The 43,327-nt window shown below is 43.0% G+C and carries 39 protein-coding genes (1 of these 39 only partly in view); 14 read left to right on the top strand and 25 right to left on the bottom strand.

The window, feature by feature from the left end:
• Positions 1-2,580 (bottom strand): retention module-containing protein (locus DFP79_RS07460; RefSeq protein WP_166637663.1); only part of this gene is annotated, 2,580 nt, incomplete at its 3' end.
• 399 nt (positions 2,581-2,979) lie between these two features.
• Here DFP79_RS07460 and DFP79_RS07455 point away from each other — a divergent pair.
• The gene (locus tag DFP79_RS07455) at positions 2,980-4,473 is read left to right on the top strand and encodes a SulP family inorganic anion transporter (protein WP_133503297.1); all 1,494 of its coding nucleotides are present in this window, start codon (positions 2,980-2,982) and stop codon (positions 4,471-4,473) included.
• A gap of 28 nt (positions 4,474-4,501) precedes the next feature.
• Positions 4,502-5,356 carry a universal stress protein gene (locus tag DFP79_RS07450; RefSeq protein ID WP_133503296.1) on the top strand — a complete coding sequence of 285 codons (855 nt, stop codon included), beginning with the start codon at positions 4,502-4,504 and terminating at the stop codon, positions 5,354-5,356.
• Positions 5,357-5,426: 70 nt separating this feature from the next.
• On the opposite strand, the gene DFP79_RS07445 is transcribed toward DFP79_RS07450, so the two are convergent.
• The gene (locus DFP79_RS07445; protein WP_133503295.1) at positions 5,427-6,014 is read right to left on the bottom strand and encodes a methylamine utilization protein; all 588 of its coding nucleotides are present in this window, start codon (positions 6,012-6,014) and stop codon (positions 5,427-5,429) included.
• Positions 6,015-6,227: 213 nt separating this feature from the next.
• Entirely contained in the window at positions 6,228-7,433 is a 1,206-nt protein-coding gene (locus DFP79_RS07440; protein ID WP_133503294.1) for a pyridoxal-phosphate-dependent aminotransferase family protein, read from the bottom strand.
• 655 nt (positions 7,434-8,088) lie between these two features.
• Between DFP79_RS07440 and DFP79_RS07435 the strand changes: the two genes are divergently transcribed.
• The 3 genes from DFP79_RS07435 (at position 8,089) to DFP79_RS07425 (ending at position 12,086) form a co-directional block, all read left to right on the top strand.
• Entirely contained in the window at positions 8,089-8,910 is an 822-nt protein-coding gene (locus DFP79_RS07435; RefSeq protein WP_133503293.1) for an HAD-IIB family hydrolase, read from the top strand.
• A 69-nt stretch (positions 8,911-8,979) separates the two neighbouring features.
• A complete protein-coding gene (locus DFP79_RS07430; protein WP_133503292.1) occupies positions 8,980-10,206 on the top strand; it encodes a glycosyltransferase family protein in 1,227 nt (408 codons plus the stop codon).
• Positions 10,207-10,331: 125 nt separating this feature from the next.
• Complete coding sequence (locus DFP79_RS07425; RefSeq protein ID WP_133503291.1) at positions 10,332-12,086, top strand: alpha-amylase family glycosyl hydrolase; 1,755 nt, start codon at positions 10,332-10,334, stop codon at positions 12,084-12,086.
• Between the two features lie 21 nt (positions 12,087-12,107).
• Here DFP79_RS07425 and DFP79_RS07420 read toward each other — a convergent pair whose 3' ends face one another.
• Entirely contained in the window at positions 12,108-13,973 is a 1,866-nt protein-coding gene (locus tag DFP79_RS07420) for an ABC transporter ATP-binding protein (RefSeq protein WP_133503290.1), read from the bottom strand.
• 337 nt (positions 13,974-14,310) lie between these two features.
• Between DFP79_RS07420 and DFP79_RS07415 the strand changes: the two genes are divergently transcribed.
• The 3 genes from DFP79_RS07415 to DFP79_RS07405 all read left to right on the top strand — a co-directional run bounded on the left by DFP79_RS07415 (position 14,311) and on the right by DFP79_RS07405 (position 15,903).
• Positions 14,311-14,667 carry a HopJ type III effector protein gene (locus DFP79_RS07415; RefSeq protein ID WP_133503289.1) on the top strand — a complete coding sequence of 119 codons (357 nt, stop codon included), beginning with the start codon at positions 14,311-14,313 and terminating at the stop codon, positions 14,665-14,667.
• A 113-nt stretch (positions 14,668-14,780) separates the two neighbouring features.
• Entirely contained in the window at positions 14,781-15,602 is an 822-nt protein-coding gene (locus tag DFP79_RS07410; RefSeq protein WP_133503288.1) for an HAD-IIB family hydrolase, read from the top strand.
• Positions 15,603-15,714: 112 nt separating this feature from the next.
• Positions 15,715-15,903: a hypothetical protein gene (locus DFP79_RS07405; RefSeq protein WP_133503287.1), complete on the top strand. Its 189-nt coding sequence runs from the start codon at positions 15,715-15,717 to the stop codon at positions 15,901-15,903.
• 78 nt (positions 15,904-15,981) lie between these two features.
• Here DFP79_RS07405 and DFP79_RS07400 read toward each other — a convergent pair whose 3' ends face one another.
• Together DFP79_RS07400 and DFP79_RS07395 are read right to left on the bottom strand one after the other, a co-directional pair.
• A complete protein-coding gene (locus tag DFP79_RS07400) occupies positions 15,982-17,472 on the bottom strand; it encodes a TyrR/PhhR family helix-turn-helix DNA-binding protein (RefSeq protein WP_133503286.1) in 1,491 nt (496 codons plus the stop codon).
• 81 nt (positions 17,473-17,553) lie between these two features.
• On the bottom strand, positions 17,554-18,723 hold the full coding sequence (locus DFP79_RS07395; protein ID WP_243730222.1) for an ROK family transcriptional regulator: 1,170 nt from the start codon (positions 18,721-18,723) through the stop codon (positions 17,554-17,556).
• Positions 18,724-18,843: 120 nt separating this feature from the next.
• Here DFP79_RS07395 and DFP79_RS07390 point away from each other — a divergent pair, with 120 nt between their 5' ends.
• The gene (locus DFP79_RS07390; protein WP_133503285.1) at positions 18,844-20,037 is read left to right on the top strand and encodes a D-mannose isomerase; all 1,194 of its coding nucleotides are present in this window, start codon (positions 18,844-18,846) and stop codon (positions 20,035-20,037) included.
• A 134-nt stretch (positions 20,038-20,171) separates the two neighbouring features.
• Entirely contained in the window at positions 20,172-21,125 is a 954-nt protein-coding gene (locus tag DFP79_RS07385; protein ID WP_133503284.1) for a LysR family transcriptional regulator, read from the top strand.
• Between the two features lie 55 nt (positions 21,126-21,180).
• On the opposite strand, the gene can is transcribed toward DFP79_RS07385, so the two are convergent.
• From can to DFP79_RS07360, 5 genes are all read right to left on the bottom strand, one after another.
• Positions 21,181-21,792, bottom strand: coding sequence for a carbonate dehydratase (gene can / locus DFP79_RS07380; protein ID WP_133503283.1), 612 nt, complete (start codon positions 21,790-21,792; stop codon positions 21,181-21,183).
• Between the two features lie 9 nt (positions 21,793-21,801).
• Positions 21,802-22,650, bottom strand: a complete 849-nt coding sequence (locus tag DFP79_RS07375; protein WP_133503282.1) for a putative RNA methyltransferase — start codon at positions 22,648-22,650, stop codon at positions 21,802-21,804.
• A 63-nt stretch (positions 22,651-22,713) separates the two neighbouring features.
• On the bottom strand, positions 22,714-24,732 hold the full coding sequence (locus tag DFP79_RS07370; RefSeq protein WP_133503281.1) for a putative bifunctional diguanylate cyclase/phosphodiesterase: 2,019 nt from the start codon (positions 24,730-24,732) through the stop codon (positions 22,714-22,716).
• Between the two features lie 61 nt (positions 24,733-24,793).
• The gene (locus DFP79_RS07365) at positions 24,794-25,612 is read right to left on the bottom strand and encodes a DUF1853 family protein (protein ID WP_133503280.1); all 819 of its coding nucleotides are present in this window, start codon (positions 25,610-25,612) and stop codon (positions 24,794-24,796) included.
• 9 nt (positions 25,613-25,621) lie between these two features.
• Positions 25,622-25,957 (bottom strand): YqcC family protein, encoded by a 336-nt coding sequence (locus tag DFP79_RS07360; protein ID WP_133503279.1) that lies wholly within the window; start codon positions 25,955-25,957, stop codon positions 25,622-25,624.
• Between the two features lie 77 nt (positions 25,958-26,034).
• On the opposite strand from DFP79_RS07360, the gene DFP79_RS07355 reads away from it, so the two are divergent.
• On the top strand, positions 26,035-27,099 hold the full coding sequence (locus DFP79_RS07355; RefSeq protein ID WP_133503278.1) for a DUF3549 family protein: 1,065 nt from the start codon (positions 26,035-26,037) through the stop codon (positions 27,097-27,099).
• Positions 27,100-27,209: 110 nt separating this feature from the next.
• On the opposite strand, the gene DFP79_RS07350 is transcribed toward DFP79_RS07355, so the two are convergent.
• From DFP79_RS07350 to thrS, 7 genes are all read right to left on the bottom strand, one after another.
• Entirely contained in the window at positions 27,210-27,506 is a 297-nt protein-coding gene (locus DFP79_RS07350) for an integration host factor subunit alpha (protein ID WP_133503277.1), read from the bottom strand.
• A 4-nt stretch (positions 27,507-27,510) separates the two neighbouring features.
• A complete protein-coding gene (gene pheT, locus DFP79_RS07345; RefSeq protein ID WP_133503276.1) occupies positions 27,511-29,895 on the bottom strand; it encodes a phenylalanine--tRNA ligase subunit beta in 2,385 nt (794 codons plus the stop codon).
• Between the two features lie 18 nt (positions 29,896-29,913).
• On the bottom strand, positions 29,914-30,909 hold the full coding sequence (pheS, locus tag DFP79_RS07340; protein ID WP_133503275.1) for a phenylalanine--tRNA ligase subunit alpha: 996 nt from the start codon (positions 30,907-30,909) through the stop codon (positions 29,914-29,916).
• 113 nt (positions 30,910-31,022) lie between these two features.
• Complete coding sequence (rplT, locus tag DFP79_RS07335) at positions 31,023-31,379, bottom strand: 50S ribosomal protein L20 (protein ID WP_013661637.1); 357 nt, start codon at positions 31,377-31,379, stop codon at positions 31,023-31,025.
• A gap of 48 nt (positions 31,380-31,427) precedes the next feature.
• Positions 31,428-31,622 (bottom strand): 50S ribosomal protein L35, encoded by a 195-nt coding sequence (gene rpmI / locus DFP79_RS07330; RefSeq protein ID WP_133503274.1) that lies wholly within the window; start codon positions 31,620-31,622, stop codon positions 31,428-31,430.
• A gap of 61 nt (positions 31,623-31,683) precedes the next feature.
• Positions 31,684-32,217 (bottom strand): translation initiation factor IF-3, encoded by a 534-nt coding sequence (infC, locus tag DFP79_RS07325; RefSeq protein ID WP_133503273.1) that lies wholly within the window; start codon positions 32,215-32,217, stop codon positions 31,684-31,686.
• 29 nt (positions 32,218-32,246) lie between these two features.
• On the bottom strand, positions 32,247-34,163 hold the full coding sequence (thrS, locus tag DFP79_RS07320) for a threonine--tRNA ligase (RefSeq protein WP_133503272.1): 1,917 nt from the start codon (positions 34,161-34,163) through the stop codon (positions 32,247-32,249).
• A gap of 232 nt (positions 34,164-34,395) precedes the next feature.
• Here thrS and DFP79_RS07315 point away from each other — a divergent pair, with 232 nt between their 5' ends.
• Positions 34,396-35,022: an O-methyltransferase gene (locus DFP79_RS07315; RefSeq protein WP_133503312.1), complete on the top strand. Its 627-nt coding sequence runs from the start codon at positions 34,396-34,398 to the stop codon at positions 35,020-35,022.
• A gap of 93 nt (positions 35,023-35,115) precedes the next feature.
• Positions 35,116-35,853, top strand: coding sequence for a GIY-YIG nuclease family protein (locus DFP79_RS07310; RefSeq protein ID WP_133503271.1), 738 nt, complete (start codon positions 35,116-35,118; stop codon positions 35,851-35,853).
• Positions 35,854-35,906: 53 nt separating this feature from the next.
• Here DFP79_RS07310 and DFP79_RS07305 read toward each other — a convergent pair whose 3' ends face one another.
• The 4 genes from DFP79_RS07305 to ppiC form a co-directional block, all read right to left on the bottom strand.
• Positions 35,907-37,253 carry a class II 3-deoxy-7-phosphoheptulonate synthase gene (locus DFP79_RS07305; protein WP_133503270.1) on the bottom strand — a complete coding sequence of 449 codons (1,347 nt, stop codon included), beginning with the start codon at positions 37,251-37,253 and terminating at the stop codon, positions 35,907-35,909.
• Between the two features lie 63 nt (positions 37,254-37,316).
• A complete protein-coding gene (locus tag DFP79_RS07300) occupies positions 37,317-37,928 on the bottom strand; it encodes a helix-turn-helix domain-containing protein (RefSeq protein ID WP_133503269.1) in 612 nt (203 codons plus the stop codon).
• A 98-nt stretch (positions 37,929-38,026) separates the two neighbouring features.
• Complete coding sequence (locus tag DFP79_RS07295) at positions 38,027-38,446, bottom strand: protein tyrosine phosphatase family protein (protein ID WP_133503268.1); 420 nt, start codon at positions 38,444-38,446, stop codon at positions 38,027-38,029.
• A gap of 31 nt (positions 38,447-38,477) precedes the next feature.
• The gene (ppiC, locus tag DFP79_RS07290) at positions 38,478-38,756 is read right to left on the bottom strand and encodes a peptidylprolyl isomerase PpiC (protein WP_133503267.1); all 279 of its coding nucleotides are present in this window, start codon (positions 38,754-38,756) and stop codon (positions 38,478-38,480) included.
• Positions 38,757-38,974: 218 nt separating this feature from the next.
• Between ppiC and DFP79_RS07285 the strand changes: the two genes are divergently transcribed.
• Positions 38,975-39,772, top strand: a complete 798-nt coding sequence (locus DFP79_RS07285) for a response regulator transcription factor (RefSeq protein WP_133503266.1) — start codon at positions 38,975-38,977, stop codon at positions 39,770-39,772.
• A gap of 87 nt (positions 39,773-39,859) precedes the next feature.
• On the opposite strand, the gene mutT is transcribed toward DFP79_RS07285, so the two are convergent.
• The 3 genes in view from mutT to secA are tightly spaced (at most 13 nt apart) and all read right to left on the bottom strand, a layout consistent with a single transcriptional unit that may run on beyond the window.
• Positions 39,860-40,261, bottom strand: a complete 402-nt coding sequence (mutT, locus tag DFP79_RS07280) for an 8-oxo-dGTP diphosphatase MutT (RefSeq protein WP_133503265.1) — start codon at positions 40,259-40,261, stop codon at positions 39,860-39,862.
• Positions 40,258-41,478 (bottom strand): bifunctional glutamate N-acetyltransferase/amino-acid acetyltransferase ArgJ, encoded by a 1,221-nt coding sequence (gene argJ / locus DFP79_RS07275; RefSeq protein WP_133503264.1) that lies wholly within the window; start codon positions 41,476-41,478, stop codon positions 40,258-40,260. Before argJ ends, mutT begins: the two co-directional genes overlap by 4 nt.
• 13 nt (positions 41,479-41,491) lie before the next feature.
• Positions 41,492-43,327: the 3' portion of a preprotein translocase subunit SecA gene (gene secA / locus DFP79_RS07270; RefSeq protein ID WP_133503263.1), read on the bottom strand. It continues 879 nt past the right edge of the window; the window shows 1,836 of its 2,715 coding nt (coding positions 880-2,715); its start codon lies beyond the right edge, outside the window; it ends in the stop codon at positions 41,492-41,494.

The following is a 43,327-nucleotide window of genomic DNA, read 5'->3' as shown; positions in this document are numbered from 1 at the left end:
GACTCTATCGTCAGAAGCGATGTCACCATCTTTAGCAGTACCTGTTACAGAGATCGTCTCGCCGCTTTCTTGAGCGTTGATAACATCATCTTCTGTGATGTCGTTAACCGTCACTGTACCCTCGGTTGCTGCAAGGTCTACTGAGTGACTAGACGAACCAGTCGTTTCAACCGTGTTTCCTGCATCATCACTAGATGTCACAACAACATCAAACTCGGTGTCCGCTGCAAGATCAGAACCCGCGACATCAACAGACCAAGTACCATCTGCGTTCACAGTGGTGCTGTATTCTTTGCCGTTGATGGTCATTTCAACTCTATCGTCAGAAGCGATGTCACCATCTTTAGCAGTACCTGTTACAGAGATCGTCTCGCCGCTTTCTTGAGCGTTGATAACATCATCTTCTGTGATGTCGTTAACCGTCACTGTACCCTCGGTTGCTGCAAGGTCTACTGAGTGACTAGACGAACCAGTCGTTTCAACCGTGTTTCCTGCATCATCATTAGACGTCACAACAACATCAAACTCAGTATCCGCAGCAAGATCAGAACCCGCGACATCAACAGACCAAGTGCCATCTGCGCTCACAGTGGTGCTGTATTCTTTGCCGTTGATGGTCATTTTGACGCTATCGTCAGAAGCGATATCGCCATCTTTCGCAGTACCCGTTACAGAGATCGTCTCGCCGCTTTCTTGAGCGTTGATAACATCATCTTCTGTGATGTCGTTAACCGTCACTGTACCCTCGGTTGCTGCTGTATCAACCGTATAAGTTGAAGAAGTAGATGCCGAGTATGCATTGCCTGAGCCATCTTGTCCTTTTACACTAGCAACAAGGGTAGCATCAGCATCTGCAACCAAATCAGAACCAGCAACCTCGACAGACCATGTTTTATCCGCTTGAACGGTCGCAGTGTAAGGCGTGTTGTTAATTTCAGCTGTAACGGTATCTCCCGCATGGGCATCGAAGCCAACACGACCGGTAACCGTAACCGTTAAACCTGCCTCTTGGGCATTAATCACATCATCAGGAGAGATGGAGTCAACACGGATAGTCGCAATCGCACTTGTATCTACAAGATAAGCTTCAGTAGAAGTTGTCGTGCCAGTTTGCCCGATCGCGTTAGATACGGACACGCTAGCATCAACAAGACTTTCGTCATCTGCTTCAAGGTCAGAGCCAGCAACAACAACAGCAAACTGACCATTCGTCACTTCGCCTTGGTATTTCGTACCATTAACTGTGAGCGTTACATCACCTGAGTCAAAATCATCACCCGTCACTGAACCTGTTACAGTGACATTACCACCCGCTTCAACAGCATTTAAAATAGAGTCATCAGTAATTGGATCGATATCTAAATTTATAGAAAGAGAGGATGTATCAAGTGTATGAGCAGAGCTACCTATACTTTCAACACTGTTGCCTGCATCATCGCTAGACGTCACAACTGCATCAAACTCAGTGTCCGCAGCTAAATCAGAACCCGCGACATCAACAGACCAAGTGCCATCTGCGCCGACTGTCGTTGTATAGGTCGTTTCGTTGACTTCAAGAGAAACAGAATCGCCTTCTGATATATCACCGCCTGACGCCACGCCACTTACGGTAATCGTTCCTGCCGCTTCTACTGCATTAATCATGTCATCGGCTGTTATTGAATCTACTGATACAGTACCCGCGTCAGCAGAAGTATCTAATGTGACAACCACTGCGTCTGAAGTCGAAGAATTGCCTGAAGAGTCAGTAACTCTAACGGTAATTGTATTCTCGCCTTCAGAGAGACCATTCGAGCCAGTAGTAAAGCTACTGATACCACTTGTTTCAGTAGTAGATTGAATTAACGTAGCACCATTAAACACTTCAACAAGAGCAACGTCAGAATCTATATTTGTTAACGTGAACGTCGCTGTAGTGTCATTTGTCAGATTATCACTTTGGGAAACGCCTGAATCACTTTCAGAGGAAAGCGCAACAACTGGCTTACTAATACTTTCATCAGGATTACCTGTACCTGGAGACGCGTTTTCTTCTGAAGGAACATCGTAGGAGCTCGTACCGTAATAATCGGCCCCACCTGTAGTTGTTCCGCCAGCAAGCACAGATCTTTCGTTGTCCGTATCATAACCGAACGTTGGCAAACTATTGTCATCATTTGAGCGACTGACTGACACATCAAAACGCTGCTCTTCCTCACCTGTTGTAGTCTCTTCACCTGCTGCTGGCGCATCCTGAATTAAGGTAGGGTCTTGACCAGCTAAAATGGCTTCTTGTAGTGCATCGGCTTCAGATGATGAATCAGCGACCAGCTCTTGATCGACATTGTCAAAACTAAAAATTTCATCGGTAATTTCAACGACCGATTGATTCGCTACAATAATTTGCGTGCCATCAACAAATTCAATCGTGGCACTACCACCTCCAACTGCTACAACCGTCTCGCCATAAAATATTGGATCACCAGGATTAATAATACGCTCTTGGCCATCAATGGATTGAACTTTTACGGTCCCTGATACTTGGGTTACAAAACCAACAGCATTACCTAGTGTTGCGAAAGAAACTTGGTTGTCGCTCATTTTACTTATCCTACAAATAAAAATTTTGTCTATGTAGCACTTTAGTTGCAACGGTCAAGAGTTTCTATTGTACCTTGGTACATATCGTTAAACTTAGAGCAAACAAATGTAAACAAATGTAAGTAGCCCAATATGTGTCGAAACCTCCGCTTACATTTGGAGAGTTAATCCTCAATTTGGCAAAACTATCAGTATCAAAATTGCCTATAAAAACGGAACTATCTATAATCACCCAAAATCCCAATCGCAGAGGTCTACGTTCAGGCCTCCTAACTTAGTTCGATATTAAAAGCGTAACGATAAAAAAGAATGTTACGACGCATGTCGTCTAAATATGTAACTTCTAAAAGCTGCGTAATGTTTACTGAACTCAAGGTCTACCCCAAATTAAGGTAACTCATGATAGACACAATGAAGAAAGAGTGGTTTTCCAACATCAAAGGAGACACACTGTCCGGCACCGTTGTTGCTTTAGCACTTATACCAGAGGCCATTGCCTTTTCCATTATTGCTGGCGTAGACCCTAAAGTTGGTCTTTACGCTTCTTTCTGTATTGCAGTTATCATCGCATTTATGGGTGGCCGTCCAGGCATGATCTCTGCAGCGACCGGTGCAATGGCGTTGTTGATGGTCACTCTCGTCAAAGAACACGGTCTACAATATCTATTAGCGGCCAGTTTGCTTTGTGGCGTATTCCAGATTTTAGCTGGCTACCTTAAGCTTGGAAGTTTAATGCGATTCGTTTCCCGGTCCGTCGTTACCGGGTTTGTTAACGCGCTCGCCATTTTGATCTTTATGGCTCAGCTACCCGAGCTGACAGACGTCACATGGCATGTATATGCCATGACTGCAGCAGGGTTAGGTGTTATCTATCTATTTCCCTATCTACCTGTTATAGGCAAGTCGGTTCCAAGCCCATTAGTTTGCATCGTTCTTTTAACTGCGTTTGCTATGACGGTTGGATTGGATATTCGCACTGTTGGAGACATGGGTGACCTTCCGGATTCGCTGCCCATCTTTTTATGGCCAGAAGTTCCACTAAACCTAGAAACACTCTGGATCATCCTACCTTATTCATTGGGACTTTCCGTTGTTGGCCTATTAGAGTCCATGATGACTGCCACCATCGTTGACGAACTGACAGACACAACCAGTGATCGCAATCGCGAATGTAAGGGTCAAGGAATTGCAAACATTGGCGCAAGCTTAATGGGAGGCATGGCAGGTTGTGCGATGATTGGACAATCGGTTATTAACATAAAGTCTGGCGGTCGCGGCCGACTATCAACCTTTATAGCCGGCACACTCCTCATCATCATGGTAGTTTTCTTAGATGAATGGATAAAACAAATCCCTATGGCAGCATTAGTTGCAGTTATGATCATGGTATCCATCGGAACCTTCTCTTGGGAGTCCATAATCAATCTCAAACACCACCCAATTTCAACGAATGTCGTTATGCTCGCTACCGTTGCTATTGTGGTAGCGACGCATAACCTAGCACTTGGTGTATTTGTCGGCGTGTTATTAGCTGCATTATTCTTTGCAAACAAGATCGGTCGTTTCATGGTCGTGAAGAATAACCAAGATCAAGCTACTAGCAACAAAAGGACTTACAAAGTAGTTGGTCAGGTATTCTTTGCATCGTCAGAACAATTTACAAGCTGTTTCGATTTCAAAGAAGTCGTTGACCACATCACAATTGATCTGTCAGAAGCGCATTTTTGGGACATTACCGCAGTATCCGCACTGGATAAAGTCGTCATCAAATTCAGACGAGAAGGCGCTGAAGTGGAAGTTATTGGAATGAACGAAGCCACCGCTACGGTTGTTGACAAATTTGGGGTTCACGACAAACCTGAAGAAGTAGAGAAATTAATGGGCGGCCACTAGTTCGCCCAAAAATGACTGGAGAATAACAATGATAAAAGTATTCGCGGGAATTGATGAGTCGGACATTACAGCCGACGTGATAAGCGCTTCAGCTTGGGCTTCTATGAACTTAGACGCACCACTGACTCTTCTTCACACGATAGAGAAGAGAGAAAGCAAATCTAAGTCCGACCTTTCTGGAGCCATTGGTTTTAGCTCCCGCGAACACTTATTATCAGAGCTTACGGAGCTTGACGAGAAACGTTCTAAACTTGCATCAGAAAGTGGAAAAATTCTATTGCAGGCCGCTAAAAAGCAAGCAGAACAAACCACCTCCTACCCCATAGAAACCCTCCAACGGCACGGCGATATTGTCGACAGTTTTCTGGAGCTAGAGAGCACTATTAGATTGGTGGTTATAGGCAGAGGAGGTAAATCTTCAAACGCAAATAACCACACTATTGGTTCGCATTTAGAGACAGCAGCTCGTCGCTTACACTCACCCATTTTAGTTACCACCCCCTCCTTCTCGTCTCCCAGCAATTTCATGATCGCTTATGACGGTCGCGAAGCCGCTGACAACGCGATAAAGAAGATCGTTAAAAGCCCTCTTCTTAAAGGGCTAAAATGTCATTTAGTCATGGTAGCTTCGAGAGCTAACGAAGATACGAGACATAAAATAGACAGCGCAAAAAACCTACTTACATCCGAAGGTTTCGAGGTAGAAGCGACGCTCCTTAATGGAGACATTTACCCAACATTGATGGAGTACAAAAAGGAAAACAACATTGAACTGTTAGTCATGGGAGCATACGCCCACTCTAAAGTCAGGCAGTTCTTTGTAGGAAGTAATACGAATAAAATGATTGCAGAAAGCGAGATACCGCTATTGATATTAAGATAAAAAAGAACTCTATATAGTAGAAAAGCGCTTTCAGCTCAGTTGAAAACGCTTTTCTTTAAAAGAAGTCACATCAAAAACCATCATCAAACGACGGAAGCAAGTTAATAGAAAGCTCTACTCCTTGACTCCAACCACTTCCGTATTCTTTCACTTCTAAATCCCCACTTTCAAGGAGCTCATGCCACACTCCAAGTCGGCCATTGTATGAGTCAGGAATGGAGACAATGCCACTTTCGTTTGACAACCGTACAGGGTGATTATCAGCCACATAAATATAGCCAATCATATCGTCGTGAATATTACAGCCAAGCACAACAAGACCTGACTCATCAAACTCCACTGGCGGTGGGGGCACCTCACCCTGATACAACCTAATTTCAAACGGTTTTATTGGGGAAAAACTGTAGACATGATGACGAATATTATCACTGTTAGGGAACGCAACTTTCTGACCTTTTTGAACAGCCATCACATGAGGAACAAATTGTTTATGCTTTTGATCCATTATCTCAATTTCATCAGGTGTATCCTCTTCAAGATCGAGAAGAGACACTATAGTATCTTTTACCTGCCTTCCATCCTGATCAACCAGAACAAGATTTTGAGCTTGAGCTGAAAAGGGAACAACTATTAGTAAAGCACTCAATTTTTTGATCATGTTTTCTTCCAAAATATGAATTAAACGGCAATAAACATAACAATAACGCTAAATCAAAGCATTCACCACAAACAGAATCATCTAGAGAATAGTTGTTTTTCCGTAAGCACGGTTAAAACACAAAAACCAAAGACAACTAACCAAGTGACGTAACAGTACAGAAGAAAAAGGGAGGAGTGCACCATACAACAAACCGCATGATGCACATAAAAACTATCTAGATTGTAATGCAGCCTCTAACTGTGCCATCCCTAAAGGTTGATCCACCTTTATTCCTAGATCCCTCATGGTACTCCCCAACGCGTGAAGTGTTCTAAAGAGATTATGCTCTCGACATTGCTCCCCCATTTGACCAATTCGCACAATAGGCTGACCAAAAGATCCTGCAATCTCAACTTTATAGACAGACGAAATATGGTTACAAATATCAGTAGCGGAAAAGCCGTTAGGGATTTTAATCCCCACAACAGAATTTAGTCTCGACGAAGGTTCGATAAACAAATCCAACCCCATCCCTTCAATACCCGCTTGTAACGCCTTGGAACAGCGCTCATGGCGAGCAAATCGGTGCTCCAATGTTTCGTCACACACCAACTTCAAAGCCTCATGCAATGCCATGATTCCCGAAACAGGCGCAGTATAATGGTAGCCATGTTTGTGCCAAAAATTTTCAGCCAATTTTACGTCGAAACACCAATGAGACAACGTCTCCTCTCGGTTCTGAATAACATGCCAAGCCGCATCAGAAAAAGCCACCAGCGACACCCCCGGTATACAAGAAAGACCTTTTTGCCCACCGGTAATGACAACGTCCACCTGCCATTGATCCATTTTGAGAGGCATGGTGCTCAACGTACAAACGGCATCGACAATGACTAGACATCCATATTTTTTCGCGCGTTTGGCAATTTCTTCCAATGAGTAATTAAACACCGTGTTCGATGTTTCACCTTGAACAAGGCTGATCGCTTTTGGCCTAAATTCTTCAATTGCACGCTCAACTAGATCCGGATCTGCAGCCGTGTGCGTAGGAACATCTAACGTCTTAACATTCGCCCCTATGCGCTCCGCCATTTCTCCCATGCGGCTACTAAAAAAGCCGTTGTTAATACAAAGAAATGAATCTCCAGGAGAAAGCAAATTAACAATTGCCATTTCCATTGCAGCAGATGCTGGCCCCGCCACCCCGATAACCCACTTCGATTCAGTTTGAAAAACATAACGCGCCATTGCTTTCACTTGATCGATTACCTGCGCCATAACATCACCCAAATGGTTAATCACCACAGAGTTGGCTCGTGCTACTCTTTCAGGAATGGGTACAGGACCAGCACCCATCATTAACAAAGGCTCGCGAGGCAAGATATCATCTAACGATTTTATCAACGGAGTGTGAACGGAGTTTACGCTGTCAGTCATTTTCTCACTACATTCTATAATTTGTAAAAGGGATCAATGCTCTTTGAGTCACTGCAAAAGCAAGACATTCCCAAGCAATATCATTATCTATTAATTAAAAAAATTCAGAATAAAGTTTTACTATATTTAATATTTCAACACTTTATCCTAAATATAATACTTTAGCCCTTCATAAATTAGGAGCACAAAAACTTAAAACAGTCGGATCATCTACACTCACCCCAAATTCCCCCCACAACTCTCTTTCTCCCTCATAAATTACCGAAGATCTCCCTAATAGCGCACTACAATCACTTAGCACCAAAACAGAACACTGCGATGCATCATAAGTGCTACACGCACCAAAAACCGACAAACAATTTCAAAAAAACCAACAAATGAACTATAGACTCCGCTTTCCTGTAACAAAAATACCGAACATTGCGCAGTAACATAGCAACGTCAAACCTACTCCCCTAAAGAAACAAGCAAAAAAACAAAGATCAAAATTAAACTATGCATTTGACTGGCACTACATTTGCACAAACGATATAGATCACAAACAGATCCACTGGATCGACAAACAGTGACTTAAGCGGTAGTACCGCATTAAATAAGGAGGAAAGAGCAAACTAGCTCCTTTTGAGTGGCAATCTAAGCAGTTTGCTCGACCAACATGTCCAAACTCGTCATTTTTTCAGATCTTGACGGTACATTATTAGATCACCACACATACAGCTTTGAAGCTGCAAAAGATACACTTCAAAGTCTAAAGGCTCATAAGATACCGTGCGTATTAAATACGAGTAAAACGTTCGCAGAACTACTCAACTTAAGAGCAGAGCTTTCTCACACTGACCCATTTATCGTAGAAAATGGAGCCGCGATTTATATCCCTAAAGGCTCCCAATTAGAGATAAATGACGAACTAGAAGATTGTGGGAACTATTGGCGCAAAGCCATGGGGCCCTCTCGAACAAAAATAACGGAAATCACAAACACACACAGGAGTGATTTCGAATTCGTCCGCTTTAGTGACATGAGCTCCCTCGACATTGCAAACTTAACCGGCCTTTCTATTGAGAAAGCAGTACAGGCAATGCAAAGGGAGTTTACTGAACCGATGGTCTGGAATGACTCAGAAGCGGCGCTTTCTAAGTTCAAAGATTCTCTTGAAAACTACGAATTGCAAGTTCAAAAAGGAGGACGCTTCACCCATGTCATGGGAAAACACTGTGACAAAGCGAAAGCGATGAATTGGCTTGCAAGCCAATATACTGCCGAATACTCAGAGAACATTACCACGATGGCACTTGGTGACGGTGAAAACGATATCGGCATGCTATCAGCAGCCGACATTCCCGTCGTCATTCGCTCCCCTGTTCATATTCCACCAAAGGTTCCCAATAGAACTGATGCTTGGCTAACCTCAAGTTACGGACCAATTGGCTGGGCAGAGGCCGTCAAGAAAGCACTTATTCAGGAAGGTTACCTGTAAACAAAAAACGTTAATTCACACTTTGCAAGAGTCATTAAAAAATAAGACCTTCATCATTAGGAGTTTCATATGGGTGATTTTTACCAAAACGGGATCATTACGACGCTACATAATTTAGCCAATCGTCCGTTAGAGGACCTAGAAAAAGAGTTATGTGAATTCGCCAAAACACGCCCAATGTCATTGATATTGCCTTGCTTATACTCCGAGCTTGAAACAGCTGCGATGCCTAATATCATTGAGCATCTAAAAAAAGTACCGTATCTTTCTGAAATTATTATAGGCCTAGACAGAGCCACAGAAGAACAGTACCGACATGCATTAGAGTTCTTTTCTGTTTTACCTCAAAAAACCAAAGTCCTTTGGAATGACGGACCTCGCCTAAGAGAAATAGATGCAGTACTTAAGGGCGAACACTTATCCCCAACAGACCCCGGAAAAGGTCGAAATGTCTGGTTTTGCATGGGCTACAATTTGGCTGCAGGCGAAGCCGAATCGGTTGCTATGCATGATTGCGATATCGTCACGTACGATAGAGAACTGCTTGCTAGGCTGATTTATCCAGTCGCAAACCCAAATTTCAACTATGAGTTTTGTAAAGGATTCTATGCTCGTACAGCCAATGGAAAAATGAACGGTCGGGTAAGTCGCCTTCTTGTAACACCATTGCTCTATTCACTTAAAAAAGTGTTTGGTAATTTGGATTACTTAGATTATTTAGACAGCTACCGGTACCCACTGGCCGGTGAGTTCTCCTTCCGCCGTGATGTTATGACAGATTTACGAATCCCAAGTGATTGGGGATTAGAAATCGGCGTACTCAGCGAAATGTACAGAAACTACTCAACGAACAAACTCTGTCAAGTTGATATCGCAGATGTGTACGATCATAAACACCAAGACCTTTCCGCAGATAATGACGACGGCGGCCTATCCAAGATGTCGATTGACATCACGAAAGCTGTTTTTAGAAAGCTGGCTACAAATGGCATCATCTTTAATCAGGAAACGTTCCGAACTATCAAGGCAACCTATTTTCGAGTGGCTCTGGATTTTATCGAAACGTATCGCAACGATGCAGAGATAAACGGACTGAAGCTGGATGTTCATATGGAAGAGCAAGCTGTTGAACTGTTTGCAAGCAACATTATGAAAGCCGGCAATATGTACCTAGAAAACCCAATGGAAGCACCGTTTATCCCCAGTTGGAATCGCGTGGTGAGCGCCTTCCCTGGTGTGTTAAAACAACTTTCAGTTGCGGTTGAAAAAGATATGAATGACTTTGGCCCAAAATAGCACTGCATTAATCTGAGTTCGAACCGTAATGGCGAACTTTTAGACTTAACACGGGGAGCCCGATTACGACACGCTCCTCGTACTAAGTGGCTAAAACCTCCATGTAAAGAAGAACAGGCAAATTTATGGATTCAAGCGCTCCTTCTCATTTAGAACAACGTCTCACAGGGCATTTGCAAACTCTGTACCCTAAACTCGATGCCAGCGAACTGGCGAGAAAATGTTTGACTACATTTAATTTAGACGCAAATGCCGAACCCCCGCGACCGCATAAGAACTTGTGGGATCAATCAGATATTATGTTGATCACTTATGCTGATACGTTACGCTCAGAAGACGCTTCACCGCTAGAGACGCTGCATAAATTCATAAAAACCAACTTAAGTGAGAGCATTTCAGCCACTCACCTTTTGCCGTTCTTCCCGTATAGCTCCGATGACGGTTTCAGTGTTATGGATTACACAACTGTAAATCCATCAAGCGGAGACTGGGCTAACGTGTCGGCCATTACAGAAGACTTTAAAGTCATGGGCGATCTAGTAATCAACCACTGCTCCAGCCGAAGCATGTGGTTTGAAAATTACAAAGCAGGTATTTCACCCGGCAAAGATTACTTCTATGAAGCAGACCCTCATTTTGATTTAAGCAATGTCGTGCGCCCACGAACATCTCCCCTTTTGCGAGAAGTGCAAACTAAAAATGGGGTTAAACATGTATGGTGTACTTTTAGTCATGATCAAGTCGATTTAAACTTCGAGAATCCAGAAGTCCTTTTAGAGTTTTTAAGAATTATTCGACTATACCTAGAGAAAGGCATTCGTTGGTTTAGATTGGATGCTGTTGCATTTATTTGGAAAACACCAGGCACAAACTGTATTAATTTACCCAATACCCATGAAATGATACGACTGTTACGACTCATGATCGAACACTGGGCGCCAGATTCCGTCATCATTACAGAAACAAATATTCCAAACAGAGAAAACCTTACCTATTTTGGTAACGCCAACGAAGCCCACTTAATTTACAATTTTTCTTTACCCCCATTGCTTATCAATACACTGGCAACAGGGAATTGCTCGCACCTAAAAAGCTGGCTAATGGGAATGCCGCCCGCACAACAAGGCACGACCTATCTTAATTTTGTTGCTTCACACGACGGTATCGGTTTACGACCAACAGAAGGGCTATTATCCGAATGGGAAATAGACACCTTGATCAGCACTATGAAGAAATTTGGAGGCAAAGTCAGCTCACGAACAACACCAGAAGGGGAAGCGAAGCCTTATGAAATAAACATAAGCCTCTGGAATGCTTTGAGTGGATCGGTCCTCCATGGACCTGATCAGTGGCAATTTGCTCGATTCTTATGTGCGGCAGGCGTTCAAATGGCGCTGGAAGGCGTACCCGCCTTTTATATTCACTCGCTATTTGGAACAGAGAATGACCATGAGCGAGTGAAGAATACAGGGCATTTCCGCTCAATCAATCGCCATATCTGGCAAATGGACGATTTAGATCACGCTCTCAATACCAATACACACCACAAAAAAGTATTTGAAGCGATGAGTCGACTGATGAAAATCCGCCGAGCTCAGGCGGCGTTTCATCCAAACGCAACACAATATGTACTGCATATGGGCGATGAACTCTTTGCATTTTGGCGTCAAAGTATCGATAGACGCCAAAGCTTATTTGCAATTTACAACATTTCAGATCAGCCAAAAACATTCAACCTTTCTGAGCTAAACCTTATAGCAACTGAAGACTGGACTGATCTGGTAAGCGATCAACGCTACGAAGACCAAATGGCACAAGTAACATTGATGCCATATCAATTCATGTGGTTAGCAAACAAAACTTCTCGCCCAAAAGAATAGAGACCTAGCGGCCCGCTCGCCTTACTTGAAAGCCACGGACGGCTCTTCACCCTCAATAGACTCTGCTAAAAAACCACCTGTTTGATGCGCCCATAGAGCAGAGTATATCCCCGGATACGCAATCAGCTCTTCATGCGAACCTTGCTCGACAACACTGCCTTCGTCCAAAACCACTAATCGGTCCATTGCTGCAATGGTCGACAAGCGATGAGCAATGGCGATCACTGTTTTGCCTTCCATTAATTTATACAAACTTTGCTGAATAGCCGCCTCCACTTCAGAATCCAAAGCAGATGTCGCTTCATCGAGAATTAGAATAGGAGCATCTTTAAGTAAAACACGAGCAATCGCTACTCGCTGCCTTTGTCCCCCTGACAATTTAATTCCTCGTTCGCCCACCATGGCGTCATAGCCAGTGTTTCCATGAGGATCCGTAAGACCCAAGATAAACTCATGCGCTTCCGCTTTCTTAGCGGCTTCGATCATCTCCGCTTCTGACGCATCTGGTCTACCATAAAGCAGGTTCTCTCTTACGGTTCTGTGCAACAAAGAGGTATCTTGCGATACAACACCGATCATTTGGCGAAGAGAGTCTTGTCGAACATCAGCTACTTGTTGATTATCTACACGTATCTCGCCCGACTCAACATCGTAAAATCTCATCAACAGATTCACAATTGTCGACTTGCCAGCCCCTGAACGCCCTACCAAACCCACTTTTTCTCCCGGATGAATAGACAAACTTAAATTGTCTATTACCTTTTTATCTTTCTTGCCATAATGGAAACTTACTTGATCAAATTCGATAGCACCTTTTGTCACTTCGATTGGCTGAGAGCCGGCTTTATCCTGAACAGATAGAGGTTTTGATAATGTCCCCATGCCATCGGCAACCATTCCAATATTTTCAAATAACGACCCTATTTCCCACATAATCCATTGAGACATACCGTTTAACCGCAACGCCAAACTAATGGCTATTGCAATCGCACCAACACCAATGGCGCTGCCCAACCAAAGAGAAATAGCCACTACCGCGATCACAAACGTCAGCAAGTAATTACACAGCTGCACGCTGACATTGACCCCTGTTACCAGTCGCATCTGCTTGTGCACAGTTTTAAGAAAACCATCCATGCTATCTCGCGCATAGTCCCACTCTCGGTTAGTATGAGAAAACAGCTTCACGGTGGATATATTGGTATAGCTATCTACAACACGTCCCGTCATTGTCGAACGCGCGTCAGCCTGCTCCTCCGAAACCGCTTTAAGCTTTGGAATAAAATAAAGTTGAATCGATACATAACAAGCCAGCCAGCCAAGCATCGGCAACATGAGTCGATAATCGGCATTCGCAATCAAGACCAACATCGAGATGAAATACACCAATATATACACAAGCACATCGAGTAGTTTCATCACACTTTCTCGAACAGCAAGTGACGTCTGCATCACTTTTGTCGCCAGCCGTCCCGCAAACTCGTCTTGAAAAAAGCTCAAACTTTGGCGTAACAGATATCGATGCGCTAACCAACGAACCCGCATTGGGTAATTCCCCAGTAAAGTCTGATGCACAATCGCAGAATGCAAAAAGGTGACAACAGGCATTCCCACTAATATAAGTGCAGACATTGAAATTAAGCGCCCACCTTCCTCTTCAAGAAAGGTATCGGGGTTAGAGTTGACAAGCCAGTCGACCAATTGCCCCATAAAGCCAAACAAAACGACTTCCATGATGGCAAGAGATGCAGTCAAGATAGACATCAATATAAGAGGAACTTCAACGCCTTTAGAATAAAAGCGACAAAAATCAAACAAGTTCTTTGGAGCATGTTGTACGTGATGCTCTGGGTATGGCGCTACCCAACGTTCGAAAAACTTTAACATATAGACTCTTACTAATTATTCTAATATTTGGGAATGTTGAGGCATTGTTTATCGTTTAGCGACAACCGTTTTAGTATCTTAATGAATATAAGCCGCTATATTATACGAGATAGAACGCTTACGTGATTTTTCCTTACTTATTGGCCTTGCTCACAAAAAAGCCAATTGACTCCTAAATTCAAAGAGCGCAAATTCGGATACCAAAAACTCATTAAATAAGTGAGCCAAGAGTTCGCTAAGAAATTTTGACTTGCGACTAAAACGCGCATACATTTTAGCTCTTATTTTTAAACACGAAGCTTTAATAAGCTTTTCTCAACACAAGGTAATACCGTTCATGCCAACCGAGCAGCTTGCAGAAAAAATTGCACAATACAAACAAACACCCGAAAAAACTGTTTTTTCAGATGTGATAAACACCATTGAAACACACTACCAGTTTACGCCTACACAATTTCAAAATGGCGCACAACTAAACCAAGAAGATCAAAACAATGGATCCTGCAAAATCTTCTTTTTCGCACAGTTGCATGAACTCAATGAACAAACAACACTAAATTTATTCGGCGAATATTACAGAACAGATGTTCTTCAAAACCCAGAAGGCGAAGATCATCAAAATATACGTCAGTTCATTCAAAATGGCTGGGGCGGCATCTCCTTTGCAGCAACTGCCTTAACGCCTAAGGCGTAATATTCGATCCAACCATATGACGATAGCACCGTTTGAAGATTGCACATTTAAATATGCAGAACTCCAACATCAAGGTGCTATCTTCATAGCGTAAAACCATAAGAAGGTGAGATATGGAACTAGTCGTTTTCGATTTGGATGGTACTCTCTTAGATAGAAACCAGACCCTTTCGCCTTTTACTTTGGAGACTCTCGATGCCCTAAGTGAAAGAGGCATTTTATACACCATCGCAACTGGGCGAACTCATTTGGCCGCAAGAAAATGCCTAACTCAACACCACTTTGAACATTGGATGATTTTTAAAAACGGAGTTGAATGGTGGCACCCACTAAAGCAACAATATCGCCATCAAACCTCTCTAAAAAGAGACTCAGTTGACTTCGCACTCTCTCATTTTTCTCTCAATGGCGTTACTCCTTTCGTTTTTTGCGTTGCTAGTGACGGCTCTCATAAAGTTTATCACCCACCTATAAAAGCACATCTTAGCAATTTGATTGCGAATGAATTGGGGCAACATGAAGAGTTAAGCCTACACCCCATACGAGAAATGAAAAACGATGACGTTGTGACAAACCTAAGTGCATTAGGCTCTGAAGGTCAGGCAAGCTCTATTGTATTGTCTCTTAACGGAATAAATGAAATAAAGGCGTACTGTGGTGGTGGAGTGTATAACAAAGATGTTTTCTGGATAGACATTCACCACCAAAATGCTTGCAAAGGCTCTGCGATCAGTGCATTAAAGAATGAACTTGGAGCAAACAAAATTATCGCTTTTGGTGATGGCGACAATGACTTGTCTATGTTTGAGTATGCCGATGAATTTTTCGTACCAAACAATGCTACTATGCGTATAAAATCGCACGCAACAAAAGTAATTGGTCATCATAACGACGACGGAGTCGCTCACTTCTTAAGAGACTATTTTCAACTTTAGGTTGAAGTTTAGAAGGCGCCCCCCATTTACCTAATAACAACAAAAGTTACTTTACCCCTTCATCGGTTTGAGCCATGATTAGGTTAAGGCAGAAAATACGGAGAAATCCAAGATGGTAGAAATGATTTTATTTGCAGCAGCACTTGTATTGATAGGCGTTATGTCAAGCAAGCTAATCACGCATTTTGCTCAACCTCGAGTTAAGCTACAACCCATCAAGCTTGATAAAGAGCAACAAGAAAAAGAACGTCTACTTGCGCAGAAATCTCGCGCATACAATAACAATCGATTCCCTCGTTAATTTTTTGCGGAGCTTAACTTAGTCGCTAAGCTAAGGCGTTGCTGCCAGATCAAGTAAAGGGCAACGCCGAAATGCTGACTACTTTACAATAGAGTAATCTCTTAGTTTATTTGCAATGGCGCTGTGACTCATACCAAGCTCTTTGGCTAATTTTCTTGTGCTCGGATACTTGGGGTATAGCTTACGCAGCAAATCCGCTTCCCACGTCTTTATTGTTTTATCTAAAGAGCCCTCAATTAATTCTAATGCGACACCTTTTGAGCCCGTAGGCAAATCAAAATCGCCAGCCTCTAGTATCAACTTATCCGTTGAGGCTACCGCACTGTACAGCACCCCTTTTAGCTCAGCGATATTTCCAGGCCAATGATAAAGCCCTAGCTCTAAAACAGCGTTTTTACTGAGAGAAACTCGACCAACTCTTAAATGATCACACACCCTACTCAATATCTCATTGGCTAAACCGTCAAGATCATCAGGCCGATCCCTTAATGCTGGCACACGAAGGTTCTGCTGTGCCAGATGCAAATATAGCTCATAATTAAACGAACTATGAGAACGCATATCGTTGCTCGAAAGCGACGTTAAAACAATCAGCCTCCTAAAGACACTGTCGCCCACAATATCAACCTGATTTCTTTTCAACCAATCCGATAAGCACATTTGCACAGGCGCCACTAATCCCTCAACTCCCTCAATAACCAACCATCCCGGATTAGATAGAAACGCCGCTAACTCCGCTTCAGTTTGCAGCTCAATGGCCTTCTTTCGATTAATCTGGCCACCTTCATGCCCATGTGATCGCCAATATTCAACCAAAGCGTTTAAGATGGCATTTTTTCCTGTTCCTACCTCTCCCGATATCATTAATGGAGAGCTCAAATTAGCGAAACGTTTAGCTCGCATCATACAAGACATCATCGCTTCACTTAGAACCATATTGCTCTTAAAGTACTGCTCTAACTTAAAGTCACTCGCATTTCGTCTGAATCTCTCAGATTGCTGATCGATCCTTACTGCGGACTTGAGGTGGATAACGGCGCCCGCATAGATATCTTCATTATTATTGGAAACATTGATGGGTTGTATCTCCAATAAAAGCGATTTTCTATTAACACGAATACGCTTAGAAAATCCGCTATCGATATCAGAACGACTCAACCGCGAAAAGTTAACGGTCTTTATGAAAGAATTGAGCGGCTTGTGTAATAAATCCTTTAATGCAACCCCTAAATCCTGTGCAGCGAGCTCAGTCGCCATCGTCACATTGCCCTTTACATCAATTGCAATAACGCCATCAGGCAACGCTTCTAATGTTTGAGCGAGCGTATTCGTTTCTCGTTCTGATGAAGAAAACTGAACACGCTTTACATCCTCTACTCCATCTAATCGACGCAGAGCAGCAAGAAGCTCCTGCAACAAGACAAAGTCAATATCAGGAAAACCGACAAACAAGCATCGATTCGTTGTATCGACCTCAACTAAACGCAAATCAATTCTTTGAGACACGAAAAGCTTAAGAATTTCATGCACCATACCTATTCTGTCTTTACACTGAACTTCTAAACGCATGACATCCTCAAATCCGAAGCTTATTCATCTCAATTTAGTTAGATCCCAAGGGCAATTCGATCACAAAACAACCAACAAGCCTTACATTTTTAACTTCAAAATGGAAGTTTGCGGTGCAAACCTTTCATACAACGGAAGCACGGCTGCACCAAGAGCTCCAGAATACCGAGCATAGCGAGCAGGCTGAATACTTGGAACAGTAAGCAATGGTTCATCACTCAAAGCTTCAGAAAGAGCCATTATAAACGGGACAATCATCCAAGCCGGCATTCTCCCTCCCACCCTAACTTCACTCGGATTTGTTAGCGCAAGTAAAGCAACAAATGCAGGCAGCACTTCTACAGCGACACTTTTTGCCCATTCGTAGATTAAGCCCGAATCCGAGTTTTCATCGAGATCATCTAGTGTTCGGTTGTAGGTCGACATCAAAAACCGTTGCAAGGAAGTTAAAGATAAGGCTTCTAATACTCGCTCTCCAAACTTCCCTGTTTTGGTATACAGCAAACCAAACTGCCCTGCCGCTCCGTGCGTGCCATTTAAGCATTCACCGTTTTCAATAATACATCCACCCACAGCCGTGGACATATACAAGTAAAATATATGCTCTAACGGCTGAGTAGAAAAAAACAACTCACACAATGCCGCTGCCTGTGCGTCGTTCTCTCTCATGACGGGTAACGAAAACTCACCCTCTAACCAGTCTTCAAACTGGCTTCCATTCCAGTAATCTAAACCTTCTACCACATCACTTTTGGAGTTAATTCCTAGACGTTCTGTCCACTCTCCCATGTAATCTGGTCTAGAAAGGCCAATACCTTGAACTTTAAACCAATCGTTGCCCAAAAAGTCAGCCGCCTTCTCCACTAATTTTGCAACAATCGCCTTTGCGTTATTTTCGCCAGGAAAAGAAATACGCTCTTCAATTTGATAAATGCATTTTCCACCAAAATTAACGAGCGCAACACTGATGAAATCACGATCTACATTCACACCCACACCGTAAGCGCCTGAGTCATTCAAATTCAATTTTTTTTGAGGCTGCCCTCGCTTTCCTTTCACCTTACCTTCGCTAACAATCAAGTTCCTCTCGATCAACGCTGAAGAAATAACGGAAATTGTTTGCGCACTTAATTTGGTATACGCAGAAATTTCTTGTCTTGATATATCAGGATACTGACGTATTAACTGAAGAATAATGCGCTCGTTAAAAAAACGACTTCGCTCAGAAGTACTGCCGATGAGATTCATCATAAACTCTAATTAAAGACACCTTTTTAATAATTAATAAACCTAGTTGATTTAATTAGTCTACAGGCTATGATGCATGACTAACAACCATAAAAAAAATACTATACACACGGAGTGATATCCATGTCATACCCTGAATTTGATTCGAAAGCCTTTTTGGAAAGACACATTGAACAAACAATGGCTTTCTATTTTCCCTCTTGTATTGACCCAAGCGGGGGATTCTTTCAATTTTTCAAAGATGACGGGAGTATTTATGATGCGAATACACGCCACTTAGTCAGCAGCACTCGGTTTATTTTCAATTTTAGCAAAGCCTATCTACATACAAACATCGCAGAATACAAACAAGCGGTTGTGCATGGCATACAATACCTAAGAGAAAGACACCGTTCCAAATCTGGAGGCTATGTATGGCTACTGGAAGGCGAAAAGAACCTAGACGAGACCAATCACTGCTATGGGCTTGCATTTGTTATGTTGGCCTACTCAAATGCGCTACAAGCCGGCATTTCAAAATCTTCAGAGTGGATTGAAGAAACCTACAATCTTTTAGAAGAACACTTTTGGGAAGCAGAGCATGGACTCTATCTAGATGAAATCAGTGAAGACTGGTCCATCAAAAGCACTTATCGCGGACAAAATGCCAATATGCATATGTGCGAGGCCATGATGGCCGCCTTTGACGCCACACAGAATGAAAAATACTTAATTCGCGCGAAACTGTTGGCAAAGAATATAACCCAACACCAAGCTAATTTATCAGAGTCAGGTGAAATCTGGGAACACTATACCCCAGATTGGAAAATCGATTGGAATTACAATACAAACGACCCTAAGCATTTATTTAGGCCCTGGGGGTTTCAGCCTGGACACCAAACAGAATGGGCAAAGCTGCTATTAATGCTGAACAATCGCGCGCCCGAACCATGGTATCTTTCAAAGGCAAAATCGTTATTCGACGCAGCTTATAAAAAAGCGTGGGATACGAAGAATCGTGGCCTCCATTATGGCTACGCCCCCGACGGCAGTATTTGCGATGCCGACAAATATTTTTGGGTTCAAGCAGAGTCCTTCGCGGCGGCGTGGTTACTCTATCTCAATACAAAAGACGAAAAATACAGAGAGCAATATCAAGCACTTTGGGAGTTCAGTTGGGATAATATGATCGACCATAAACACGGCGCGTGGTATCGAATACTCAATGAGCGTAATAAAAAATACGACGATCATAAAAGCCCTGCGGGAAAAACAGATTACCACACAATGGGCGCATGCTATGAAGTTTTGAAAACGCTGAAAACCGATCAAAACTAAAACGGCAGTTCAATAAATATCCATCATTTTAGTTGAGTGATTCAATTAAACCGTAAAATAAAGTATTATTTTACCTCCTGAGGTTGATTCTTAAGATAAGCTTCACCTCTTCCGTGGGAGCACTCGGACCAACTATGCAGCTAGACAAAATTGACCTCAATCTACTTCGCTATTTAGATTCTTTACTACGCGAACAAAATGTCACCCATGCCGCCAATCAACTTGGCATAACTCAACCCGCAATGAGCAACGGGCTAAGAAGGCTAAGAGATCTTTTTCATGACCCTTTGTTGGTCAGAACAAGCGACGGAATGATGCCAACCGCGTTGGCCATTCAATTGCAGCCAAAAGTTCAGGTCATTTTACAAAGTGTTGATGAAGTACTGCATCTTGGCCAAAACTTTGATGCAGAATCCAGTTCACGCGTTTTTAGAATTATGGCAAGTGATTATGCAGAGGCAACCCTTATTCCACCACTGATGGAACGACTGCAAGCCGAAGCACCCAACGTCATACTCGACGTTATGAACCCTAGCGATGTTAGTTTCCATGACGTAGAAAAAGGTAAAGTTGATCTTGTTATCAACCGATTTGAAACCTTACCTCAATCTTTCCACCAAAAGTCAGTTTGGGTTGATCATTTTTCATGCCTTGTTCCAAACAGAGCGGATGTAATTAAAGATTTCTCATTAGAAAAGTACCTGCAACTGCCCCACGTTTGGGTAAGTAAAACAGGCTTTGGGGTTGGGGTTGGCGTGCAGCCTGAAGAGGTTCAAAAACTCGGTTGGGTCGACGCGTCGTTGGCAGAGCTCGGTCACAAAAGAAATATCCGACTCTTCACTCGAAACTATAACGTTGCGATGAGAGCGACAGAGCAACTTGGCTTAATTGCAACGCTGCCGACACTGGCTACAAAGCTCGTTGAAGGCAATAGTGGAGTTAAAGTCGTTCCGCCACCATTCGACATCCCTCCTGTCGAATTAAAAATGTTATGGAGCCCCTTATTACAACACGACCCCGGTCATATTTGGTTAAGATCCACGATTGCAGGATGCGCTAACGTGATCGCAGAAAATCACAAGCTCTAACTCATTGTTCGAAAACCAACCGCCCGACTTCATATAGAATGGGCGGTGGTTCATTTTACTTCTCGTTTCCCGAACTGGTTACATACAAGTCTTTAATATGGCCGTTATTAATGCTGTAGCACCAACCATGAACATGCAATTCTTGCCCATTTTTCCAAGCACTTTGAACCACGCTCGTTTCTCGAACGTTAGCTACCTGCTCAACAACATTCAGCTCACACATTCGGTCAAAGCGCTCATGCTCATCTCCAATGGCGTCAATTTCCTCTTTATGTAATCGGTATACATCCTTGATGTGGCGTAGCCAGTTATCGATTAGACCAAGCTCTTCTTGCTCCATCGCCGCTTTAATGCCGCCACAACCATAATGTCCAACCACCATGATGTGCTTTACCTTCAATACATCAACAGCAAACTGAATGACAGACAAACAGTTTAGATCAGTATGAACGACTACATTTGCAATATTTCTATGGACAAAAACTTCACCTGGCATCAAATCTACAATTTGATTTGCGGGTACACGCGAATCGGCACACCCAATCCATAAGTATTCAGGTTTTTGTTGCTTTGACAGCTTCTCAAAAAACTCTGGATCCTCTGCATTTACTTTAGCAGCCCATTGTCTGTTTTTTTCAAATAGTTCTGGTAACTTACCGCTGGACATATCGGTTTCCTAACTCTTAATGAAACTGCGTATTACGACATCCGCAGTTAAAGACAATTGTTTTAATTCCTGAACTTTTTGACGACCTTCGTAAGGTGCCTTGTGCATATGTGGAGTCATACTGAGCAAATGCGCAATCTCATCTTGAGACCCCAAATGAAACTTAAAGGTCACTTTTTCCTCATTTGCCAAATCAAATCCATCAATACCGTTCATGTGAGTCTGGCGATATTCTTTAATGGATGGATACAGTAATTCTCGCAACTCAAGCAGATGGTTCTCTCCTGACTCAACCAAAATAAGCTGGCCAGAAGATTTGAGAACACGATGAAACTCGGAAAATACTGGGAATCCAAAAGCACATAAAACAGCATCAAATTGGCAATCGGAAACAGGAATGTTTGCATTACTGCCTACAATCCATGAAACATTTTTACTTCTTTTGCTGGCTGCAGTAATAGCCCATTTAGAAATATCAATTCCAACACTCTCAAAATTTCTTATGGACTGTGATTGAGCAGATTGACGGTTATTTTCTTCAATCAATTTACTTAAATAATACCCATCACCACAGCCTGCATCCAATACAGCACTCTCGTTCTGTCCATTGAATAAAAACGAATGCAAACCTGTTATGATCGGATCATAGATGCCAGAGTCAAGGAATTGCTTCCGAGAGGAGACCATTTCCTTACTGTCTCCCGGATCTTTGGAATGTTTTTTTTGAACAGGCAATAAGTTTATATAACCTGATTTTGCGATATCATACACATGCCCATTAGGGCAGTGCATTGAACGACCCTCATGAACAAGTACTTCTTGATCGAGTGGACATAGTAAATTATTGAAAAGCGTCACTTGCGCTCCCAGAGACTAATAGAATGAGCGCTATTCTAGTGTTATCAAGCTAGATTATCAAAACTAATGAACAGGCACGACCAAATCAAACTGCCTACTGGATTGCAAATCCAAATAGGATGAAAAATCTTGGTTATTCATTGGTTTTGCAAACAAATAACCCTGAACTTCTTCACAGTGGTAATTGTTTAAAACATCAATTTGAGATCGGCTTTCCACGCCTTCCGCTATGACTTTCAAATTTAAGCTATTTGCCATGGCTATCGTCGCTTTAACAATTGCATCGTCATCTGCATCAATACCCAAGTCGTTCACAAACGAGCGATCGATCTTCAAAGATTGAATAGGGAATTTTTTCAAATACGCCAAAGATGAGTAACCCGTCCCAAAGTCATCAATAGACAACGTCAGCCCAAGTTTTCTAAACCCATGGAGCTTTTCAATTGTTTGTTGAGCATCCGCCATAAGCATACTTTCAGTCAGCTCTAGTTCCAAGTATTTAGGGTCGACCCCCGTCTCAGCTAACGTAGCTCTAACCATTTCGACCAAGTTAGTCTGCATAAACTGCCTACCAGACAAATTAACAGACAAACTGATAGGCGCATGTCCCGCCTCTCGCCATTCTTTCAGTTGACGACAAGCTCGCTTTATAACCCACTCGCCCAAAGGAAGAATTAAACCCGTTTCTTCCGCTATTGGTATAAACTCATCAGGCGGTATCATCCCACGCTCTGGGTGAATCCAACGAATTAGTGCTTCAGCTCCGACCGTTAACTCATCTGAAAGCCGAATTTTAGGCTGATAGTATAATTCAAACTGCTCTTCTTCTATCGCCTTTCTCAGTGCACCACCTAACGTTAGTTGCGCACGATAGTCCTGGTGCATCTCACTTTTATACAGGCAAAAGTTATTGTAGCCTAAGGCTTTTGAACGGCACATCGCAGATGCAGACGTTTTCAGAAGGTCATCGATACTTTTACCAAACTCTGGGTATTTTGAAATCCCCACACTGGCCGTGACAAGCATTTCCAAATCTTCGACTGGGTAAGGTTGTGCGCTTACTGAAACAACGTCTTGAGCTACTGCAGCAAGTTCAGCGTCTTCCAACAAATCATCTACTAAAATAGCAAATTCGTCTCCTCCCAATCGAAATAACTGAGCATTACGAGGCAATACGCTTTGAATCCGACTAGCGACCCCTCTCAAAAGCTCATCTCCAACCTGATGACCAAAGGAATCGTTTACTGTTTTAAACCCGTCTAGGTCGATGTACAACAAACCAAACTTTTGATCATTCTTTTCAGCCCTAGCGATTTGACTGTTAAGTTTTTGATAGAGAGAATCCCGGTTAGGAAGCTGGGTTAAAGAATCGTAGTTTTTCAACCGAAACAACTCTGCTTCTGCCTGTCTGATTTCTTGCTTATCAGTGATTTGAATATAAAAAGAATCGCCGCTGGGTTCTTTGTAGCCTTGGATGTGACACCAATGAACACCCTTCTTTGTCAAAAAGCGAACATCGGTAGAAATTTGCCCTTTTGAAAGCAGTTGACCAAATACCGAAGGCGCCATCGCAGAAACAGCAAACAGGTCTTTAAACTCTTCAACACATTCAAACTGAGTTTGCGCTTGAGCACTTTGCTTAAGGCACTTTCCTGTTATATCAAAACGAAAGTAAGATAAATTAAAAGCATCTAGATGAGAAGAAGATTCAATATCGCGGGTAAAATCACCTGCTTTGGTCACGCCGAAATCGACGGCAGATGACATCTCCCGAGCCTCAACCTTAACACCAAACTCATTCGGACCTAGCGGCACTCGCTCACCAGAACAATGGAAAATTCGACCACCTTCGCATTGAATAATCCAAGTTAGACTGTCCTCAAAACCTAAAGACAAGTGTGCCTGCACTTTTTCAATGAGTGCATTTTGAAGTTGAGAGTTTAGTGATCGATCCTTCGAAATCTCTGTAGAAAAAAGCGTCTTTGCCGCTGCGTTACGCCAAGATATTGATGATTTAGAGACATCAATTAGCCAACGAGCAATTTCACGCGCATCATTATTTATAAAGAATAAGTCTGTCATCAAAAGGAAACATTTACAGCTAAAGTAATTTTATGCCTGAAACGAACATACATTTCAAGTATCACCATTCATCAGGTACAACAAAAAGCCATTTATGTCCTATTTTTGCACTCTTGTCACTCGAAACCGTAAACAAAACAGGACGATCATCGATTTCAAACCGAGCCGTTAGACGACGACTACACTCTCTATGAGTTATATATTCCATATCTAACGTCGGGGTTAGCCAATGCGGTTTGATAGCTTCTGCCAGCAATGGCAGCGCTGTGGCGTCAAGGTCTCTTAAATGAATCCAATTTGCCTCGCTGTTGTAAGATTGGTCCATTCTTGGATATCGGAACAGCCGACCAAAAATAAGCAGTTCTTTATTCCCAACATTCGGAATCGAATGAGAATTAAGCCAAGCAACACCTTCTTTTGTATTTAGTATTTTCAGCTGATGGTGCATTGCTCGTTCCGTTTTTTTACGCAGACTGTCGTTTTTATTTGGACCAATCCAATTATCAGGTGCTAAATCCGGTCTTTCTAAATAAAACTTTATTGCGATCTCAAATTGAATGTAATGACCTTCCACTGTTTTTACAATTAAGTCTATCTCTCCTAGTGTTCGGGTATCGGACTGAATTTGCTCGTGCTCACATACAATATCGAGTGTTGTAAAATGCCTGATTGCAAATGAAAACAGCACTTCAAAGTAGCTGCCCAAAAAATGGGATTTTACGTTTGAAAAGACATCGTAGAGTGGGCTGGGGTTGTCAGAGAGTTGCTGTAACTTACCCTCCCAATCTACTATTCGATAATATGACAAATCCAATGCTTCGTTAATTGTCTCAAACCGAAGCACCCATTTGAGATCATCAATTAAATTTGACCTATTCATTGTGATATATCATTGAGACAAAATCTGATCAATTGAACGAATACAATGCAATATTTTTCGCTCATTTTCTGGACTCAAGTTGAGGCCAGCTTCACTTGCATATTCAGCAATACTCGATGTACGGGGTAGCGGAGAACCTAGCTCAATCATCTCTTTAAACTTTGGTATCATGATGAACTTCAACCATTGATTAAAAGTCATGCAGTCAACCGCAAATGGAACCCGGCTTTTGAACGCCTCCTCTTCTGGCTTCTCACACTCCCATACACCGGCTTCGCGCATCAAAATTTCTAAATCGAGCAAACTATCCGCCAAGTCATGATAACGTTTTATATCAAGTGTCACTGAATTCTCCGAGTAAAGCAGATATAATTACCGACATTTTAAACGCAATTTAGCGAATCCCCTAATATGGTTTTACAATGAATCAAATAGAATCTTTGAGTGATCTTTTTAGCTTAGTCGGATGCCAAGTAAACTACTACGATATAGGACGTCGAATTCAAAGGCTGGCTCCTCAACAAGTCATCCAATTTGATAAAAAGCAACAACCGTACCCGTACCCTTTTCGAAAACATGCTTGGTTGGCTTGTGTTCTGTCACCAACAAACTCGCAGTCCAAAGCCGATGATTCTGTCATTTGGTTTATACGCCTTCCTATTGACGAGCAAGGAAGCCTAAATCTAGGTACAAGAGATCATTTCATAAAAACCATTGTTGATAGAATAATGAACAAAGGTAAAGAACAAGGATTGAATGAAGCCTTAGAAGATAACCCGTACGCATTTACTCCAGACCAAGAACGAATGGCGAACTTTCACGCAATAATGGCCACTTCGATGAAACAAGCTCCGTCACCTTACTTTGATGATGTAAAAGACTACCTGACGAAAAGCCTACCTGACGAAAACGACACATGGCGCCAACTTGGACTCCAAGGCATTGCTGATCTTGCCTCTCGTCACGCTCACAAAGATATTGAGCCTCTCATTATAAAAGCCATTGACTCGACCCCTCTCGCTTTTTCAATGGCTTTGTGCAATTGCTTAGAGCATCACACACTATCAAACGAGCTTTCATCAAAATTGAAAAACGTTTGCTCTGAAGAAAATCGCCCTGAAGTGGTCGCAGGCTATATACGTGCCCTTTCAAACGGAAGCATGCCACCTCAATTAAACTTGAGCCTTTTTCAAGCAATTGGCGATCTTTCAACATGTGACGACACCCACATTCATTTGATTACTGCACTTGCTGCAAAATGTCCTCACTGGCTCGCTAACGAACCCGCTCTATTAAGAATTATTATGGAGAAACTCGCCCATCGTGAGGATGGCTGGCTGGGGTTCAATCAAATCGCCACTGAACTAAGTCAGCACCCTGAAGCAAACATTCCTTTATGGTCTTTGCTACGATCAGATCATATAAGTAGCACATTGCAAAAAGCAGTAGAAAGTCTATTCGCACCACAATCAAGTACCGTTCAGTAGGTTAATTCGCCTTTCTTTACGACACATTACCCCACTCTGAAAACAAAAAAGCCAAGCACTTTTGTGCTTGGCTTTTTAAACTCACAACAATCTAAAAACGATTATCACAATCACTCTTGCATGTAGTTCTCAACCTTGGCTTTTAATTTTTGCCCAGGTCGAAAAGTAACTACAGTACGCGCAGTAATTGGGATTTCCTCTCCGGTTTTAGGGTTACGGCCAGGTCGCTGACTTTTTTCGCGAACCTCGAAGTTGCCGAAACCAGACAACTTCACTTGCTCCCGCTCTACTAGAGACTCTCGTATTACCTGAAAAAAACCTTCTACTAGGTCTTTCGCATCTTTCTTAGTCAAACCTATAGTTTCAACAAGGTTTTCCGCTAGATCCGCTTTAGTCAACGATGCCATAAGCTTACCCTCGAATAACTGCCCCAAGTTCTTCAGTGAGAGCAGATATTATCTGATCCACTGTATTGTTCACTTCTTCATCACTAAGAGTGTGGGAAGGATGCTGCCACGTCAAGCCCAAAGCAACACTTTTTTTAGATTCATCAATACCTTGACCTTGATAAACGTCAAAAACCGCTACTTTTTGGAACGCCTCACCAGCATTCTTAGCTACGATAGATTCCATCGCGCTTACCGGTGTTTGTCGATCGACAACCAATGCCAAATCTCTACGAACCTCAGGGAATTTGGATACAGCTGAATACAGCGGCAATTGTGCCGACAACACTGCGTCCAATTCAAGGTCGAAGATGTAAACCGCCTGGTTAATTCCAAGCTCTTTAGCAAACCGTGGATGAAGCTCACCCAATACGCCAACCTCTTTACCATCAATAAGCACTCGTGCTGATCGACCAGGATGTAGATACACGACATCAGCACGCTCAAACGTAGGAACTCGCCCTTGATTAAGCCCAAACAGCGCTTCTACATGTGCTTTAAGATCATAAAAGTCAACACTTTCGTTTTTATGATACCAGCCTTCAGGAGCACGCGAACCTGCAATCAAACCAGCTATACGCTCCTGCTGATCTAACTTATCAAGTTCAGATACACGCCCAATGAAACGTCTTCCTGTCTCAAACAACCTTACACGCGATTGCTGACGATTCTGGTTGTAAAGATAAGTTTTCACCAAACTTGGCACTAAACTAGGACGCATCACACCCATATCCGAAGAAATAGGGTTTGCTAGCGGCACGGGGTCAATATCTGGACAAAATTGCTTACTTAAAGCAGGATCGATAAAGCTGTAAGTCACCGCTTCCTGATAGCCATTCGCAACCAATGTCGCTCGAACTGATTGAATCGCTGTTTTCGTCTCCGTTACTGGCTTGAAATTTACAGCGGCAGTAGGCATGGAAGAAGGCAAATTGTCGTAGCCGTAAATTCGAGCCACTTCTTCAATGAGATCCGCTTCAATCTCAATATCGAAACGATGCGATGGAGCAGATATCGTCCAAGCTTCGTCCGTTTCCTCAACCAAACTCATACCAAGACGCGTTAGGATTTCAGTAACCTGAGACTGCTCCAACGAAACCGCAAGGTACTGATCTAACTTCTTGCGTCTTAGAGTAACTTGATTGGCTTTTGGCAAGTAAGATTCACTGACAACTTCAGTCAATGGACCTACTTGACCGCCCGCGATCTCGATAATTAGCGCTGTTGCACGCTCAATAGCCTTTTCTTGTAAAGTAGCATCTACTCCACGCTCAAATCGGTGAGACGAATCCGTATGTAATCCGTACGAACGAGCTTTACCTGCGAGCGCTATTGGTGCAAAAAAAGCAGACTCAAGGAAGATATCTTGAGTATTCTCATTTACTCCGGAAAACTCTCCGCCCATGATGCCAGCCACTGCAAGCGGACCCTTTTCATCAGCAATAACAAGTGTATCGCTACGAAGAGTTAACTCCTGACCATCAAGCAGAGTGATTTTTTCGTCCGCAACCGCATCACGAACAACAACAGAGCCATTCAGGTTAGCTAAATCAAATGCATGCATCGGCTGCCCCAACTCCAACATTACATAGTTTGTAATATCGACAATTGGGTCTATGGTTCTAATCCCACTACGACGCAACTTCTCTGACATCCAAAGCGGCGTTTGTGAAGCGACATTGACACCTTTGATGATTCGCCCTACATAGCGAGGACATGCATTAGATGACTCAACCCTTACATTAAATGTATCTTGAATTTGAACATCTGACGGAGCAATATCCACAGGCGTTAAATCAGTGTTATTTAGAACACCAACTTCTCGCGCCATTCCAGCAATGCTTAAACAGTCACTTCTATTTGGCGTTAAGTCAACATCAATAATAGAATCATCCAAATCCAAATATTGGCGGAAATCCTTCCCTACTGGAGCCTCATTAGATAACTCAAGCAAACCATCATTGTCGTCGCTAATACCCAGTTCAGCTGCAGCACATAACATACCAAAGGATTCAACTTGTCTCAGCTTCGCCTTTTTAATCTTGAAGTCTGGGCCTAATACCGCACCCACTTTCGCAAACGGAATTTTAATGCCCGCGCGAGCATTAGGAGCACCACAAACCACCTGATATTCTTCCGCACCATCCGAAACACGACAAACCTGAAGCTTATCTGCATTTGGGTGCTTTTCTGCTGCCAAGATCTCACCAACAACAACACCTGAAAAATCTTCAGCCACGGACTCAACTTCGTCGACTTCCAATCCTGCCATTGTTACTTGAGCAACAAGTTCTTCGGTAGAGATTTCTGGATTGACCCACTCTCTTAGCCAATTTTCACTGAATTTCATCTTTCTTCCTCAGACCGATTATTTAAATTGCGTTAAGAAGCGCAAATCATTTTCGAAGAACATACGCAAGTCATCAACTTTGTATCGCAGCATCGCAAATCGCTCTACTCCCATCCCAAACGCAAAACCGGTATATTTTTCAGAGTCTATTCCAGACATTTCAAGCACTTTTGGATGAACCATGCCACACCCTAAAACTTCCAGCCAAGATTCTTCACCTTTGCTGTTGGTGCGCATAATATCAACTTCAATGGAAGGCTCTGTAAATGGAAAATAACTTGGACGAAAACGCGTTTTCAAGTCATCCTCAAAGAAAGCATTTAAGAACTCCTGAAGTATTCCTTTCAAGTCAGCAAAAGAAATATTTTCGTCGATTAGCAAGCCTTCCACTTGATGGAACATCGGCGTGTGAGTTTGGTCAGAATCACAACGGTACACACGACCAGGGCAAATAATACGGATCGGAGGCTGAGACTGCTCCATCGTACGCACCTGAACGGGGGAAGTATGGGTTCTTAAAACAGTTGTAGGATCAAAATAGAAGGTATCCTGCATTGCACGAGCAGGGTGATGCGCAGGAATGTTAAGCGCTTCGAAGTTATGGTAGTCATCTTCTATTTCTGGACCTGACGCTACATCGAAACCAATGCCTTTGAAAAAGCTTTCGATACGCTCCATTGTCCTTGTAACAGGGTGCAAGCCACCGATATCCTGACCTTTACCTGTAAGTGAGATGTCGATGGTTTCACTCGCAAGCTTGGCATCAAGCGCAGCAGTAGCTAAAGCTGACTTACGCTCGTTCATTTTTGCTTGTACTTGTGCTTTTGCTTCGTTCACCAGTTGTCCGAACTTAGGACGATCTTCCGGCGCAACATTGCCAAGCTGCTTAAGTAAAGCCGTAAGCTCACCTTTTTTGCCTAGATATTTTACACGAATTTCATCTAGTGCTGATTCACTGTCAGACGCTACCACCGCCTCAAGAGCGTTGGCCAGAATCTGGTTTAGGTTCTCCATTTCATACTCCAAAAAATAAAATAGGGGAAGAGCTTAGCTCTTCCCCTATTAAAGACTGCTATGTGTGACACCCAAATAACAGGTATACGTCACATTAGGCACTACGTCTGAAATTAAGCCAAGCTAGCTTTCGCTTTTTCAACGATTGCTGCAAAAACTTCTTTTTCGTATACAGCCAAGTCAGCCAATACTTTACGGTCAATTTCAATAGACGCTTTCTTTAGGCCAGCAATGAAGCGGCTGTAAGATAGACCATTGATACGAGCGGCAGCGTTAATACGAGCAATCCATAGAGCACGGAATTGACGTTTACGTTGACGACGGTCACGGTAAGCATATTGACCGGCTTTAATAACCGCTTGTTTCGCTACGCGAAATACACGGCTACGAGCACCGTAGTAACCTTTAGCTTGTTTTAAAATCTTTTTGTGACGGCGACGAGCCTGAACACCACGTTTTACGCGAGGCATAATATAAACCCTTTAACTAGTTAATTTGACTAAAATTTGTATAAACGATTAAACGTATGGAAGCATACGAACGATCAATGGCTTGTCGCAAGATGCTACTTGGTTCATAGAACGAAGTTGACGTTTACGCTTAGTCGATTTCTTCGTCAAAATGTGACTAGTGAAAGACTGCTTATGTTTAAAACCGTTAGCGGTACGTTTGAAGCGCTTAGCTGCGCCACTATTTGATTTAATTTTTGGCATGGTAAAACCACTCTCGCATTCGTTAATTTAAATATGATTCCTCTGTCTTTTCAGACGTGAATCACTTCTTCTTTTTGGGAGCAAGCACCATCGTCAATTGACGACCTTCCATTTTCGCGGCTTGTTCAACTACACCATATTCCTCTAAGTCTTGAGCGACTCGATTCATAAGCTGCATGCCAAGCTCTTGATGGGCCATTTCACGACCACGGTATCGTAAAGATACTTTGGCCTTGTCTCCACCTTCTAGGAAACGTATCAGGTTGCGGAGTTTTACCTGATAATCCCCTTCTTCCGTCCCTGGTCGGAACTTCATTTCTTTAACCTGGATTTGCTTCGCATTTTTCTTTTGAGCGGCTTTAGCTTTTTTCTGCTCAAAAACATGCTTGCCGTAGTCCATGATTTTGCAAACAATCGGATCTGAATCTGCAATCTGCACTAGGTCTAGTGCCGCTGCGCGAGAGGCATCCAGTGCTTCCTCAATCGAAACAACACCCACTTGATTACCGTCAGCACCGATTAAGCGCACTTCGGTAGCTGCAATGTTTTCGTTGATTTGAGGGCGCTGCTGTTTATTATTGCGCCCACGATTCATATTACCTTTTATGGCTCTATCTCCATTAATTATTTTCGACTACGACGAGCAACTTCTTCACGAAGCAAATCTTCGAATTGGGTTATACTCATTACACCTAGGTCTTCGCCCGAACGAGTTCGAACTGCAACCTGATCGTTTTCAACTTCTTTATCACCAACAACAATTAAGTATGGGATGCGTTGAAGAGTATGCTCGCGAATTTTAAACCCGATCTTCTCGTTTCTCAAGTCCAGTTTTGATCTAAACCCATTAGAATTTAGGGTTTTTTCCAATTTTTCACAGTATTCGGTCTGACGATCAGTAATATTCATGATCACCACCTGCTCAGGCGCCAACCAAACTGGGAACGATCCTTCGGTTTCTTCTATCAATATTCCGATGAATCTTTCCAATGACCCCACTATTGCTCTGTGCAACATTACAGGTGTTTGGCGAGAGCCGTCTTCAGAAACATACTGTGCGCCTAAACGAGTAGGCATCGAGAAGTCTACCTGAATAGTACCACACTGCCAAACTCGGCCAATAGCATCTTTCAAAGAGAATTCAATTTTAGGACCATAAAAAGCACCTTCTCCAGGCAACTCTTCCCAATCCAATTCAGCGACATTTAGCGCATCCGCCAATGCTTTCTCTGCTTTATCCCATACTTCGTCAGAACCAACCCGCTGTTCAGGGCGTGTTGAAAGACGATATACGATCTGCTCAAAGCCGAAATCCGCATAAACATCATGAAGCAACTTAATAAACTCAGACACTTCTGATTGAATTTGATTTTCAGTTACGAAAATATGTCCATCGTCCTGAACAAAGTTACGAACACGCATGATCCCATGCAATGCACCAGACGGCTCATTGCGATGACATGAACCAAACTCCGCCATTCGGAACGGTAAATCGCGGTAACTTTTAAGGCCTTGGTTATAAACCTGAATGTGACACGGGCAGTTCATTGGTTTAACCGCATAATCGCGATTTTCCGAATGCGTCGTGAACATGTTTTCCTGATACTTACCCCAATGGCCAGACTTTTCCCAAAGTACACGGTCAACAATCTGAGGGGTTTTTACTTCCTGATAGCCATTATCAAGTTGCTTTTGACGCATATACTGCTCAACAATTTGATATAAGCTCCAGCCTTTAGGATGCCAAAACACCATACCTGGTGCTTCTTCTTGAACATGGAACAAATCAAGTTTTTTGCCTAATTTTCGATGATCACGCTTTTCAGCTTCTTCGATACGCAGCAAATACGCTTTTAGCTCTTTTTTATCTGCCCACGCCGTTCCATAAACACGCTGAAGCATTTCATTATTGGAATCTCCGCGCCAATAAGCTCCAGCAAGTTTCATCAATTTGAAATGACGAAGTACACGAGTGTTAGGGACATGTGGCCCACGACACATATCCATGTATTCCTCATGATGATACAAGCCCACCTCGCTTACCGACTCATCCATATCATCAATAAGCTGAACTTTATAAGTTTCCCCTCGTTCTTCAAACTGGCGACGAGCATCTTGAATTGACGTCATTTTTTTAACAACGTCATAATCCGTTTTGATAAGTTCGCCAATTCGCTTTTCGATTGCCGCCATATCATCAAGCGTAAACGGACGTTCAAATGCAACGTCGTAGTAAAAACCTTCATTTATAACTGGACCAATTGCCATTTGGGCTGTTGGAAATAATTGCTTAACAGCATGACCAACGAGATGGGCAAATGAGTGGCGAATGATTTCAAGGCCTTCCTCATCCCTACCCGTGATAAGACTCACATCAGCATCTTCGTCAATAACTTCACAAGCATCAACGAGTGTTCCATTAATTTTTCCCGCAACTGTCGCTTTCGCAAGCCCAGGACCAATATCCTCAGCAATTTGCATTAGCGTTACAGGTTCAGAAAAAGTACGTTGGCTGCCATCTGGCAATGTAATTACAGGCATTTTTTTCCCCTATCGGAGTCAGTGGTGCTCCATACCAGAGAGCACATGGAATTTTGAGCGGTATAAACTAACATTTTTTATAAAAACATGCGAATCCAATTCATATACCCGCCCCATACCCAACTTAAAAGAATGCAAATAAATCAACCTTTTTTTCTACAATTTAGGCATGGACATTCTCCACACCCAAGGTAAAATGACGCCGTTTCACAACCAACTAGCTCAAGGCCTTATGGATTACACTCTTTTAGACGACTATTGCACAGATACAACACAATCTGAGCCTGATTTACTCGTTGAGTTAGTAGAAAAGACTTACTCGGATATGGGGTATCCAAACAAACTGTCTGGAAAAACCATAGGTCGAACCCTGAAACTTCTCGCCAAACTCACTCGCCCCAAAAGAGCCCTTGAGATTGGTATGTTTACTGGGTACTCCGCCTTGTCTATAGCAGAAGGAATGGCGGAAGATGGCGAACTAATTTGTTGTGAAACCAACCCTCGGGCAATTGAATTTGCTCAACGTTTTTTTGACCGCAGCCCATACGGAAAAAAGATTCAAACTCAGTTTGGCCCTGCACTTGAGACAATTGAAACACTAACGGGTGAATTTGATTTTGTCTTTATTGACGCAGACAAACGCAACTATTTAAATTATTACGAGGCAGTTGTCCCACTTGTTCGCTCCGGCGGACTCATCATCATAGACAACTCTCTATGGCAAGGACGCGTTTTAGATCCCATTGAAAATAGCGACATAGCAGTTGACACTGCTAACAAACGCATTTTCAACGACGAACGAGTCGAAAACGTACATTTAAACGTACGAGACGGCTTAAACCTTATCGTCAAACGTTAAACCACACTACTAGAACCTTTCTCTCCACCTTCTTTACCCAAGATGGTATGGGGAGTTATTTGCTATTAAAAAGTTAATATAGAGGCAACGATCTTGGTCGTTTTTAAGATTACTAACACGATTACCGGAAAAAACTATATTGGAACGTCCTTCAACAGCGGGTTCCAGCGCTTCGAGCAATATGTCGAGGCTTCTTCTGACGAAGAATTAACATACCCACTGTATGAAGACATCCGCGCTAGCGGAGCTGACGCTTTCGTAGTAGAAGAACTGTTCGAAACTTCTGACAAAGAAGAGTTATACGAACTAGAACAAGACTATGTTTCTATCTACAACGGTGAAAGCCTCCGTGGATACAAAATAGGCCAAAGCTCAGTAAAAGCGAAGACTTTTGACTTCGGCAAAAAAGCCATGTTCGACACCAGCGGTAACTCTAACGCTGAAGCAGAAAAGAAAGCAGCCAAAAAAAGCGCTCGCAAAACCGCCGCTTCAGCGAAGAAAATCGAGCTACCAGCAAAGCCTGAACCGACACCCAGCACAAAGTCTTTCTTCGGAGAGCTAATCGGTGAAGATCGATTAGACTCCCCTGCGACAGCAACCATCGCCGACCCAAAAAAGCCGTCCGATGTCAAACAAGTTAAGCGAACAAAAGCAAGCTCAGCAACCTTACAGAGAATGCTTAAAGAAGCAGAAAAACAAGCCAAAAAAGAAAGAGAAGATAAGTTAAAAGCCGCTCAACAAGAGCAAGCAGAAGAAATGTCTATGATTATGGCAAAAATAGACACTACATCTAAAGTCGCCACATCAGCTTTCCGAAGAAGAAAAGGCTAAATAGCAGCCTCCAAAAAAAGCCAGCCAACCAAGGCTGGCTTTTTTATAAAAAGCTACGCGCGAGCCTTCTTGAGCGTCTCCGATATCATAAATGCCAACTCCAACGACTGATCTGCATTTAATCTTGGATCACAGTGAGTATGATAGCGATCTGCTAGATCTGCCTCTGTTACTTGGAACGCACCACCTACACACTCAGTCACATTCTGGCCCGTCATTTCAAAATGCACACCACCTGGGTAACTCCCTTCCGACTGATGCACCTCAAAAAATTGCTGAACTTCACGCAGAATATCATCAACGCGACGCGTCTTATAACCTGAGCTCGCCTTACATGTATTTCCATGCATCGGGTCACTACTCCAGACAACATTCTTACCTTCTTTTTGAACCGCCTGAATAAGCTTCGGCATCCCCTCGGCGACTTTATCAGCCCCCATGCGCACAATAATATTTAAACGCCCCGGAACGTTATTTGGATTCAAAATATCACACAGACGAACCAAATCTTCTGGATTCATAGACGGACCCGCTTTAAGCCCAATAGGGTTTTGCACACCACGAAGAAACTCAACATGAGCACCGTCCAGTTGACGCGTACGATCCCCTATCCAAAGCATGTGTGCAGAGCAGTCGTACCACTCTCCGGTCAAACTATCCTGACGCGTCAAAGCCTCTTCATAAGGCAAAAGAAGCGCCTCGTGGGAAGTGTAAAAGTCAGTCTCTTTTAACTGCCCAACTCCTTCACCAATACCACACGCCTCCATAAACTGAAGAGCATCGTCAATTTTATCAGCAACCCCCTGATATCGAGCTCCAGCAGGACTAACCTTCAAAAAGTCCAAATTCCATTTATGAACCTGATGCAAATCAGCAAAACCGCCCTGAGCAAATGCACGCAACAAATTCATTGTCACCGCACTTTGATTGTAAACCTTTATCAATCGCTCAGGATCAGGAATACGTGCCTCAGGTGTAAAACCGATTCCGTTGATAATATCGCCACGATAGCTTGGCAGCTCAACACCGTCCACAATCTCAGTACCAGCTGATCGCGGCTTTGCGAACTGCCCCGCCAAACGACCCACCTTTACTACCGGACACTTTCCAGCATACGTCATTACGACAGCCATCTGCAGCATAACTTTAAAGGTGTCTCGAATATTATTGGCGTGAAACTCTGCAAAGCTTTCAGCACAATCTCCGCCCTGCAACAAAAACGCGTCACCATTCGCCACTTTAGCCAAGTTACGACGCAGTTGCCGAGCCTCACCTGCAAACACCAGTGGAGGCATTCCAGACAAAGTTTCCTCAACTGAATTTAATACACCTAGATCCGGGTATTCTGGCTGCTGAAGCGCCACTTTAGACCTCCAGCTCGCTGTACTCCATTCACTCATTTTTATCACATCACTTAATTTTTTTATTTATACGACAATTCAGCACTTCCTGAAAAGCAACCTTTAGCGGGCAACCACCCACAGTATATCCGCATCTTCTTCGGATAATGAGACAACCATATGACCCATAGCTGCATCATAGTACACACTGTCTCCACATTTTAACTCTATAGGCTCGTAAAACTCGGAGAAGAACCTTATCTTTCCAGATAGTACCAGCAGGAACTCCTCGCCATCATGTCGAATCCACTCCTTAAACTCCTCTATCGCTCTGGCACGCACTTTCGTTTTGAACGGCACCATTTTTTTATGACTAATAGAAAAGTTTAGAAGTTCATGCTCATAAGTTGACGTAGGGTGAGGCTCACCTTTCCCTTTACGTGTAATATCACGCCTTCCTGCGATAGATTGATCAGAGGATTCAACAAAAAGCTGAGGTAAATCCATCCCCAACCCTTTAATCAACTTTTGAACTATCGTAAAGCTTGGAGACACTTGGTCGTTTTCAATCTTAGACAAAGTCGAACGCGCAATCCCAGTCCTCTGACCGACTTCTTCTAGCGTCCAACCCTTTGCAAGCCTAATTGCTTTTACTCGTTTACCAAGCTCAAGCGGTTCGACGAATTTATCAGGTTCTGAAGATGTTGCCGTTTCCAGCGAAGGGCGACTAACCATGAATACTCCTACTACCCTTGCCACACTCAAACAACATAAACCCTCCTTTATAAAGACGGTCCAATTTGCCCTATAGCAGCATTTAAAATGAAGACTGGCTAAATAAATTGTTCCATCGCTGCTTCACAACGCGTCAAATCAAAGCCGCTCAGCTCGACATGCTTGCGAAGACTGGAATAGTTGCCACCTGATTTCACGCCCGACAATATCCAAAGAACAGAAGATCGCGTACCGGTACGGCAAAAGCTCAACGTTTTTTTATTTAAATTCAACAGTTGAGACTGAGCATCAATATGCTGCTGTGAGAGAGTTTTAAAATCAAACGCATTTTCGACGTATTGAACCCCAAGCTCTAAAGCCTTTTCAGCCAAATCACTCGATAATGGCTGATCTTCGGACTCTGCATCGGGCCGATTATTTATAATCAACTCAATACCATCCTTTGCAGCAAGCTCCAAATCTTTAAGCGTAAGCTGAGGAGACACTGAATAGCGTTCACCTAATTTTGTAATTGTCATAACCACCTCGGTACACTTTCACTTCAACAGATTAATTCCGGTATAGCACCTTAATTAGATGAAAACCAAACTGGGTTTTTATAGGCCCCTGAATCGTCAATAAAGGTCCATTAAATACAGCTTTATCGAACCCCGCAACCATATCCCCTTTACGAAACTCCCCCAAATCCCCACCTTTCTTTCCGGATGGGCACGTTGAGTGCTTCTTCGCTAATTTGTGGAAATCCTCACCCTTATTGAGTCGAACTTTCAGCTTATCTGCTTCAACTTTACTTTTTACCAATATATGGCACGCACTAGCGGTCGCCATAATACCCTCCAAGACAACTCTAAATAACAACGTTAAAGTATAACCCGTTATTTGGAGTAATTGTTATCCATTTACGAATGAAAAAAAACCACCAAAGAGCCACTAAAAACGCGCAAAATAAGCATAAACACGCACACTGAGACTACATTTTTTAACACGCCCCAAGGCGTAACATTGGTATTCTTAGAAAAGATTTAAATACGAGAGACGTACACAAAATGAAATTGATTGCAGATGCACAAGAGTTATCAATCATCCTCATTGAGCCCTCTAAAGCTCAGCAAAAAATCATCCTAAATGCACTGCATGAATCCGGAGTAACAGATATCGACGTGGCAGAAAATGTCGCATCAGCATCAAACACATTAACAATGCACACCCCCGATTTAGTTATTTCATCGATGTACCTTGAAGATGGCACTGCAAACGACATAATTGATTTTATAAGATCCACTCCAAGCACGTCCGATGTACCCTTTATGCTTATTTCAAGCGAAAGGAAAAGAGAATCTTTAGAGCACCTTCGACAAAATGGTCTTCTAGCCGTACTCCCTAAACCTTTTTCTAGCGACGATCTAGACACTGCCATAAAAGCAACCCTCGATCTAAATAATGAAGAAGAAATTGAGCTTGAGTTTTTTGACCCCCGAGAACTTAAAGTGCTAATCGCCGATGACAGTAATATGGCTCAAAAACACATCTCAAGAACACTTCAATCAATGGGAATTATGTATATTGATCGCGCTGATGACGGACGCGCAGCACTAGCACTCTTAGAAGAAAAGCAGTACGACTTAATCATTACAGATTACAACATGCCAGAAATGAACGGCATTGAGCTTGCAAACCATATTAAGAACTCACCTGCACATTCTCACATTCCCGTACTAATGGTCAGCTCAGACGCAGATACGCCACAACTATCCAATGTCACTAAAGGCGAAGTTGATGCCCTATGCGACAAAACATTCACACCCAACACTATCAAATCACTTCTACATAACCTACTTGGCTAACCCTATTTAGCCAAGATATAAAAAAAGGAAGCTTTCGCTTCCTTTTTTTATATCTTGTATCTTTCAGCAATGACAGTGAATCTCGCGCTAATTCAACTCACAACATTGCGCCACTAACTCATCAACAATCACTTGATTTGCTGCAGGGAATTGCAAGTCATTTAACTCGCACACCTGAACCCAAGAAACATTTTGACCTTCAGCGCCCGCAGGTTCCCCTTTAAACGCCTCAACTAAATAAAAGTACAACACAACCGACTTATCTTCATAGTCATGACGCACTTCTTTAAACAATGTCGCTGACGATACAGCAATAGCACATTCTTCCAAGAGCTCACGACATAATGCATCATAAGAAGACTCGCCAGCCTCACACTTCCCTCCGGGAAACTCCCACAAACCACCCTGATGTTTAGCTTCATCTCTAAACGCCAAAAATATGCGATCATCCCTTTTAATGATGCCAGCCGAGACTTGGATCAACGTCACGTTCTGTATTCCGCATTAATTGTCACATACTCGTGAGACAAATCCGTTGTCCACACCGTATCTTCACCATCGCCAACACCCAAATCCACCAAAATATGAATTCCGTCCGGATTCATTGCCTCTTGACCCTGCTCTTCAGTATAGCTATCTGCACGACCACCTTGAGCCACAATTGAACATCCATTAAGTGAAATATTCACTCGATCCACATCCAAGCTTTCAATCGGAGCACGGCCAACAACAGCCAAAATACGCCCCCAATTTGGATCTGATGCAAACAATGCCGTTTTAACCAAGGGCGAATGGGCAATTTCAAAACCTACTGCAGCAGCATCATCTTGACTTTTCGCCCCAATCACCTCAACTGTCACAAACTTAGTCGCCCCTTCACCATCTCTTACAATGGCGTGTGCCAATTCTTGCATGACGTCAGTAAAAGCCCGCTCAAACGCACAACCCAACTTGGACTCAACATCCAAAACCTTCTCATTACCCGCTAAACCAGTAGCAACAGCGATACACGAATCATTGGTAGATGTGTCACTGTCGATTGTAATGCGGTTAAAGCTTTTATTAGTTGCTCGTTTGAGGACACCTTGCAATACATTTTGATCAATTGCGATGTCAGTAAAAACATAGCCCAACATTGTAGCCATGTTAGGGCGAATCATACCCGCCCCTTTCGAAATACCACCAACAGTATAGTGGACTCCATCAACTTCGAATCGACGGTACGCACCTTTTGGCAATGTATCCGTCGTCATAATACCTTCGCCAGCATCACGCCAACCTTCACCCTTAAGCGAAGCCAATGCCGCTGGCAGGGCATTTACTATTTTATCAGTCGGTAGAGGCTCACCTATTACACCCGTTGAAAAAGGGAGCACCTCAGAAACATCACATTTTACAATTGCAGCGAGGGCTTCACACGTCAACAAAGCATCCTGATACCCCTGCTTTCCTGTTCCCGCATTCGCATTGCCAGTGTTAATCACCAAATACCTTGGCACAGATAACGCCAAATGCTCGCGACACAAGCGAACAGGAGCCGCACAAAACGCATTTTGTGTAAAAACACCTGCCACACTCGCACCCTTGTCGATTTCAAATACAACAAGATCCTTTCGAGATGCCTTTTTAATGCCCGCCTCAACCGCTGAAAACCGAACACCTTCAATATGAGGAATTGCAGGAAAAGAGTTTAAACCAACAGCCATTCTAATCTCCCCCTTACACTAACCGACCGTGACACTGCTTGTACTTTTTACCCGACCCACAAGGGCAGGGTTCATTGCGCCCGACTTTAGGTACGGAAGACCCCGACTCTTCTGACGACTGATTGTCTTCTCCAAAAGCATTTGATTGCTGATGTTGCACACTCATTTTGAGCTGCTCCTCCTGCAACCTTCTCGCCTCTTCAATCTTTTGTGCTTCTTCTGGAGACTGAACTCGAACTCGCGCAGTTATTTGAATCACTTCGTACTTAATTTGCTCCAATAGATTCTGGAACAACTCAAAGGATTCACGCTTATATTCTTGTTTAGGGTTTTTCTGAGCATATCCACGTAGGTGAATCCCTTGACGCAGCATATCCATTGTTTGCAAATGCTCTTTCCATAGAGTATCAAGCACCTGCAATAAAACTTGCTTCTCAAATGCTCGAATAGACTCAGCGCCCGCCACTTCTTCTTTCGCTTTATAATCTTCAATGAAACCATCAAGAATTTTTTGACGTAACGGCTCTTCGTAGAGTTTTTTATCCGCTTCTACCCAAGCTTTAATTGGCAATTCAAGCCCAAACTCATTCTTAAGCTTCTCTTCCAGCCCTTCAAGATCCCATTGATCAAACATACTCTGAGGCGGAATAAACTCATCAACAACCCCAGCTACAACCTCCTCACGCATAGACTCAATCGCGCCAGAAAGGTCATCAGAAGACATCATATCGTAACGCTGAGTATAGATAACCTGACGTTGATCATTAGCAACATCATCATACTCAAGAAGCTGCTTACGAATATCGAAGTTTCTACCTTCCACTTTGCGCTGAGCTTTTTCAATGGCGTTAGAGACCATTTTATGCTCAATCGCTTCACCTTTTTCCATGCCCAGCGCCTGCATCATTTTTTTGATACGGTCAGACATAAAAATACGCATTAGGTTGTCTTCAAGAGACAAGTAAAAACGTGACGAACCAACATCACCTTGACGACCCGCTCGACCACGAAGCTGATTATCAATACGGCGCGATTCGTGACGCTCAGTACCAATAATATGCAATCCGCCTGCCGCCAATACGGCCTTGTGTCGAGACTCCCAATCTGATTTCAATTGACTTATTTGAGTTTCGGTCGCACCCTCACCCAAATCAGCCAACTCAGTTTGAAGGTTGCCGCCCAATACGATGTCTGTACCACGGCCAGCCATATTGGTTGCTATCGTAACAGCACCCGCACGTCCGGCACCTGCCACTATCTCAGCTTCCCGCTCATGGTGCTTAGCATTAAGAACATTATGCTCGATGCCCACTTTATTCAGATAACTTGAAAGCAATTCAGAGTAATCAATTGACGCCGTACCAACTAAAACCGGACGCCCTTGCTTAACAATCTCCTCGATATCCTTAACGATCGCCTCAAACTTTTCTTGGGTTGACATATAGATCAAATCATTATGATCTTTACGCTGCACAACTTTGTTGGTCGGAATAACAACAACAGTTAATCCATAAATTTGCTGGAATTCGTACGCTTCAGTATCAGCCGTCCCGGTCATCCCAGACAGTTTCTCATACAATCTAAAATAATTCTGGAACGTGGTGGAGGCAAGGGTTTGACTCTCTGCTTGAATCGCAACACCTTCTTTAGCCTCTACAGCCTGATGAATACCTTCAGACCAACGACGCCCAGCCATTGTTCGACCAGTATGCTCATCAACAATAACTACCTGACCGTCCTGAACCACGTAATCCACATTCTTTTTGAAGATAACATGCGCACGCATAGAGGCATGGACATGATGCAGAAGAGCCAAATTGGACGCAGAATAAAGACTATCACCTTCTTG

This window comes from Marinomonas balearica (assembly GCF_004362145.1).
GTDB classification, from domain to species: Bacteria; Pseudomonadota; Gammaproteobacteria; order Pseudomonadales; family Marinomonadaceae; genus Marinomonas; species Marinomonas balearica.
This window is presented reverse-complemented; position numbering and strand designations above follow the sequence as displayed.

Coding starts and splice junctions, on each gene's coding strand:
- DFP79_RS07455 (WP_133503297.1), top strand. CDS start 2,980: ATGATAGACACAATGAAGAAAGAGTGGTTTTCCAACATCAAAGGAGAC.
- DFP79_RS07450 (WP_133503296.1), top strand. CDS start 4,502: ATGATAAAAGTATTCGCGGGAATTGATGAGTCGGACATTACAGCCGAC.
- DFP79_RS07445 (WP_133503295.1), bottom strand. CDS start 6,014: ATGATCAAAAAATTGAGTGCTTTACTAATAGTTGTTCCCTTTTCAGCT.
- DFP79_RS07440 (WP_133503294.1), bottom strand. CDS start 7,433: ATGACTGACAGCGTAAACTCCGTTCACACTCCGTTGATAAAATCGTTA.
- DFP79_RS07435 (WP_133503293.1), top strand. CDS start 8,089: ATGTCCAAACTCGTCATTTTTTCAGATCTTGACGGTACATTATTAGAT.
- DFP79_RS07430 (WP_133503292.1), top strand. CDS start 8,980: ATGGGTGATTTTTACCAAAACGGGATCATTACGACGCTACATAATTTA.
- DFP79_RS07425 (WP_133503291.1), top strand. CDS start 10,332: ATGGATTCAAGCGCTCCTTCTCATTTAGAACAACGTCTCACAGGGCAT.
- DFP79_RS07420 (WP_133503290.1), bottom strand. CDS start 13,973: ATGTTAAAGTTTTTCGAACGTTGGGTAGCGCCATACCCAGAGCATCAC.
- DFP79_RS07415 (WP_133503289.1), top strand. CDS start 14,311: ATGCCAACCGAGCAGCTTGCAGAAAAAATTGCACAATACAAACAAACA.
- DFP79_RS07410 (WP_133503288.1), top strand. CDS start 14,781: ATGGAACTAGTCGTTTTCGATTTGGATGGTACTCTCTTAGATAGAAAC.
- DFP79_RS07405 (WP_133503287.1), top strand. CDS start 15,715: ATGGTAGAAATGATTTTATTTGCAGCAGCACTTGTATTGATAGGCGTT.
- DFP79_RS07400 (WP_133503286.1), bottom strand. CDS start 17,472: ATGCGTTTAGAAGTTCAGTGTAAAGACAGAATAGGTATGGTGCATGAA.
- DFP79_RS07395 (WP_243730222.1), bottom strand. CDS start 18,723: ATGATGAATCTCATCGGCAGTACTTCTGAGCGAAGTCGTTTTTTTAAC.
- DFP79_RS07390 (WP_133503285.1), top strand. CDS start 18,844: ATGTCATACCCTGAATTTGATTCGAAAGCCTTTTTGGAAAGACACATT.
- DFP79_RS07385 (WP_133503284.1), top strand. CDS start 20,172: ATGCAGCTAGACAAAATTGACCTCAATCTACTTCGCTATTTAGATTCT.
- can (WP_133503283.1), bottom strand. CDS start 21,792: ATGTCCAGCGGTAAGTTACCAGAACTATTTGAAAAAAACAGACAATGG.
- DFP79_RS07370 (WP_133503281.1), bottom strand. CDS start 24,732: ATGACAGACTTATTCTTTATAAATAATGATGCGCGTGAAATTGCTCGT.
- DFP79_RS07365 (WP_133503280.1), bottom strand. CDS start 25,612: ATGAATAGGTCAAATTTAATTGATGATCTCAAATGGGTGCTTCGGTTT.
- DFP79_RS07355 (WP_133503278.1), top strand. CDS start 26,035: ATGAATCAAATAGAATCTTTGAGTGATCTTTTTAGCTTAGTCGGATGC.
- DFP79_RS07350 (WP_133503277.1), bottom strand. CDS start 27,506: ATGGCATCGTTGACTAAAGCGGATCTAGCGGAAAACCTTGTTGAAACT.
- pheT (WP_133503276.1), bottom strand. CDS start 29,895: ATGAAATTCAGTGAAAATTGGCTAAGAGAGTGGGTCAATCCAGAAATC.
- pheS (WP_133503275.1), bottom strand. CDS start 30,909: ATGGAGAACCTAAACCAGATTCTGGCCAACGCTCTTGAGGCGGTGGTA.
- rplT (WP_013661637.1), bottom strand. CDS start 31,379: ATGCCTCGCGTAAAACGTGGTGTTCAGGCTCGTCGCCGTCACAAAAAG.
- rpmI (WP_133503274.1), bottom strand. CDS start 31,622: ATGCCAAAAATTAAATCAAATAGTGGCGCAGCTAAGCGCTTCAAACGT.
- infC (WP_133503273.1), bottom strand. CDS start 32,217: ATGAATCGTGGGCGCAATAATAAACAGCAGCGCCCTCAAATCAACGAA.
- thrS (WP_133503272.1), bottom strand. CDS start 34,163: ATGCCTGTAATTACATTGCCAGATGGCAGCCAACGTACTTTTTCTGAA.
- DFP79_RS07315 (WP_133503312.1), top strand. CDS start 34,396: ATGGATTACACTCTTTTAGACGACTATTGCACAGATACAACACAATCT.
- DFP79_RS07305 (WP_133503270.1), bottom strand. CDS start 37,253: ATGAGTGAATGGAGTACAGCGAGCTGGAGGTCTAAAGTGGCGCTTCAG.
- DFP79_RS07300 (WP_133503269.1), bottom strand. CDS start 37,928: ATGGTTAGTCGCCCTTCGCTGGAAACGGCAACATCTTCAGAACCTGAT.
- DFP79_RS07295 (WP_133503268.1), bottom strand. CDS start 38,446: ATGACAATTACAAAATTAGGTGAACGCTATTCAGTGTCTCCTCAGCTT.
- ppiC (WP_133503267.1), bottom strand. CDS start 38,756: ATGGCGACCGCTAGTGCGTGCCATATATTGGTAAAAAGTAAAGTTGAA.
- DFP79_RS07285 (WP_133503266.1), top strand. CDS start 38,975: ATGAAATTGATTGCAGATGCACAAGAGTTATCAATCATCCTCATTGAG.
- argJ (WP_133503264.1), bottom strand. CDS start 41,478: ATGGCTGTTGGTTTAAACTCTTTTCCTGCAATTCCTCATATTGAAGGT.